We start from the raw sequence: 56,585 nt of genomic DNA on the forward strand, positions 1-56,585 counted from the left end.
GGTTACGCCCCGGCCCGGACATCCCCCGGACGGCTGACGCCCGGCGCGGCCGGGACCGCCCGGCCGCCCCGGCCTGTGCATTACCGCACACCCCGCACCCGCTCGGTTGCCGCCGGTTCCCATCTCGTTAGGCTGCGGCAAATGGCCTGTCTCTTCTGATGACAGGCGTCAAACTGATTTTCCGAAGCTGGTGGCGGCGCGACGGCGCGCCGCGGAGACGGGACGGGACGCGCAATCGTGGACCTGTACGAGTACCAGGGGCGGGACCTGTTCGAGCGGCACGGCTTGCCCGTGCTCGCCGGCGGCGTCGCCACTACCCCGGAGGAGGCCCGCGCGATCGCCGAACGCCTCGGCGGCCGGGTGGTCGTCAAGGCGCAGGTGAAGGTCGGTGGCCGCGGCAAGGCCGGCGGCGTGAAGCTGGCCGAGGGCGCGGAGGAGACGGTGGCCCGGGCCACCGACATCCTCGGCATGGACATCAAGGGTCACACCGTCCACAAGGTCATGATCACCGTGACCGCGGACGTGGCCGAGGAGTACTACTTCTCGTATCTGCTCGACCGGGCGAACCGCACCTTCCTCTGCATCGCCAGCGTGGCCGGCGGCATGGACATCGAGCAGGTCGCGGCCGAGACCCCGGAGCGGGTCGTGAAGGCGCCGATCGACGCCAACACCGGCGTGGACGAGGCCAAGGCGCGCGAGATCGTCACCGCGGCCGGCTTCCCGGCCGAGATCGCCGACCAGGTGGTCGAGGTGGCGGTCAAGCTGTGGCAGACGTTCGTGGCCGAGGACGCCACGCTCGTCGAGGTGAACCCGCTGGCCACCACCAAGGACGGCAAGCTGCTGCTCCTGGACGCCAAGGTGACCCTGGACGAGAACGCCGGGTTCCGGCACCCGGACCACGAGGCCCTGGTCGACCAGGCGTCGGTGGACCCGCTGGAGCAGGCCGCGAAGGCCAAGGACCTCAACTACGTCAAGCTCGACGGCGAGGTCGGCATCATCGGCAACGGCGCGGGCCTGGTCATGTCCACGCTCGACGTGGTCGCGTACGCGGGCGAGCGGCACGGCGGCGTCAAGCCGGCCAACTTCCTCGACATCGGCGGCGGCGCGAGCGCCGAGGTGATGGCGAACGGGCTGGAGATCGTCCTGTCCGACCCGTCGGTCAAGAGCGTCTTCGTCAACGTCTTCGGCGGCATCACCGCCTGCGACGCGGTCGCCAACGGCATCGTGCAGGCGCTGGCGCTGCTGGAGCAGCGCGGCGAGAAGGCCACCAAGCCGCTCGTCGTCCGCCTCGACGGCAACAACGCCGAGGCCGGTCGGGCGATCCTCGACGGCGCGGCCAACCCGCTGATCCAGCGGGTCGACACCATGGACGGCGCGGCCGAGCGGGCCGCCGAGCTGGCAGCTGCGGGGGTCTGACAATGGCTATCTGGCTGACCAAGGACTCCAAGGTCATCGTGCAGGGGATGACCGGTTCCGAGGGTTCGAAGCACACCCGGCGGATGCTCGCCGCCGGCACCAACGTGGTCGGCGGCGTCAACCCGCGCAAGGCCGGCACCACTGTCGACTTCGACGGCACCGAGCTGCCCGTCTTCGCCTCCGTCGCGGACGCGATGAAGGACACCGGCGCGGACGTCACTGTCATCTTCGTACCGCCGCAGTTCACCAAGGCCGCCGTGGTCGAGGCGATCGACGCCGGCATCGACCTGGCCGTGGTGATCACCGAGGGCGTGCCGGTGCACGACACCGCCGCGTTCTGGGCGTACAACCGGGCCCAGGGCGAGCGCACCCGGATCATCGGCCCGAACTGCCCGGGCATCGCCTCGCCGGGCGCGTCGAACGCCGGCATCATCCCGGCCGACATCACCGGCTCCGGCCGCATCGGCCTGGTCAGCAAGAGCGGCACGCTGACCTACCAGATGATGTACGAGCTGCGCGACATCGGCTTCTCCACCTGCGTCGGCATCGGCGGTGACCCGATCATCGGCACCACCCACATCGACGCCCTGGCCGCCTTCGAGGCGGACCCGGAGACCGACGCGATCGTCATGATCGGTGAGATCGGTGGCGACGCCGAGGAGCGGGCGGCCGAGTTCATCAAGGCCAACGTCACCAAGCCGGTGGTCGGCTACATCGCCGGCTTCACCGCCCCGCCCGGCAAGACCATGGGCCACGCCGGCGCGATCATCTCGGGCTCGGCGGGCACCGCCGACGCCAAGAAGGCGGCGCTGGAGGCGGTGGGCGTCAAGGTCGGCAAGACCCCGACCGAGACCGCCAACCTGATGCGGGAGATCATGTCCGGCCGCTGAGCGGCCGTACGACGCGCCGAGAGGGCCGACCGGGGAACCGGCCGGCCCTCTCGCGTTCAGCGATACCAGTACGGGTAGTACGAGTTGCCCCGCGCGCTCACGATGGCGCTGGCGACGATGTTGATCACACCGAACGCGATGCCCAGCCAGCCGAGCAGTTGCGACCTGCCGTTGCGCCGCGCGTCGCGGATCGACAGCGCGCCGAAGACGATGCCCAGGATGCCGCAGCAGAACAGGCCGAAGACGATGCCGAGGACGCCCCAGAGGGTGGTCCGGTCCCGGCCGACGGCCGGTGGCGGCGGGGGCGGCGGAAACGGAGCGTGCACGGCTTCCTCCGAGCGGTCGGCGCCGCGACGGGAACTGTCGCGTCTGAGGCCGAGGCTAGACCGGAACACCACCACGGGACCGGGGATCGGCGAACTCACCACGCTGCCGACGCGGTATCGGACTGCCGTCCTTCTCGCGGCGTGCCAGAGTAGACACGATGTCACGCGTCACCCCTGACCAGCCCCGCCGTCCGGCCACCGGTCCCCCCGCCGGCGCCCGGCCGGCCGGCCGTGCCCGCCCGGCCGCGCGGGTGCCCGCCCCCCGATCGGGTGAGGAGCGCCGCAGCCGGGCCCCGCTGCCGGTCGCGGCGGGGGTGGCTGCACTCTGGGCGGCGCTGACCTCCTGGCTGCCGGTCTCCGCGGTGCTGGGCCTGGCCCAGCTCAGCGAGGACGCCGGATCGTTCGCCGGCGCGTTGCGCGCCGGCCTGGCCGGCTGGCTGCTCGGGCACGGGGTGCCGTTGCAGACCACCGCCGGGCCGCTCGGCCTGGCGCCGCTCGCGCTCAGTGCGCTCGCCGTCTGGCGGCTCACCCGCGCCGGGGTGCACGTCAGCCGGGCCGTCGGCGCGCGCGGGGCCGGCTCACCCCGCCAGGCGCTCACCGTCGCAGTCGCGGTCGGCATCGGGTACGCGCTGCTCGGCGCGCTCGCCGCGTTCGCTGTCGACGCGGGCGGCCTGCGTGTCTCCCCGGTCACCGCCGCGCTCGTGTTCGCCGCGTTCGGCGTACCGGCCGCCCTGGTCGGCGCCCTGCGCACCACAGGCGTGTGGGCGCTGCTGGCCGCACGCTGCCCGCCGCCGGTGCGCGACGGTCTGCGTACCGGACTGGTCGCGGCGCTGCTGCTGTGCGGCGCGGGCGCCGGCGCGGCCGGGCTGGCGGTGGCCACCGGTGGCGGCGACGCGGCCGACATGATCGGGGCCTACCAGACCGGGGTGGCCGGCCAGGCGGGCATCACCCTGGTCAGCCTCGCCTACGCGCCGAATGCGGCCGCCTGGTCGGCGAGTTACCTGCTCGGCCCCGGGTTCGCGGTCGGCACCGACACCGCCGTCCGCACGAGCGAGGTCTCCGTCGGCGCGCTGCCGGCCGTACCGTTGCTGGCCGGTCTGCCGCGTGGCCCGATGGACGGGCTCGGTGGCGCGCTGCTGGCCGTGCCGGTACTGGCCGCGATGGCGGCCGGCTGGCTCCTGGCCCGGCGGCTGCTGCGTGCCGCGGCGGAGGAACGCGCCGAGGTGGGCTGGCCGGCGCTGCTGGTGCCGGCCGTGCTCGCGGGACCGGTCGCCGGCGCGCTGCTGGGGCTGTTCGCGGCGGCCTCCGGCGGGTCGCTCGGCGGTGGCCGGCTGGCCGAGATCGGCCCGTCGCCGTGGGCGGTGGCCGCGGTGGCCACGCTGGTGATCGGCGTGGGGACGGTGCTGGGTGCCGCCGCCACCCGGACGTTGACCCGCCCGGCGCGCCGCACGCCCCCGCCCCGCTGACCGGGACGCGCGAGGGCGCCCGGCGGTCGCCGGACGCCCCTCGTCGTACGACGGTCAGGAACCGAAGTTGTTCATGTTGATCGCGGCGCCGGCGATGGCGCTGATGATGCCGACGACCACACCGACGGCACCGCAGATCAGGGCGGCCCTCGCCTGGCCGGCGTTGCTGGCCTCACCGGACTGGACCTTCTTCTGACCCAGCACGCCGAGGATCACGGCCGCGATACCGGCCGGGACACCCAGCAGCGGGCAGCACAGGCCGAGCACGATCGACGTGATGCCGACGATCATGCCGATCAGGCCCATCGTGTTGTTCTGCCCCTGCCCCGGCCCCGGGCCGCCCGGGTAGCCGGCGGCCGGGTACTGCGGGGCGGCGCCGTACGGCTGCTGCTGCGCGTACGGGTCCTGACCGTAGGCGGGCTGACCCGAGGTGGGCTGGCCGTACGGCTGGCCCGAGGTCGGCTGCTGTCCGTACTGCGGCTGCTGTCCGTACTGCGGCTGCTGTCCGTACTGCGGGGCCTGCGGCGGCTGCGCGTACGGGTCGTTCGGCTGGGCGGTCGGGTCCTGGTTCGGCTGCTGGCCGTACGGGTCCTGTCCGGGGTAACCGGGCTGCATGTCAGGTGCTCCTCAGGTCGGTTCTGTTCGTCAGTCAGTTCGTGCCGCTGTCGCCGGCGAGACCAGCCAGGCCGCCGAGGAGGCAACATCCCACCACGATGACGGCGATCCAGACCAGGCCGACGATGAGGGCCCACTTGGACCACTTCTTCGACTCGGCGGCGGCGGCCTGCGCGCCGGCGTAGTCACCCTGCTGGATCAGCGGGTTGACCTTCGACGCGTTGATGATGGCCGGGATCGCGAGCGGCCAGAACAGGAAGATCGCGACGATGGACATCGTCATGTTGTTGTCGATCTGCGGTGGCTGCTGCGGGGGGTATCCGGGCTGCATGGCGGTACTCCTCGGTCCGACGGCACGCGGCGTGCCGGTTTCATCGTGGGGTGCGGGCCAGGCGCGAGGCCGGACACCGGGCGACCGGCAGCGTACCGCGACCACGCCATCCGAGAGGTCACCTGACGAGCCGCCGCCCCGCGGCCGGACGGCCTGACCTGCCCGATAGGGTTGCCCGGTGACCGAGCCCGCGTCCGTCGCCCGCCTCGTCGTCCTCGTCTCCGGTTCCGGCAGCAACCTCCAGGCGCTGCTGGAGGCCGCCGCCGACCCCGGGTACGGCGCCCGCGTGGTCGCCGTCGGCGCCGACCGGGACGGGATCGCCGGCCTGGACCGGGCCGCCGCCGCGGGTGTGCCGTCCTTCGTCGAGCGCGTCAAGGACCACCCCACTCGCGCCGACTGGGACAAGGCGCTCACCGATCGGGTCGCCGAGCACCGGCCCGACCTGGTCATCAGCGCCGGGTTCCTCAAGCTGGTCGGGCCGGAGTTCCTGGCCGCGTTCGGCGACCGCTACCTCAACACGCACAACACGCTCCTGCCGGCGTTCCCCGGCATCCACGGCCCCCGCGACGCGCTGGCGTACGGCGTCAAGCTCACCGGGGCCACCCTGTTCTTCGTCGACGCCGGCATGGACACCGGCCCGATCGTGGCCCAGGTCGCGGTGCCGGTGCGCGACGACGACGACGAGGACACGCTCACCGAGCGCATCAAGTCCGCCGAGCGGCGCCAGCTCGTCGAGCAGGTCGGCCGCCTGGTCCGTGAAGGTTGGACGATCACCGGCAGAAAGGTCACCATCCCGTGAACGCCACTGAGGACACCGGCCGCCGCCCGATCCGGCGCGCGCTGGTCAGCGTCTACGACAAGGCCGGCCTGGTCGAGCTGGCCCGTGCCCTGCACGAGGCCGGCGTGGAGATCGTGTCGACCGGGAGCACCGCGTCGACGATCTCCGGCGCCGGGGTGCCGGTGACGCCGGTCGAGCAGGTCACCGGCTTCCCGGAGATCCTCGACGGCCGGGTCAAGACGCTGCACCCGAAGATCCACGGCGGCCTCCTCGCCGACCTGCGCAAGGACGAGCACGCCGGGCAGCTCGACGAGCACGGCATCGCCGGCATCGACCTGCTGGTCTCCAACCTCTACCCGTTCCAGGCCACAGTCGCCTCCGGCGCCGGCACCGACGAGTGCGTGGAGCAGATCGACATCGGCGGTCCGGCGATGGTGCGGGCCGCGGCGAAGAACCACGCCTCGGTGGCGGTGGTGACCGACCCGGCCGCGTACCCGGCGGTGGTGGCCGCGCTCGCCGAGGGCGGCTTCACAGCCGCCCGGCGCCGGGCGTTCGCCGCCCGCGCGTTCGCCGACATCGCCGACTACGACGTCGCGGTGGCCGACTGGTTCGCCACCACCGTCTCGCCGGCGCAGGACGGCTGGCCGGAGTTCGCCGGGCTGGCGCTGCGCCGCCAGGCGGTGCTGCGGTACGGCGAGAACCCGCACCAGGCGGCGGCGCTCTACACCGACCCGGGCGCGCCGGCCGGGCTGGCCCAGGCCGAGCAGTTGCACGGCAAGGAGATGTCCTACAACAACTACGTCGACGCGGACGCCGCCTGGCGGGCCGCGAACGACTTCCCGGACCAGCCGGCGGTGGCGATCATCAAGCACGCCAACCCGTGCGGCATCGCGGTGGGCGCGGACGTGGCCGAGGCGCACCGCAAGGCGCACGCCTGCGACCCGGTCTCCGCGTTCGGCGGCGTGATCGCGGTGAACCGTCCGGTCGACGCGGCGATGGCCGGGCAGGTCGCGGAGATCTTCACCGAGGTGCTGGTGGCGCCCGGCTTCGACGAGGACGCGCTGGAACTGCTGCGCGCCAGGAAGAACCTCCGGCTGCTGCGGGCACCCGTGTCCGCCGTCCGTCCGGCCGAGTGGCGGCAGGTCAGCGGCGGCGTGCTGGTGCAGACGCGGGACGCCGTCGACGCGCCCGGCGACGACCCGTCGGGCTGGACGCTCGCCACCGGCGACCCGGCCGACGCAGCGACCCTGCGGGACCTGGCGTTCGCCTGGCGGGCGGTGCGCGCGGTCAAGAGCAACGCGATCCTGCTGGCCCGTGACGGCGCCACCGTCGGCGTCGGCATGGGCCAGGTCAACCGGGTGGACTCGGCGCGGCTGGCGGTCAGCCGGGCCGGTGACGAGCGGGCCCGCGGCTCGGTCTGCGCCTCGGACGCGTTCTTCCCGTTCGCCGACGGTCCGCAGATCCTCATCGACGCCGGGGTGCGGGCGATCGTCCAGCCGGGCGGCTCGATCCGGGACGAGGAGACCATCGCGGCCTGCAAGGCGGCCGGCGTCACCATGTACCTCACCGGCACCCGGCACTTCTTCCACTGACGGGTCCGGCCGGCCGTCCGGGTGTGTCGGCAGTCCCTACGGCGGACGCACCCGGAGGTCGTGCCGCTGCCGCGCGGCCGGCTCGCCGCACGCGCGCCGCACGCCGCCGGGCCCCCGTCCGCGCGTGCCCGTATCGGAGGCCCCGCCCCCTCTTCCTCCGGGGGACGGGGCCTTCGTCGTCACGCCTCGGTGCGCACCTCGGCGAAGTGGCAGGCGCTGGGGTGCGGGTCCGCCGCGCGGGGTACCGCCTGCGGATCCTGCGTCGCACAGACCTCCTCGGCCTTCCAGCAGCGGGTCCGGAAATGGCAGCCGGACGGCGGTTCGGCCGGGCTGGGCACGTCGCCGGTGAGCCGGATGATGGTCCGCCGGTCGCGGGCCTCCGGGTCGGGCACCGGCACCGCCGACAGCAGCGCCTGGGTGTACGGGTGGGTGGCGCGCTGGTAGATCTGCTCCTCGGTGCCGATCTCCACGATCCGGCCCAGGTACATCACCGCCACCCGGTCGGAGATGTGCCGCACCACCGACAGGTCGTGGGCGATGAAGATGTACGACAGCCCCAGCTCGTCCTGAAGCTCCCGGAGCAGGTTGATCACCTGGGCCTGGATCGAGACGTCGAGGGCCGACACCGGCTCGTCGCAGACGATGATCTCCGGCCGTAGCGCGAGCGCCCGGGCGATGCCGATGCGCTGCCGTTGACCGCCGGAGAACTGGTGCGGGTAGCGGTTGACGTGCTCCGGGTTGAGCCCGACCACGTCGAGCAGCTCCTGCACCCGCTGCCGCCGGCTGCGCTTCGGTGCCGCCTCCGGGTGGATCTCGAACGGCTCGCCGATGATGTCGCCGACTGTCATGCGCGGGTTCAGCGAGGTGTAGGGGTCCTGCATCACCATCTGCATGTTCCGGCGCAGCCGGCGCAGGTCCGCCCCGGTCGCCCGGAGCAGGTCGCGCCCCTCCAGCGTGACCCGCCCGGAGGTGGGCGTCTCCAGGCGCATCAGCAGCCGGGCCAGCGTGGACTTGCCGCAGCCGGACTCGCCCACCACGCCGAGCGTCTCGCCGCGCCGCAGCTCGAACGAGACGCCGTCGACCGCCTTGACCTGGCCGATGGTCTTCTTGAACAGCACGCCCTGGCTGATCGGGAAGTGTTTGACCAGCTGGTCGACGGCGAGGATCGTCTCGCCGCGTACCTTGGCGGGTTCAGTCGTCGCGGTCATCGTGCACCTCCTGGGCGAAGTGGCACGCGCTGGTCCGCCCGTCGCCGAGCACCAGGTCGTGCGGCACCTCGTCCACGCAGACCTGCTGGACGTACGGGCACCGGGGGTGGAACGGGCAGCCGGACGGGATCGCCATCAGGTTCGGCGGCAGCCCGCGGATGCTGGACAGCGCCTGGCCGCGCACGTCCAGTCGCGGGATCGACTCCAGCAACCCCTTCGTGTACGGGTGGGCCGGCGCCCGGTACAGCGCGTGCACGTCGGCGTGCTCGACGATGCGGCCCGCGTACATGACCGCGATCCGGTCCGCCACACCGGCTACCACGCCCAGGTCGTGGGTGATCAGGACGAGCGCCATGCCGAGGTCCCGGCGCAGGTCGGCCAGGAGGTCCATGATCTGCGCCTGCACCGTGACGTCCAGCGCGGTGGTGGGCTCGTCGGCGATCAGCACCTTCGGGTCCAGCGCCAGCGCCATCGCGATCATGACGCGTTGCCGCATGCCGCCGGAGAACTGGTGCGGGTAGTCGCCGATCCGCTTCGCCGCGGCCGGGATCCGGACCAGGTCCATCAGCTCGACGGTGCGCCTGCGCGCGTCGGCCCGCGACATCCCGGCCCGCTCGCGCAACGACTCGCCGATCTGCCAGCCGACCGGGAAGACCGGATTCAACGCCGACAGCGCGTCCTGGAAGATCATCGCGATCTCGGCGCCGCGGATCTGCCGGCGTTCCTCCTCCGGCCGGGTGAGCAGGTCCCGCCCCTGGTAGAGGATCTGCCCGGCGCGCACGTACGCGGGCGGGCTGTCCAGGATGCCCATGATCGCCTGGGCGGTGACGGACTTGCCCGAGCCGGACTCGCCCAGCACCGCGAGCGTCTCACCGGCGTCCAGGTGGTACGTCACCCCGTTGATCACCCGGGCCACACCCTCCCGGGTGCGGAACTCGACGTGCAGGTCCCGTACCTCCAGCAGGTGGCCGCCGGGCGGGGTGGGCGAGGCCGGCGTGGGCCGGACCGCGTTCTGCGTCATGAGGAGTCACCGGAGCTTCGGGTCGAAGGCGTCGCGGATCGCGTCGCCGAGCATGATGAAGGCGAGCACGGTCAGGGCGAGGAACGTCGACGGCACGATCAGCGGCGTCGCCGACTCCCGCATGTGCACCCGGCCGGCGTCGATGTCGATGCCCCAGGAGATGGTCGGCGCCTTCAGCCCGATGCCGAGGAAGCTCAGTGTCGCCTCGGCCGCGATGAACGACCCGAGCGCGATGGTGAGCACCACGACGGCCGGGGCGAGCGCGTTCGGCAGGATGTGCCGCCACATGATCCGGCCGTTGCCGGCCCCGAGCATCCGGGCCGCCGCCACGTAGTCCTGCTCCCGGGCGGTGATCACCGAGGAGCGGACCACCCGGGCCGCAGTGGTCCAGCCGAGCAGCGCCAGGACGAGGATCACCGCGAACAGGCGTACCGTGTCGCCGCTCGTGCTCACGCGCTTGAGCAGCACGATCGCGGCCAGCAGCAGCGGGATGCCGAGCACGATGTCGATCACCCGGGACAGCACCGCGTCGACCCATCCGCCGAAGTAGCCGGCGAGCATGCCGACGACGAGGGCGATCACGCCGGTGATCAGCGCGGAGAGCGCGCCGACGAGCAGTGAGGCACGGGCGCCGTAGACCGCGCGGGCGAACGTGTCGCAGCCCTGGAAGTCGTACCCGAAGATGGCCCCGCCGGACGGCCCGGCGTGCTGCCGCGACAGCACGCAGTCGCGCGGGTCGTTGGCGGCGAACAGCCCGGGTGCCACCGCCATCGCGGCGACCAGCACCACCAGGAGCAGGCTCATCCAGAAGACCGGGTTGCGGCGCAGGTCCCGCCAGGCGTCACCGGCCAGGCTGCGGGCACGGTCCGGCCGGCCGGCCCGGCCGGGCGTGCCCGGCTCGCCTGACACGCCGCGCCGCGCGGCCTGGTTCTCGGTCGCCGCCACCGTCTCGAAGTCGCTCACGGCCGCACCTCGCTGCGCTCACTCATAGCGGATCCTCGGGTCGAGCACGGCGTAGAGCACGTCCACCACCAGGTTGGACAGCAGGTAGACCACGACGAGCACGCTGACGATGCCGACCACCAGCGGGCCGTCCTCGGTGCGGATGCCGCGGAACAGGTTGAAGCCGACGCCCGGGACGTTGAACACGCCCTCGGTGATGATCGCGCCGCCCATCAGGTTGCCCAGCTCGACGCCGAGGAAGGTGACCACCGGGATGAGCGAGTTGCGCAGCACGTGCACGCCGACTATCCGGCGTCGCCGCAGGCCCTTGGACCGGGCGGTCCGGACGTAGTCGGCGCGCAGGTTCTCGGTCACCGAGGTACGCGTCAGCCGCAGCGCGGTGGCCAGTGACAGCGAGCCGAGCACGATGCCGGGCAGCAGCAGCGCGTAGAAGGAGGGCTGGGCTCCGGCGGTGGGCGGGAAGACCGGCCATCGGACGCCGAGGAAGTACTGGGCCAGCGGGGCCAGCACGATCGTCGGGATGCCGAGCACCAGCAGCGTGAGCACGAGCGTGGCGTGGTCGAACACGCCGGAGCGGCGGATCGCCGCGATCACGCCCGCGGTGACCCCGAAGATCACCGTCACGGCCATCGCGATCACCGCGAGCTTCACCGTGACCGGCCAGGCGGCGGCGAGGATGTCGCTGATCTGCCGCCCGGTCAGCGACTCCCCGAGGTCGCCCTGGACCAGGCCGCCCAGATAGTCGAGGTAGCGGTAGAAGAAGCCGCCGACGCCCGTCGCGTCCAGGTGGTACTTCTCGGTCAGGTAGGCGCGCTGCGCGGCGGTCACCGGCCGCTCCCCGGCGAGGGCCTGGATCGGGTCGCCCTGCCCGGCGAACATCAGCGCGTAGACGATCAGCGTGGTCCCGAAAAAGGCGAGGACCATCTGGAGCAGTCGCCGCAGGATGAAGCGGAGCATGCTGGCAAGTCTGCCGAAAACGGGTGAAATGCGTGCCAATGCGAGGGCCGGGCCACCCGGTGGGGGTGGCCCGGCCCGTCAGCGGGGTGTCAGGCGCGTTCGATCTTCAGCAGGTCCACCCGGTCGAAGAGGTCCACGTGGACGTTCTTGACCTTGGTCGAGTGGCCGAAGTTGTTCTGCCCGTACCGCAGCGGGATCACCGGCAAGTCCTGCGCGAGCAGGTCCTCCGCCGCCTGGTACTTCTTGATCGCCTCGTCCTCGGTCGTCGCGCGGGCGCCCTCGGCGAGCAGCTTGTCGAACTCCGGGTTGCTGTAGCCGTAGTAGTTCGACGAGCCGGTGGTGCTGTACAGCGGGCCGAGGTAGTTCTCCATGGACGGGTAGTCCATGACCCAGCCCATCCGGAACAGGCCGACCGACTGCTTCTGCTTGAGCTTGGTCAGCAGGTCCGCGAACTTCGGCTCGGCGGTGCCCACGCACTCCACGCCCAGGTTGGCCTTGAGCTGGTTGCAGGTGGCGTCGATCCAGTCCTTGTGGCCGCCGTCGCCGTTGTAGGACAGCTCGATCTTCTTCGGGCCGCCCGCGGCCTCGTACTCGGCCTTGGCCTTGACCGGGTCGAACGCGCCCGCGGTGCCGATGGTGTTCTCCCGGTAACCGGCGACCACCGGCGAGACGAACGAGCGGGCCGGCTGCTGCGAGTCCTTGAAGATCGACTTGGTGATCTCGTCCCGGTCGATCGCCATCGAGATCGCCTTGCGCACCTCGGGCTTGCTGAACTCCTCCTGGAACGTCGGGAAGGCCAGCACCTGCAGCGACGAGGCGGGGCTCTGCTGGAAGCGGTCGCCCAGGTCGGTCACGGCGGTCGACAGGTTCTCGGTCGGGATCGTCTTGATCACGTCGAGGTTGTCCGACAGCACGTCCGCGTACGCGGCGGTCGGCTGCTGGTAGATGCGGAACTCGACGCCGCCGACCTTGGGCTGCTGGCCCGGGAACGCGTCGTAGCGCTCCACCTCGACCTTGGCGTCGTGCTGCCAGCTCCCCTTCATCTTGAACGGGCCCTGACCGATCGGCGCCTGCTCGTAGCTCTCGGCGAGCACGCCCGGCGCGGAGAAGGCCGCCTCGGGCAGCGGGTAGAAGGCGGTGTAGCCGAGCATGGACTTGAAGTCCACGTACGGCTCGCTGAGCGTCACCGTGAAGGTCAGGTCGTCGACCTTCTTCAGGCCGCTGAGCGTCGTCGCCTTCGGGTTCTCGCCCTGGAGGTCGTCGTAGCCGGCCACCTTCTCGAAGAAGTAGCTGGAGTTCTGGCCGTTCGGGGCGTACGCGCCGTAGTTCCAGGCGTCGATGTAGTTGTCGGCGGTGACCTTCTCGCCGTTGTGGAACGTGTAGCCGGGCTTCAGCTTGATCGTCCAGACCTTGTTGTCCGACGTCGTCACCGAGTCCGCCGCCACCTCGTGCGGCTTGTTCGCCTCGTCGTAGTCGACGAGCGGGCTGAACAGGGCCGACAGGACCTGGGAGCCGCTCGTCTCGTTGGTGTTTGTGGGCACCAGGTGCTGCGGCTCGGCGATCTCGATCCGCACGGCCGCGTCGGATTCGTCGGCGCCGCCGCCACCACCGCCCGAGCCGCAGGCCGTCAGGCCCAGCGTCACCGCGAGCGGGAGCGCGGCCCAGGCCGCGAGCCTACGAACACGCATGGAGTCTCCTCATCTCCTCACGCTGCGCGGTCGTCCCGACGCTGGGTGACTCTGCGCAACGAGCGGTAACGGTAGGTCGCGATTCGGGTCGGCGACAACTGGTGCGTGGTCAACTGATGACGGATTGTGTTCGGCGCGTCTTGCCGCTGCCGCTCGCGCGTGCTAGAACCCACCGCTTCCTGCTCTTTTCTTCGCCACCGCTGGTGGGGTCAGGGCGTTGGTGGAGGCGTCCGGGGTGTCTGGCCCGGGTGTCCGGTCCCTACCCGTCCGGGCGTGACCGGCCGGGTGCGTCCCAGTGTTGGTCACTCACCGTGACTTAGGGCACGTTGCGCAGCGTGATCGTCGGCCGTCGTCGTCCGGGCCCGCCCGCGGGCGTGAGACGATCACGACGTGACGGCGACGATCCTGGACGGCAAGGCCACCGCGGCGGAGATCAAGGACGAGCTACGGGCCCGGGTGAAGGCACTCGCGGAACGCGGCATCAACCCCGGCCTCGGCACGGTGCTGGTCGGCGAGGACCCCGGCTCCCAGGCGTACGTCAACGGCAAGCACCGCGACTGCGCCGAGGTCGGCATCGCCTCGCTGCGCGTCACGTTGCCGGCCGACGCCACCCAGGAGCAGCTCGACGCGGCGCTCGCCGAGCTGAACGCCGACCCGGCCTGCCACGGCTACATCGTCCAGCTCCCGCTCCCCGGTCACCTCGACACGCAGCGCGCGCTGGAGTCGATCGACCCGGACAAGGACGCCGACGGGCTGCACCCGGTCAACCTGGGCCGGCTCGTCCTCGGGTACGACGGGCCGCTGCCCTGCACCCCGCGCGGCGTCGTGGAACTGCTGCGCCGGCACGACGTGCCGCTGCGCGGCGCGAACGTGGCTGTGGTCGGCCGGGGCAACACGGTCGGCCGCCCGCTGGGTCTGTTGCTGACCCGGCGCAGCGAGAACGCCACCGTGACGCTCTGCCACACCGGCACGCTCGACCTGGCCGCGCACACCCGCGCCGCGGACGTCGTCATCGTCGCCGCCGGGGTGCCCGGCCTGCTCACCGCCGACATGATCAGCCCCGGTGCGACGGTGGTGGACGTCGGTATCACCCGGGTGATCGGCGAGGACGGCAAGGGCCGCTACACCGGTGACGTGGACCCGGAGGTGGCCGAGGCCGCCGGAAAGCTGGTGCCGATGCCCGGCGGCGTCGGCCCGATGACCCGGGCGATGCTGCTGACGAACGTGGTCGAACGGGCCGAGCGGACCGCCTGACACCCAGGCAGGTCATAACCGTCCGCCCCTGACCCGATCGGTGCCAGGATGGCTGATACGGTCCGGAAAACCGACTGGTATCAGGGAGTTGGACGACCATGGGTAAGAAGGTCACTGTCGTCGGCGCCGGTTTCTACGGCTCCACCACCGCACAGCGCCTGGCCGAGTACGACGTCTTCGACACCGTCGTCATCACCGACATCGTGGAGGGTAAGCCGGCAGGTCTCGCGCTCGACCTCAACCAGTCCCGCGCGGTCGAGGGCTTCGAGACCACTGTCGTCGGCGTCACCACCGGCCCGAACGGCGAGGGCTACGACGCCATCGAGGGCTCGGACGTCGTCGTCATCACCGCCGGTCTGCCGCGCAAGCCGGGCATGAGCCGGATGGACCTGCTGGAGACCAACGCCAAGATCGTCCGGCAGGTCTCCGAGAACGTCGCCAAGTACGCCCCGAACGCCGTCGTCATCGTGGTGTCGAACCCGCTCGACGAGATGACCGCGCTGGCCCAGCTCGCCACCCAGTTCCCGAAGAACCGGGTGCTCGGCCAGGCGGGCATGCTGGACACCGCCCGGTTCACCAACTTCGTCGCCGAGGCGCTGAGCGTGCCGGTGAAGTCGGTACGGACCCTGACGCTCGGCTCGCACGGCGACACCATGGTCCCGGTGCCGTCCAAGAGCACCGTGAACGGCAAGCCGCTGCGTGACGTCATGCCGGCCGAGCAGATCGAGGAGCTGGTCGTCAAGACCCGCAACGGTGGCGCCGAGGTCGTCGCGCTGCTCAAGACCGGTTCCGCGTACTACGCCCCGTCCGCCGCCGCGGCCCGGATGGCGAAGGCCGTGGCCGAGGACTCCGGCGCGGTCATGCCGGTCTGCGCCTGGGTCGACGGCGAGTACGGCATCTCCGGCGTCTACCTGGGCGTCGAGGCCGAGATCGGCGCCGAGGGCGTGAAGCGGGTCGTCGAGACCGACCTGGACGCCGACGAGCTGGCCGCGCTGAAGGGGGCCGCCGAGGCCGTCCGCGCCAAGCAGGGCGACGTCGCCAGCATGTGACACCCGACCGCTGCGTGGCGCAGGCCCGCCGGCGGAGCCGGCGGGCCTGCGCCGTCCGCACCCACCACCCACCCCGTCGATCATGAAGTTGACGGCTGAGTCAATCTCCGTTCCCGCCAACCTCATGATCGACGCGGCGGCCGGTGGAGGGTGGGGGGACGAGCACCGACTGGTGGCCGGGCGTGTGCAGCAGCCGTACCCCCGGGGCAAGGGACGTCTCGCCCTCGACCACCCGCAGCCGGCCGGCGGCGCGCAACGGCGTCAGCAGCCGGGCCGGCAGCGCCGGGTGGAACAGCTCCACGGCCGTCGTCGGTGACGGACCCCGGGTCGAGCCGGTCGGCGGCCTGCCAGTGCGCCTGCGTGGCATCGGGAAACGCCTCGCCGCGAGGCTGGAAGAAGGGCCCCTCGCCGTCGGAGAGTGCAATGACCGTGATAGACCCGATGGTGCGGCTGCGCGGCGTCGGCCGACGATGCCAGCGGGTCGCGGCGCAGCCCGCTTTTCCGTCGGTCCACCCGGGCCGCCTGGGGACTGCCGGCCAGTTTCCAGTACGCTCGTACTGCTTGAGCACGTGTCCCCCGAGAGGAGCGCCGGCCGATGGCGAAGATCAAGGTAAACAACCCGGTCGTGGAGATCGACGGCGACGAGATGACCCGGATCATCTGGAAGCAGATCCGGGAGCAGCTGATCCTGCCCTACCTCGACGTCGACCTGCACTACTACGACCTGTCGATCCAGCACCGTGACGCCACCGACGACCAGGTCACCGTCGACGCCGCCAACGCCATCAAGGAGCACGGCGTCGGCGTCAAGTGCGCCACCATCACCCCGGACGAGGCCCGGGTGGAGGAGTTCGGCCTGAAGAAGATGTGGCGGTCGCCGAACGGCACCATCCGCAACATCCTCGGCGGTGTGGTCTTCCGCGAGCCGATCATCATGTCGAACGTGCCGCGGCTCGTCCCGGGCTGGACCAAGCCGATCATCATCGGCCGGCACGCGCACGGCGACCAGTACAAGGCCACCGACTTCGTCGTCCCCGGCCCGGGCACGGTGACCATCACCTACACCCCGGCCGACGGCGGCACCCCGATGGAGATGGAGGTCGCCAACTTTCCCGGCGGCGGCATCGCCATGGGCATGTACAACTACGACGAGTCGATCCGGGACTTCGCCCGCGCCTCGTTCCGGTACGGCCTGGACCGCGGCTACCCGGTCTACATGTCGACCAAGAACACCATCCTCAAGGCGTACGACGGCCGGTTCAAGGACATCTTCGCCGAGGTGTTCGAGAACGAGTTCAAGGCCGAGTTCGACGCCGCCGGCCTGACCTACGAGCACCGGCTGATCGACGACATGGTCGCCGCCGCGCTCAAGTGGGAGGGCGGGTACGTCTGGGCGTGCAAGAACTACGACGGCGACGTGCAGTCCGACACCGTCGCGCAGGGCTTCGGCTCGCTCGGCCTGATGACCTCGGTGCTGCTCTCCCCGGACGGCCGCACCGTCGAGGCCGAGGCCGCGCACGGCACCGTCACCCGGCACTACCGGCAGTACCAGAAGGGCGAGAAGACCTCGACCAACCCGATCGCCTCGATCTACGCCTGGACCCGGGGCCTGGCCCACCGGGGCAAGCTGGACGGCACCCCGGCGGTCACCGAGTTCGCCGACACGCTGGAGAAGGTCATCGTGGAGACCGTCGAGGGCGGCCAGATGACCAAGGACCTCGCGCTGCTCATCTCGCGGGACGCCCCGTGGCTGACCACCGACGAGTTCATGAACGCGCTCGACGAGAACCTGGCGCGCAAGCTCGCCGCCTGACGCGCAAGGAAGGGCCCCTTGTTAACGCCTCGCGTTGTAGAAGGGGCCCTTCTTAACACTCTCGGGACCGACGGCCCGGCGTGTCGACCGGACGACGCCGGGACGGCGTGACTTCGTCCGGTGCGCCCTCGTTGACAGGGTGGACGAGATGCCAGTCGCGTCCAGGAAGGTGGGCCGTGGCCTTGCGCCGCCCGGCCCGACCTTCGCGGCTGCTGACCGCAGCCAGCCGTCCCTTCCCTGCGGGGGGTCCTGTCCCGGGCCCCCCGCGCCCCCATGCTCGGCCGTGGTGGTTAAGAAGGGGCCCTTCCTCTACCGCAGGCGTTAATAGGGGGCCCGTCCTTTCAAGCGGTGCGGAGCAGGTCGGCGGCTCGTTCCGGGGCGATGTCGTTGATGAACACGCCCATGCCGGACTCCGACCCGGCCAGGTACTTCAGCTTGTCCCTGGCCCGCCGGATGCTGAACAGCTGAAGGTGCAGGTGGCCCAGCTCCCGGTCGCTCCGTACCGGCGCCTGGTGCCAGGCCGCGATGTACGGCATCGGCAGGTCGAACAGCCCGTCGAAGCGGCGCAACAGGTCCAGGTAGAGCGGCCCGAAGGCGTCTCGCTCGGCGTCGTCGAGCGCCGGGATGTCCGGCACCGGCCGGTGCGGCGCCACGTGCACCTCGAACGGCCAGCGGGCCGCCGCCGGGACGTACGCGGTCCAGTGCTCGTTGCTCGTCACCACCCGCTCCCCGGTGGCCCGTTCGGCGGCGAGCACGTCGGCGTAGAGGTTGCCCCCGGTGCGGTCGGCGTACCGCCGGGCGGCGGCCAGCATCGTCCGGGTGCGCGGCGTGACGAACGGGTACGCGTAGATCTGCCCGTGCGGGTGGTGCAGCGTCACCCCGATCTCCACGCCCCGGTTCTCGAACGGGAAGACCTGCTCCACGCCGGGCAGCGCGCTCAACGCGGTGGTGCGGTCGGCGAGCACGTCGAGCACCGTCCGCACCCGCTGCGGGGAGAGCCGGGCGAACGAGGCGGTGTGGTCGTCGGTGAAGCAGACCACCTCGCACCTGCCGCGGCCGGGGCGTACCGGGGTGAACGGCGTGATCTCGGCCGGTTCGTCGGCCACCCGCTGGCTCAGCGAGGGGAACCGGTTCTCGAACACGACCACGTCGTAGCCGGGCGCCGGGATCTCGCTGTGCCGTTCGCCGCGGGACGGGCACAGCGGGCACTGGTCGGCCGGGGGCAGGAAGGTCCGGGTCTGCCGGTGCACCGCCACCGCCACCCACTCGTCGGTCAGCGGGTCGTACCGCAGCTGTGAGGCGGGCGGGGGAGGGGGCAGATCCCGCCGGTCCGGCTGGTCGCGGACCGCGTCGTCCCGCTCGTCGAAGTAGATCAGCTCGCGACCGTCGGCCAGCGCGATCTGCGTACGCTTCACTCCGCTCCCCTCGTCGTGGGCACGGTCACCAGCTCGCCCACCCTGTCCTCGAGTACCCGTCGAGCCTCGGGCGCCAATCGGTCGTCCGTGACCAGCACGTCCGCCGCGTCCAGCGGCACGATCGACGAGATGCCGACAGTGCCCCACTTGGTGTGGTCAGCGAGCACCACCAGCCGGTCCGCCGCCGCCACGAGTGCCCGGTTCGTGTCCGCCTCCATCAGATTGGGCGTGGTGAAGCCGGCCCGTTCGCTGATCCCGTGCACGCCGAGGAAGAGCAGGTCCAGGTGCAGTGCGGCGATCGCGGCCACGGCGAGCGGGCCGACTAGCGCGTCCGACGGCGTGCGGACGCCGCCGGTGAGCACCACCGTCTGGTCCGGCCGGCCACCGACGTGCAGGGCCTCCGCCACCGGCAGCGAGTTGGTGACGACTGTGAGGCCGGGCACGTCCACCAGCCGCCGGGCCAGCTCGGCGGTGGTGGTGCCGGCGGAGAGGGCGATCGCGGCGCCGGGCCGGACCAGCCCTGCGGCGTGCTCGGCGATGGCGGCCTTCTCCGCGGACTGGCGGACGGACTTGGCGTGGAAGCCGGGCTCGTCGGTCGAGCCGGGGCCGGCGGGCGTCGCGCCGCCGTGCACCTTGGCGAGCAGGCCCTGTTCGTGCAGCGTGTCCAGGTCGCGCCGGATGGTCATGTCGGAGACGCCGAACTCGGCCGCCAGCTCGGTGACCCGGACGCCACCGGCGCGGCGCAGTCGTTCCAGGATGGCGGTCTGCCGCTGCCGCGCCAGCATCCCCCGGCTCACCTCCGCGCCTCACCGACCACGCGTACGCTCCACGCGGTCGAACGTGTTCCAACAAAGGCGAACACTACCGCGCAGAGAGGGGTGATGCGAGACCGCCGCCGTCCGGAAGCCGGACGACGGCGGTCGAGATGCGGGATGCCGGAACGCGGCCGGCGGTCAGGCGGGCTGGAGGCGGGGCTCCACCCAGCCGGTCTCGGTCAGGTGCTCCATCACCTTCCCGATGGCCTCCTCGACGCTCAGATCCGAGGTGTCCACCACCAGGTCGGCGTCCGTTGGCTCCTCGTACGGGTCGTCGATCCCGGTCATCCCGGTGATCAGACCGGCCCGGGCGCGGGCGTACAGGCCCTTGCGGTCGCGCTGCTCACACACCCCCAGCGGCGTCGCCACGTGGACCAGCAGGAAGCCCGCCCCGGCCGTCTCCGCCATCTGGCGGGCGGTGGCGCGCGCCGCCGCGTACGGCGCGATCGGGCAGCAGATGCCGACGCCCCGGTGCCGGGCGATCTCGGCGGCAACCCAGCCGATCCGGCGCACGTTGAGATCCCGGTCGGCCTTGCTGAACCCCAGACCGGCGGAGAGTTCCCGCCGCACCACGTCGCCGTCGAGCAGCGTGATCGTGCGGTCGCCCTGCTCGCGGAGCACATCCGCCAGCCCTCGGGCGATCGTCGACTTGCCCGAGCCGGACAGACCGGTCAGGAAGATCACCAGACCGCGGTGCCGGCGCGGCGGGCGGGCCCGGGCCAGTTCCTTCGCCACCGCCGGCGGGGTGTGCCACTCGGGCAGCGGGAACCCCCGGTCCAGCAGGTCGTCGATCTCGCGCGTGCTCAGCGCCAGCCGCCGGTTGCGCGGCGGGATGTCCTCACGCCAGCGCCACTGCCCGTCCCGGTTGTCGTAGGCCAGCTCGCGGGGCACCAGCACGCGCAGACCGGCGCCGGAGAGCATGCCCTCGGTCGAGAGCAGGTGGGTCACCCCGTACGCGGCGGCGACCCGGGCCCGCAGCAGCGCGTCGCTGATCTCGTCGCGCCGCCGGGCCAGCGGCACCGCCACGAGCGTCGCCGGGGGCATCCGGTCGCGGGCGGCGAACACGCCGCGCACCAGCGCCTCGGCCGGCAGGCCGTTGATCGACTCCTCACCCACCGGGATCATCACCAGCAGGTGCGCGCCGAGCGTACGGGCCGCGTGCGCGATCTGCGCCAGCTGCGGCCGGTGCAGCGGGCGGTCGGCGAACACGCCGAGCACCCGGCCCGGCGGCAACAGCCCGCGTACCTCGTCGGGGCCGCGTCGCAGCCGCTGGAACGGGCCGTGGCCGCCGTCGCCCAGGCGGCGCACCGCGCCCCCGACGCCCACCATGCCCTCGCGGCCCGGCCAGACGTCGGTCACGTCCATCGCCGCCACCGGCGCGCCCTCGCCGTCGGTGAGCACCACCGCCCGGCGGGCCGGGTCGGCCGGGTCCAGCCCGTCGGCGAGCGCCGCCGGCACCTGGAGCGTCACCGGCACCGGCCACGGTGTGCCGTCGGCCAGCCGGCCGCGCCGGTTCAGCGAGGCCAGGTCGGCCCGGCTCATGAAACCGGTGAGCGGAGCGTACGCCCCGCTCAGCAACAACTGGAGATCGGCCAGTTCAGCGGGCCTGGGCGCGTACGACGGCGCATCCCGCAGAACGTCCTCGGGCAGCAGCCACCCGTTGCTCATCGAACCCCCAACTCACCGGCCGGCACACAGTTTCGCAGCCCACCGGCGATCGGTCGAGAGCGCCACCCGGCCTCCCGGTGATCGCGTGTCCGGCGACCGCGCCGACGACGACCCGGGGTGACCGAATCCTCACCGGTGGGCGGCGGCCGGTCGATCGTGCGAACGGCTGCCCGCGCGCGCCGACCGGCCGAGAGCACACCACCGGGCTCCCGCCACCTAAGGGCTGCGGTGGCCGAGGATCAGGGGATCGCCGGGGTCGGGAGAGGCTCCGGCGAGGCGCCCGGGTTCTACGCTGAACGGCGTGACACTGCTCGCGACCGAGTCGCTGACCAAGACGTATGGAGGCCGGGTCACCGCGTTGGCCGACCTCACCGTGTCGGTCGAGCCGGGGATCATCGGGCTGGTGGGCGCGAACGGCGCCGGCAAGTCCACTCTGATCAAGATCCTGCTGGGTCTGCTCCCGCCGACCAGCGGCCGGGTGCAGGTGCTCGGCCTCGACCCCACCACCGACCCCGCCGCGGTCCGCGCCCGAGTCGGCTACATGCCCGAGCACGACGCCCTCCCGCCCGACCTGTCCGCCGCCGAGCTGGTCACCCACCTGGGCCGGATCAGCGGGCTGCCGCGCACCGTCGCCCGGGAACGGGCCTCCGAGGCGCTGCGCCACGTCGGTCTGCACGAGGAGCGGCACCGGGCCGTCGGTGGCTACTCCACCGGCATGAAGCAGCGGGTCAAGCTCGCCCAGGCGCTCGTACACGATCCCGACCTGCTGCTGCTCGACGAGCCGACGAACGGCCTCGACCCGGCCGGCCGGGACGCCATGCTCGCCCTGATCCACCGGATCGGCACCGAGTTCGGCATCTCGGTGGTGGTCTGCTCGCACCTGCTCGGCGAGGTGGAGCGGATCTGCGACACGCTCGTCGCCATCGACGGTGGCCGGTTGCTGCGCGCCGACCGGGTGTCCGCCATGACCACGGCCACCGACGTGCTCGCCGTCGAGGTGAGCGAGGGCACCGAGGAACTGGCCGCCCGGCTCACCGCGCTCGACCTGCCGGTGACCCGCGACGGGCGGCTGCTGCTCGTCCCGCTCGCCGACGACGCCACCTACGACCAGATCCTCGGCGCGGTCGCCGAGCTGGACCTGCCGCTGCACCGGCTGGACCAGCGGCGGCACCGGGTGGCCGAACTCTTCGCCGCGAGGGAGCCCAGCCATGTCTGACGCGACCGGGGTCATCCACGACATCGGCTACCAGCGTTACACCGGTCCGCGGCTCGGCCGTCGGCAGGTCTTCGGCGCGCTCTACCTGCACGGCGTGCGTACCGTCTTCGGGCTGGGCCGCAGCGCCAAGGCCAAGATCTTCCCGTGGCTGGTCGTCTCCGTGGTGACTGTGGTGGCCGCCGGGGTGACCGCGGTGCGCAGCCAGATCGGCGAGGTGGTGATGACGTACGCCCAGTTCGCCGACGCGATGAGCTGGCTGGTCATCTTCTTCGCCGCGGTGGCCGCGCCCGAGCTGGTTTCCCGCGACCTGCGCAGCGGCGTGCTGCCGCTGTACTTCTCCCGCCCGCTGCCGCGCGGCGACTACGCGCTGTCCAAGCTGCTGGCGCTCGTCACCGCGCTGTGGCTGCTGCTCGGCGGTCCGCAGCTGGTGATGTTCCTCGGTGCCGCGTTCACCACGAACCGGGGCGTACGCGGGGTGTGGGACGAGCTGCTCGACCTGCTGCCCGGGCTGCTCTACGCCGGGCTCTGGGCGGTGGTGTTCGCCTCGATCGCCCTGCTCGTCGCCTCGCTCACCGGCAAGCGCGCGTTCGCCGCCGGCGGCATCGTGGCCGTCTTCCTGATGACCACCCCGGTGGTCGGCGTGCTGTCCATCCTGCCCTCGCAGACGATCAACCAGCTGGCCTTCGTGGCCTCCCCGCCGACGCTCGTCGGGGGCGTCGGCAACTGGGCGCTCGGCGACCGGCTGACCCAGGGACGGGGCGGCATGCCGATCGGCGACTTCGGGCCGGTCTACGCCGTGGCCGCCGTTCTGCTGGTCGCCGGCTGCGTCGCCCTGCTGCTCCTGCGATACCGGAAGGTGGCCGCCCGATGACGGCGATCAGCACCCAGGCGACGGCCGACGCGCCCGCCGCCGCGACGAGCACGCTCGACCTGGCGGGCGTCTCCCGCTGGTACGGCAACGTGGTGGCGGTCAACGACGTCACCATGCGGCTCGGCCCCGGCGTGACCGGCCTGCTCGGTCCCAACGGCGCCGGGAAGACCACGCTGCTGCACATGATGGCGGGCTTCCTGTCCCCGTCGCGCGGCACAGTGGCGCTGGACGGGGAGCCGACCTGGCGCAACCCCGCCGTCTACCGGCGGCTCGGCCTGGTCAGCGAGCGCGAGGCGGTGCACACGTTCCTCAGCGCGTACGAGTTCGTGCTCGCCAGCGCCAAGCTGCACCGGCTGCCCGACCCGGAGGCCGCCACCCGGCGGGCGATCGAGCTGGTCGAGATGGAGGACGCCCAGACCCGCCGGATCGGCACCTACTCCAAGGGCATGCGGCAGCGCACCCGGGTCGCCGCCGCGCTCGTGCACGACCCGCAGGTGCTGCTGCTCGACGAGCCGTTCAACGGGATGGACCCGCGCCAGCGGCTGCACATGATGGCGCTGCTGCACCGGCTCGGCGACGCGGGGCGGACCATCCTGTTCAGCTCGCACATCCTGGAGGAGGTCGAGCAGGTCTCCGGCACGGTCCAGGTGATGGTGGCCGGCCGGCTCGCCGCGTCCGGCGACTACCGGACCATCCGCCGCCTGATGACCAACCGGCCGCACGTGTTCGGGGTCCGCTCCACCGACGACCGGGCGCTGGCGGTGGCGCTGATGGCCGAGGCGTCGGTCTCCGGCGTCGAGCTGGACCGAACCGGCCTGACGGTCAAGGCCGGCGACTACGGCGCGTTCACCCGGGCGCTGCCCCGGATCGCGCTCCGGCACGGCATCCGGGTCCGGCAGCTCCTGCCGGAGGACGAGTCGCTGGAGAGCGTCTTCTCGTATCTGGTGGAGGCATGATGTCGACAGTCACCTGGATCACCGCGCGCGGCCTGTTCGGCCGGAGCCGGTTCCTCATGCTGCTGCCGTTGCCGTTGGTCTTGATCGGCCTGGCGGTACTCTGCCGGTCGCTCGGCGTCGACCCGGGACAGTGGGGCCCGCCGGTGCTCGTCGGCCTCGGTCTCGCGGTGGTGCTGCCGGTGGTGGCGCTGATCGTGGGCACCGGCGTGCTCGGCGCGGAGATCGACGACGGCACCGTCGTGCACATCCTCACCAAGCCGCTGCCGCGCTGGCAGATCGTGCTGCCGAAGCTGGCGGTCGCGGCCGGCGTCACAGCGGTCACCGTCGGCGTCCCGATCTACGTCGCGGGCGTGCTCGCCGATTCGGTACGTCTCGGACTGGCGCTGGTCGCCGCCTCGGCGGCGGGCGCGCTGGCGTACTCGGCGCTGTTCCTGGCGCTGAGCCTGGTGACCCGGCGGCCGGTGCTGCTCGGCCTGGTCTACGTGCTGATCTGGGAGGGGCTGCTGGGCCGGTTCGTCAGCGGCACCCGGGTGCTGTCGATCCAGCAGTGGGTGATCGCCCTGGCCGACCGGATGGCGCCGACGCCGCTGCTCGGCACCACCGTCTCGGTGCCGGTCGCGGCGGTGCTCACCGCTCTGGTGGCGGTCGGGTTCACGGTGCTGGCGATCGACCGCCTGCGCTCGTTCAGCGTGGCCGGCGAGACGAGCTGAACCCGCCGGCGCGGCGGCGCCCTCCGCCCCCGCCGCCACGTCCGTGCCGCCGGTGACCCCGGCGCCGGCGGGCCTCGACGAGACCACCAGGAAGACCTGCGCGACGGCGGAGACGGACATCTCGGCTGCCCTCAAGGAGGTGGCCGAGGCGGAGAAGATCGGCCCGCCGGCCGGCCACTCGGCGGTCAGCGCCCAGTACTCGGCCGGCGCGGCCACGCTCTACACGCACGCCTTCACCGGCAGCGACGAGGTGAACGGCGCGGTGAAGGGGGTCGCCGCCGCCATGACCGACCTCGCCGACAGTTGGGCCAGGGCGCCGGACAAGGCGGATCTCACCGCCGCCCGGGACAAGCTCAAGGCGGCGTGCGCGGCCGACTGAGGCACGTATCCGAAGGGCCGGCCCGGCCGGCCCTTCGGGGCGTTAACAAGGGCCCCTTCTACAACGCCAGGCGTTAAGAAGGGGCCCTTCCTTACACCGGGGCGGCGGTCAGAACGCGCAGGCTATGACCAGTTCGGTGGTGCGGTCGGGCAGCAGGTCCAGCTTCGCGATCCGGCCCGCCGACCGCAGGTCGTCGGCGACGTCGCCCAGCCGGTCGAGCACCGCCGCCGGTCCGAGCGCCTCGGCCAGCGGCACGTCCGCCTTCATCGAAAGCTTCCGCTCCGATTTTGCGCGGCGCACCTGACCCAGCGCGTCCGTCGCCAGCCGCAGCAGTTCCGGGTCGCCCGGCGCCGCCATCGCGCGGCCCACCTCGTACGTGGTGGGCCAGGGGGAGCGGTGCACCGAGCCGTACCGCCACCACGACCAGACCTCCTCGGTGACGAACGGCAGCACCGGCGCGAACAGGCGCAACTGCACCGACAGCGCGGTCGCCAGCGCCGCCCGGGCCGAGTCGGCCGCCGCCCCGGAGCCGTAGGCGCGCTCCTTCACCAACTCGATGTAGTCGTCGCAGAACCGCCAGAAGAACGCCTCGCTGGCCATCAGTGCGGCCGTGTGGTCGTACGCGTCGAAGGCGGTGGTCGCGGTCGCGACCACGCCGGACAGTTCGGCGAGCATCGCGGTGTCCAGCGGTTGGGTCGCCGCGGCCCGCAGCGCGTCGGCAGCACCCAGCCCGAGCGCGAACCGCGACGCGTTGAGCAGCTTGGTGGCCAGCCGGCGGCCCACCTTGACCTGGGCCGGGTCGAAGGCGAGGTCCATGCCCGGCTTGCCGTTGGCGGCCCAGTAGCGGACCGCGTCGGACCCGTTGCTCTCCAGCAGCGCCATCGGCGTGACCACGTTGCCCTTGGACTTCGACATCTTCTTGCGGTCCGGGTCGAGGATCCAGCCGGACAGCACCGCCGTGTGCCACGGCAGCGCGCCGTGCTCCAGGTGGGACCGGGCCACTGTGGCGAACAGCCAGGTCCGGATGATGTCGTGCCCCTGCGGGCGCAGGTCCATCGGGAAGACCCGGGCGAACAGGTCCGGGTCGGTTTCCCAGCCGCCGACGATCTGCGGCGTCAGCGACGAGGTGGCCCAGGTGTCCAGCACGTCCGGGTCGCCGGTGAAACCACCCGGCTCGCCGCGCTGCGACTCCTCGTATCCGGGCGGCGGCTCGCTCGTCGGATCGATCGGGAGCATCGCCTCGTCCGGTGTGAGAGGGTGGGACCAGTCCGGCTCGCCAGCGTCGTCGAGCCGGTACCACACCGGCACCGGCACGCCGAAGAACCGCTGCCGGCTGACCAGCCAGTCGCCGGTGAGGCCACCCACCCAGTGCTCGTACCGGTGCCGCATGTGCTCCGGCACCCAGCGCAGCTCCCGCCCCCGGGCCAGCAGTTCCTCGCGCAGGCCGGCGTCCCGTCCGCCGTTGCGCAGATACCACTGCCGGGTCGAGACGATCTCCAGCGGCCGGTCGCCGCGCTCGTAGAACTTCACCGGGTGGGTGATCGGCCGCGGCTCGCCGACCAGGTCGCCCGCGTCGGCCAGCAGTTCCACGAGCGTCCGCCGGGCGCCGTTGACGGTCTGCCCGGCCAGCACCGCGTAGGGCTCCGCCGGCACGCCGGCCGGCGATTCCGGCAGCAGGCGGCCGTCCCGGCCGATCACCACGCGGGTGTCCAGCCGCAGCTCACGCCACCAGGTCACGTCGGCCAGGTCACCGAACGTGCAGACCATCGCGATGCCCGTGCCCTTGGCCGGGGCCGCCAGCGGGTGCGCGCGCACCGGCACCTCGACCCCGAACACCGGGGTACGCGCAGCCGCGCCGACCAGGTCCGCGTACCGCTCGTCGTCGGGGTGGCAGACGAGCGCCACGCAGGCCGGCAGCAGTTCCGGGCGGGTGGTGTCGATCAGCACCTCGCGGCCGTCCGGACCGGTGAACCGCAGCCGGTGGTACGCGCCGGGCCGCTCCCGGTCCTCCAGCTCCGCCTGCGCGACGGCGGTCCCGTACCCGACGTCCCACAGCGTCGGCGCCTCGGCCTGGTACGCCTCGCCCCGCGCCAGGTTGCGCAGGAAGGCGCGCTGGCTGGCCGCGCGGGCCGCCGACCCGATCGTGGTGTACGTCAGCGACCAGTCCACCGACAGCCCGAGCCGCCGCCACAGCGCCTCGAACGCCTTCTCGTCCTCGACGGTGAGCAGTTCGCACAGCTCGATGAAGTTGCGCCGGGAGATCGGTGTCGGGTTCTTCCGGGCCGCGTCGTCCACCGGCGCGGCCGGCGGGCGCCAGTCGCTGTCGTACGGCAGCGCCGGGTCGGGACGCACGCCGTACACGTTCTGCACCCGGCGTTCGGTGGGCAGCCCGTTGTCGTCCCAGCCCATCGGGTAGAACACGGTGCGCCCGCGCATCCGCTGGAACCGGGCCACCGTGTCGGTGTGCGTGTACGAGAAGACGTGCCCCATGTGCAGCTCGCCCGACACGGTCGGCGGGGGAGTGTCGATCGCGTACACGTCCGACCGCTCCTTCGTCCGGTCGAACGCGTACGTGCCGTCGGACTGCCAGCGGCGGGCCCAGGTCTCCTCGAGGCCGTCCAGGCTCGGACGCTCGGGGACGCCGCCGCGGACGCTCCTCGTCGTGTCGGTCATCAGCCGATGGTAGGCAGCCCGCCCGCCCCACTCCACGACTTTCCCCACCGCCGCGCAGGGAGGGAGAGTCACAGCAGCGAGTCGCGCCACTGGCGGTGCAGGGCGGCGTAGCGGCCGTCGGCGGCGATCAGTTCGGCCGGTGGGCCGTCCTCCACGATCCGGCCGTCGTCGAGCACCAGCACCCGGTCGGCGATTTCCACTGTGGAGAGCCGGTGGGCGATCACCAACGCGGTACGGTCGCGCAGCACGTTGTGCAGCGCCCGCTGCACCAGCCGTTCGGTGGGCACGTCGAGCGACGAGGTCGCCTCGTCCAGGATCAGCACCCGTGGGTCGGCGAGGAACGCCCGGGCGAACGCGACGAGTTGCCGCTGCCCGGCGGAGAGCCGGCCGCCGCGGCGGTGCACGTCGGTGGCGTACCCGTCGGGCAGCGCGGCGATGAAGTCGTGCGCGCCGATCGCCCGCGCGGCCGCGACCACCGTCTCGTCGTCGGCGTCGGGCCGGCCGAACCTGATGTTTTCGGCCACGGATCCGCTGAACAGGTGGGTCTCCTGGGTCACCAGCACCACCGCCCGGCGCAGCTCGGCGTCGGCGAGATCGCGCAGGTCCACTCCGTCCAGCCGGACCGCGCCCGCGTCCGGGTCGTGGAAGCGGGCCAGCAGCTTCGCGACTGTGGACTTTCCGGCCCCGGTCGGCCCGATCAACGCGACGGTCTGCCCGGGCGGCACGGTCAGGTCCAGGCCGGACAGGATCGGCGTCCCGCGGCGGTAGCCGAAGCCGACAGCGTGGAAGGTGACCGCCCCGCGCGACGGCCCGGCCGGCAGCGGCGCCGGCCGCTCCGGTTCGGCCACCGCGGGCCGCTCGTCCAGCACCCCGGCCAGCTTCTCCAGCGCGGCGGTCGCCGACTGGAGCGAGTTGTAGAACTGGCTCAGCTCCTCCATCGGCTCGAAGAACCGGCGCAGGTAGAGCAGGAACGCGGCGAGCACGCCCACCTCCACGCCGCCGCCCAGCACCCGCCAGCCGCCGTACCCGAGCACCACCGCCGTGGTCAGGTTGCCGATCAGCCGGATGCCCGGTGAGTAGATCGCGATCAGCCGGAACGCGCGCAGGCTGGAGCGCCGGTAGTCGTCGTTGACGGTGGCGAAGATGCGGTCGTTGCGCTCCTCGCGCCGGTACGCCTGCACGGCCCGGATGCCGCGCAGCGACTCGACGAAGTGCACGATGACCAGCGCCACCGCCTCCCGGGTGCGCCGGTACGCCCCGGCCGAGGCGCGGGCGAACCAGCGGGACAGCACGAACAGGAACGGGAACGCGAGCAGCGTCACCGCGGCCAGTGGCAGATCCAGCCAGAGCAGGATGCCCGCCACCGACAGCACTGACAGCCCGGCCATCACCAGTTTGTCGATGCCGCCGTCGACCAGCTCGGCGATCGACTCCAGGTCGCTGGTCAGCCGGGACACCATCCGCCCGGACGTGTAGCGCTCGTGGAACCCGACGTCGAGGCGGAGGAAGTGCCCGTACACCCGGCGGCGCAGGTCCAGCAGGACGGCCTGGCCGATCCGGGCGGCGAGGGTGAGGAACGCGCGCCGGGCCGCGTACTCGACTGCGGTGGCGACCACGAACGCGACGGCGACGGCGATCAGTGGGCCGGGGTCGCCGCCCCGCAGCGGGCCGATGCCCCGGTCGATGCCGAGCATGACCAGGTACGGCCCGGACATGGCGGCGGCGTTCTGGGCCAGCAGCAACGCCACCGCCAGCCCGAGCGCCCGGCGGTGCGGGCGCAGCAGTCGCCGCAGCAGGAGCCGGCTGCGGGTACGCAGCCGGGTCACCGCCGCGGGGGACGAGTCCTCGGCCCGGCTGCGGTCGGCGTCCGGATCGGTGGCCCGTCCCCGCCAGTGGGACAGGTCCGCACCGCCGTCGTCGTGCGCGCCGGTCGTCGCGTGGCCGCCCGGTGGGGCCGGGTCACCGCTGCCGCCGCGCGCGCCGGTCGTGCCGGAGCCGTTCGGCGCGTCGCGGGGCCGGGGTACCCGCGGCGCGCGGCCGGTCACGACCGCACCAGGCCGACGCCGTCGCTTCGTCGCTCCGGCTCGGCGGACAGCACCGCCCGGTAGGCGGGCACCCGCGCCAGCAGCTCCGAGTGGGTGCCGACGGCGACGATCCGGCCGTCGTCCAGCAGCGCCACCCGGTCCGCCAAGGCCACCGTCGAGGGGCGGTGCGCCACCAGCAGGGTCGTGGTGGCGGTGTCCCGCAGCACCCGGCGCAGGGCCGCCTCGACGAGCGCCTCGGTGTGCACGTCGAGCGCGGAGAGCGGGTCGTCGAGCACCAGCACCGCGGGCCGACCGAGCACCGCACGCGCCAGCGCGAGGCGCTGCCGCTGCCCGCCGGACAGCGACAGCCCCTGCTCACCCACCCGGGTGGCCAGCCCCCAGGGCAGCTCGTACGCGAACTCCGCCTGGGCCAGCGCCAGCGCGGCGCGGATCTCGTCCTCGCCCGCGTCCGGCCGCCCCAGGGTGAGGTTCTCCCAGACCGACATGGAGAACAGCGTCGGTTCCTCGAACGCCACGGCGACCAGCCGGCGCAACGACTCCAGCCGCAGGTCACGCACGTCGTGCCCGTCGAGCGTGATCCGGCCGCGCGTCACCTCGTGCAGCCGGGGGACGAGCGACAGCAGCGTGCTCTTGCCGCAGCCGGTGACGCCGACCAGCGCCATCGTCTCGCCCGCCTCGACGGTCAGGTTCAGGTCGCTCAGCACCGGCGCGGACGTGCCGGGGTAGCGGAAGCCGACCCCCTCGAAGCGGAGCCGGCCACGTACCTCGCCCCGGGCGAGCGGCCGGGCGTGCGGAGCGTCCACGATGGTCGGCGGCGTGTCCAGGACCTCCTGGATCCGGTCGGCGGCGGTCGCCGCCTCCTGGCCGTTGGCGATGATCCAGCCCAGCGACTGCACCGGCCAGATCAGCATGAGCTGGAGACTGACGAACGCGACCAGCTCCCCGATGGACAGCACACCCTCGGCGACCGCCGCGGCGCCGGCCACCAGGACCGCGCCGAGTGTCAGGTTCGGCACCAGGTCGAACAGCGCGGAGGTACGCGCCAGCAGCCGGGCCTTGCCGATCCCGGTGTCGTGCAGCCGGCGCGCGCCGACGGTGAACCGGGCCGCCAGTTCCGGCCCCCGCCCGTACGCCCGCATGGTGCGCAACCCCAGCGCGGTCTCCTCGACCAGCGTGGCGACGTCGCCCTGCTGATCCTGCATCCGGCGCGACGCGGCGTGGTAGTGGCGGGCGAAGCGGCGGCTGATCAGGAACAGCGGTACGGCGCTCGCCGCGACCAGCAGCCCCAGCCACTGGTGCAGCCGGATCAGCAGCGCCACCACCGCCGCGTAGGTGACCAGGTTGAGCACCAGGAACAGCAGCCCGAAGGAGAGGAACCGCCGGATCACCGAGAGGTCGCTGGTGATCCGGGACAGCAACTGGCCGGACTGCCAGCGGTCGTGGAAGCCGGCCGGAAGCCGTTGCAGGTGGGCGTAGATGTCGGCGCGGATGGCGGCTTCCATGCCCACCGAGGACGACGACTGCGTCCAGCGGCGGATGAAGATGAGGACCGCCTCGGCCACGCCGAGCAGCAGTGCCAGGGCGCCGAGCCGGACCAGCCCGGCCTCGTCGTGCCGGGCCACCGGCCCGTCGACCACCCGCTGCACCACCAGCGGAACGGCCAGGCTGGCCGCGGTGGCCGCCAGCGCCGCGATCAGCAGCCAGGCGAACTCCATCGCGTACGGGCGCAGGTAGGGCCGCAGCCGCCAGAGGTTGCGCAGCGGCTGGGACCGGGCGTCGATATGCGCCGCGGGGTTGCCGTCGCTGGACGCGGGCACTACCCGACGGTAGCCGCCGGGGGTGACAGTCCGGCTGTCAGCTAGCCGTCACCCGTCCCTCATGCCCGAGAAGCCACTTCTTCACGTCCAGCCCCCAGCGGTATCCGCCGAGCGAGCCGTCGGTGCGCAGCACCCGGTGGCAGGGCACGAACAGCGCGGCGGCGTTGCGCGCACAGGCCGCCGCGGCGGCCCGGATCGCCGCCGGTCGCCCGGCCAGCGCGGCGAACCCGGTGTAGGTGACCGGGCCGCCGGGCTTCACGTCGCGCAGCACCTGCCAGGCGTGCGTCAGAAAGAGGCCGCCGCTGTGCTGCTCGACCGGCACCGCGTCGATCGCGGCCAGGTCGCCGTCCAGGTAGGCCCGCACGGCCGCGGTCACCGGACCGAGGTCGGCCCGTTCCCGCGGTTCGCCGCGCAGGCTCGGGTGGATCAACGGCAGCAGAGCGGCCGGGTCGGCGGTGAAGCCCGCCGCGCGTACCGCCCCGGTCGGGCCGGCGAGCACGCTCAACGGGCCGGCGGGTGTGCCGATGACGGTGCTGTCCACAGTGCTCATGCTGCTCTCCAGAGTCGGATGGTCGCGTACGACCGCCAGGGGCGCCAGCGGCCGGCGTACGCGGACAGGGTCTTCGGGTCGTCGGACAGGCCGAGCGCTGCTGCGCCGCGGCGTACGCCCAGGTCGGTGGTGAGGGCGACATCGGGGTCGCCGAGTGCGCGCATGGCCAGGTAGCCGGTGGTCCAGGGGCCGACGCCGGGCACCGCGGCCAGGAGCCGGACCGCCTCCTCCCGGTCGCCGCCGGGTTCCAGGTCGAGTTCGCCGCCGGCGACCGCGCGGGCGAGCGCCCGGAGTGTCTCGCGGCGTGCCGTCGGCATCCGGAACGCCGTGTCGGGCGCCGCGAGCAGCTCCGCCGGGCCGGGGAAGGCCACCAGGCCGTCCGCCGGGTCGTCGGCACCCGCCCCGCTCGCGGTTCGGGTGGCGGCGAGCAGGCGGGTGAGCGTGGTCCGCGCCGAGGCCAGCGAGACCTGCTGGGTGGTGACGGCGCGGACGGCCAGCTCGAAACCGTCGACCGCGTGCGGCAGCCGGACGCCGGGTTCGGCCGCGACGGCCGGGGCCAGTGCCGGGTCGGCGGCCAGTGTGGCGTCCACCGCGACCGGGTCGGCGTCCAGGTCGAGCAGGCGGCGGCAGCGGGCCACCGCGGGGGCCAGGTCGCGCATGTCGGCCAGCCGCAGCGTGGCGTCGATGTGGCCGTCGGCGGGGGTCAGCGCCACCGTGGCGGGACCGTGCGGCAGGCGCAGCCCACGGTGGTAGGTGCCGTCGCGGACCACCTCGACGCCGGGTAGCGCGCGCAGCGCGAGGAAGTCCAGCAGCGCGCCCGCGTGCAGCGGGGGCCGGTGTGCCAGCCGCAGCGAGAGCGTGCCCGCACCGGTGGTCGCCGCCGGGCCACGCCGGCCGGTCCGCAGCTCGGAGGGTGTGCCGCCGTAGACCTCGCGGACCGTGTCGTTGAACTGCCGGACGCTGCCGAACCCGGCGGCGAAGGCCACGTCGGCCAGGCCGAGGCCGGTGGTCTCGATCAGGAGCCGGGCGGTCTGCGCGCGCTGGGCCCGGGCCAGTGCCAGCGGACCGGCGCCCAGTTCGGCCCGGAGCATCCGGTGCAGGTGCCGTTCGGTGTAGCCCAGCCGGGTGGCCAGCCCGGGCACCCCGTCCCGGTCCACCACGCCGTCGGCGATCAGGCGCATGGCGCGGCCGACCAGGTCGGCCCGGACGTCCCACTGGGGTGAGCCCGGTGCCGCGTCCGGCCGGCACCGGCGGCACGCCCGCAGCCCGGCCCCCTGGGCGGCGGCGGCGGACGGGAAGAACCGGACGTTCCGCCGCTTCGGCGTCATCGCCGGACAGGACGGCCGGCAGTAGATCCCGGTCGACGTCACGCCGGTGTAGAACCAGCCATCGAACCGCGGGTCGCGGCTGTCGACGGCTCGATAGCACCGCTCGAAGTCCAGCTCCATGCCACGATCCTGCCTCGCAGCTCCCGGGCGCGGCTGGCGGGATTCGGACATGACGTGCGGCGGTCGCGCCAGCCCGGGGAAGTGGCGGTGTCCCGGGCCCCGGGACACCGCCACTCCGCCGAGGTGGCGTGGATCATGGCCGACGGACCCGAGAAAGTGTCGTAAGTGGTCGGTAGCGTCCCGCCACCAACTCAAGAAGAGGTGCGGGGCATGGCGAGCGTGGCCGGGCGGGGTGTCCACTGATGCGATCGGGGCGGGCACCGTTGGACGCCGCGGTGGTGGAGGGCTTCTACGAGCGGATGCGGGTGGTGGCGCCGGCCGCGTACGGCGCGATCGAGCGCGACCGGGCAGGTGACCCCGGTCGCCCCTTCGCGGACACCGCCTGCGGGCGGCTGGCCGGTTCGCTCGACCCGGACGGGCTGCGCGCGCTCGGCATGTGGGCGCACCACTGGTGCATGCGCTTCTACGACGACGACACCCGGGTCGGCCTGCGGCTGGTCCGCGAGATCGCCGCCCGCTCGGGCCTGGGCTGGACCGCCGACGAGGTGCGCTGGCTGCTCGACCGGTCGTACGCGGCCGGTCCCGCCGCCGCGCACCGGTTCACGCTGCCGCTCGCGGCTGCGGCGCAGCTACCGGCCGGTGTGCTGCCCGAGGGCATCGCCGCCGACGCGTGGCCGGACGACTGGCGCCGGCTGCGGGCCGGCTGACCGCGCCGCCATCCGACCGACGCGTGGCCGGCCGGTGCCGCCGTCGCGCCGCCCGAACCGGCCCGCGTGCCGGTCGCCGTCGGCGCGTCCGCGTCGCCGCCCGGCTGCGGGCGCGACGATCGGTCCGGCATCTGGGCGAGCACCATGGCCCCCACTGCCACCGCGAACCCGGTGAGCTGGACCGGGTCGAGTGCCTGGCCGAGCACCGCCCAGCCGAGCGCCGCCGCGGTGAGCGGGCTGAGCGCGCCGAGCACCGACACCCGGGACACCGGCAGTCGCGCCGCGCCCCGGAACCACAGCACGTACGCCAGCGCGGTGCCGGCCAGCCCGAGCCACGCGTACCCGAGAAGTGCCGGTCCGTCGGGCACTGGTGGCGCGCCCTCGACGGCGGCGGCGACCGGCGCGATCATCAGGCCACCGGCGACGAGCTGCCAGCTCGTCACGGCGAGGACGCCCACTCCGGGCGGCCGGCCCCAGCGGCGGGTGAGCACCAGCCCGGCGGCCATCGTCACGGCCCCGGCCAGGCCGGCGGCGACGCCGAGCGGGTCGAGGCCGGCGCCCGGACGCAGCACCACGAGGGCCACGCCGAGCGGCGCGGCCACGGCGGCGGCCAGCGCCGGCCGGGTGGGGCGGTCGCGGAGCAGAGCGACGGTCAGGACCGCCACCAGGAGCGGTTGCGCGGCGCCGAGGACGGCGGCGGTGCCGCCGGGGAGCCGGTACGCGGCGAGGAACAGCAGCGGGAAGAACACCCCGATGTTCAGCGCGCCGAGCACTGCGGCTCGACCCCACCAGCGGCCGTGTGGTCGTCGGTGGGTCAGGGCGAGCAGCAGCAGACCGGCCGGCAGGGCGCGGATCGCCCCGGCCCAGAGCGGCCGGTCCGGGGGAAGGAGTTGAGCGGTGACCAGGTAGGTGGTGCCCCAGGTGATCGGTGCGGCGGCGGTGAGCGCGACGTCGGTCCAGCGGGGGTTCACGGCGGCCCCTTTCTCGTTCCTAAGTATCTTAGCGCTAAGCTAATCAGGCCCGAGCGAAAAGGGGAAGTGGGACGTGCGGCACAATCGGCAGCCGTGACAGGCGACGAGGTGGACGCGATCGTCGAGCAGTGGCGGCGGGAACGACCAGGTATGCGGCCCGAGCCGATGGCCGTGTTCGGCCGCATCTACCGGCTGGCCCGGCTGGTCGGCGACGACCAGGAGAAGGCGTACGCGGGCTGGGGCATCGGCCGGGGCGAGTTCGACGTGCTCGCAGCGCTGCGGCGCTCCGGATCGCCGTACACGCTGGCGCCGAAGGCACTCGCCGCCTCGCTGATGCTCACCTCCGGCGGCATGACCGGGCGGCTCGACCGCCTGGAACGAGCGGGCCTGGTACGGCGCTCGCCGGACCTGGCCGACCGGCGGGCGCTGCGGGTCACCCTCACCGACACCGGCCGCCGGGTGGTCGAGGAGTCGGCCGAGGCCGGGCTCGCGGTGCAGCGGCGGATCCTCGACGCGCTGCCGCCCGCCGACCGGGACCGGCTGGCCGATCTGCTACGCGCGTTGCTCGCCGCGGCCGAGGCCGGGCCCGCGGATCCGGCACAATGATCGGCACCGCCACCGCCCGGAAGGACAACCGTGCCCGCCACCGAACCGACGATCGTCGCCACCAGCATGGGATTCGCCAGCCGTCGCCGTGGCCCCTGGGACGCGCGGCCCAGCGCCCTGTTCGACCTGATGGCCGACCTGGCCGGGGCCGGTGACGCGCCCCGCGTCTGCTACCTCGGCCAGGCCACCGGCGACCAGCCGACCGGGTTCACCGTCTTCTACGGCGCCTTCGCCGGCACCCGGTTCCGCGCCTCCCACCTGGCGCTCTACCCGATGCCGAACGTCGAGGACATCCGCGCGCACCTGCTCGCGCAGGACATCGTCTGGGTCGGCGGCGGCAGCGTGGCGAACCTCTGCGCGGTCTGGCGGGTGCACGGCCTGCCGGAGATCCTGCACGAGTGCTGGCAGGCCGGCGTGGTGCTCGGCGGGGTCTCCGCCGGCTCGATCTGCTGGCACACCGGCGGCGCCACCGACAGCTACGGCCCGGCGCTGCGACCCTTCACCGAAGGGCTGGGCTGGCTCCCGTACGGCAACGGCGTGCACTACGACAGCGAGGAGCAGCGCCGTCCGCTGATGCACCGGCTGGTCGCCGACGGCACGCTGCCGGCGAGCCACTGCACCGACGACGGGGTGGGGCTGATCTACCGGGGCACCCGGCTGGCCGAGGCGGTGGCGGACCGTCCCGGCGTGGCCGCGTACGAGCTGGTCCGCGCCGAGGACGACACCGCCCGGGAGACCCGGATCGAGCCGCGCCTGCTGTCCGCCGCGTCGCAGTGACCGGCGTCGCGGACCTGCCTGCCCGGCGTGAGCGGCGAACCGCGTAAGCTGGTTCGTCGTGAGTCTCACCATCGGCATCGTCGGCCTGCCCAACGTGGGCAAGAGCACCCTGTTCAACGCGCTGACCAAGAACGACGTGCTCGCCGCGAACTACCCGTTCGCCACCATCGAGCCGAACGTCGGCGTGGTCGGGCTGCCCGACGAGCGGCTGGCCAAGCTGGCCGAGATCTTCTCCTCGCAGAAGGTGCTGCCGGCGCCGGTCTCGTTCGTCGACATCGCCGGCCTGGTCCGGGGCGCGTCCAAGGGGCAGGGCCGGGGCAACGCGTTCCTCGCCAACATCCGCGACGCCTCGGCGATCTGCCAGGTGGTGCGCGCGTTCTCCGACCCGAACGTGGTGCACGTCGACGGCAAGGTCTCCCCGGCCGACGACATCGAGACGATCAACACCGAGCTGATCCTGGCCGACATCCAGACGCTGGAGAAGGCGCTGCCCCGGCTGGAGAAGGAGGCCAAGCTCCGCAAGGACCGGGCCGCCGCGGTCGAGGCGGCCAAGAAGGCGGTCGAGGTCCTCGACAACGGCGTGACCCTGTACGCGGGCGCCGCCGCCGCGAAGGTCGAGCTGGAGCACCTGCGTGAGCTGCACCTGCTCACCACCAAGCCGTTCCTTTACGTCTTCAACGTGGACGAGGCCGAGCTGGGCAACGAGGAGTTCCTCGACGAGCTGCGCGGCCTGGTCGCGCCCGCCGAGGCGATCTTCATGGACGCCAAGATCGAGTCCGAGCTGGTGGACCTGCCCGAGGACGAGGCCCGCGAGCTGCTGGAGTCGATCGGGCAGTCCGAGCCCGGCCTGAACCAGCTCGTCCGGGTGGGTTTCCGGACGCTCGGGCTCCAGACGTACCTGACGGCCGGCCCCAAGGAGGCGCGGGCCTGGACCGTCCCGGTCGGCGCGACCGCGCCGGAGGCCGCCGGGGTGATCCACAGCGACTTCCAGCGCGGCTTCATCAAGGCCGAGGTGGTCTCCTACGACGACCTGGTCGAGGCCGGATCGATGGCGGCGGCCAAGGCCGCCGGCAAGGTCCGGATCGAGGGCAAGGAGTACGTCATGCAGGACGGCGACGTGGTGGAGTTCCGCTTCAACGTCTGACACCCGAGCTGGGGTGACTATTTGGGGAAGATGAGCACGAGCAACGCCGGACGCCCATGGACTGCGGTGGACCCTACCGCCGCTCACGGCCCCTGAGTCACGAGCGATGAGCCCCTCTGCAAGCGACGCCGCCTTGGTGCGCCGTCACCTGGTCGGCGCCTGATCGACCCAGTGATCAAGGGGTTTACGTCATCCGGACCGCGTCGACCGGACACAAACTCCTTGATCATCGGAACCGGACCCGGGGGTCAGATCCTGGGGCTGCGGCGTTCGATCAAGGTGACGTCCCGCCAGGTGCCGTGGTGGCGGCCCACCCGCTCGCGGGTGCCGACCACCCGGAAGCCGCACGTGGCGTGCAGCGCGAGACTCGCGGTGTTCTCCGGGAACACGCCGGACTGGATGGTCCAGATCCCGGCCGCCTCGGTGGAGGCGATCAGCGCGTCCAGCAGCAACCGGCCGACGCCGCGCCCGCGCGCCTGCGGGTGCACGTAGACGGAGTGCTCCACCACGCCGGCGTAGACGCAGCGGTCCGATACCGCCGAGCAGGCCACCCAGCCGAGCACCGCACCCGTCTCGTCGAGCGCCACCCAACGGTGGCCGGGCAGCCGGGTGGCGGTGAAGCGCGCCCAGACCGGCGGCTCGGTCTCGAACGTGGCGTTCCCCTCCGCGATGCCGAGGCGGTAGATCTCCAGCACGACTTCGGCGTGCGAGTCGTCCATGGCGGCGACGGTGACGGTCATCGGCCCCTCCTGTCCGGACCCGGCGGTCGTCAGCGTAGTCGCGCGACTGCCCGAATCGAGGGCTTGAGGGTGGCCGCCGCCCGCCGGCCGAGGGGCCAGAGCGGTAGCGCCCGGCCCCTCGGCGTGCGGGCGCTACCGCCGGTAGACGGAGATGTGCGAGCGGCTGTCCTCGTCGAACGGCGTCCGGTCCCAGTCGGCGTACCGCTCGGTGAGCCGCAGCCCGGCCCGCTCGGCCAGCTCGTCGATCTGCTCCGGCCAGGCGTACCGCATGGCGAACGGCTTGAGGTGCACGCCGTCGGCGTCGAACGTGACGGTCTGGCGGACGAACGTCTGCGCCGCCCGGTCGTACCGGTGCAGGCGGATGGTGGCCGAGTCCTCGGCGACCTCCCGCACCTGGACCTGCTCGTCCCGGTCGAAGTCCGCCGGGTCGGGCACGAAGGTCTCGGTGACGAACGCCCCGCCCGGCGCGAGCATCCGGGCGACGTTGCGGAAGCACGCCGCCTGGCGCTCCTCCGAGACCAGGTTGAACAGGGTGTTGAACACCAGGAAGACCAGACGGTACGGCCCGGCGACCGGGACGTCCGCCATGTCGCCGACGGTGACGGGAATGTCCGCGCCGCCCGGCTTGGCGCGCAGCTGCGCCACCATCTCCGGGGACGCCTCGACGCCCTCCACGGCGAGGCCGCGGGCGGCCAGCGGCAGGGCCACCCGGCCGGTGCCGACCGCCAGTTCGAGCACCGGGCTGCCCTCGGCCAGCGGCGCGAGGAAGTCGACGGCCGGAGCGGGGTCGGGATTGCCGGGGCCGTCGTAGGTGGCGGCCCAGAGCCGGCCGAACAGGCCGGGATCGTCGAAGACGGACATCACGCGCTCTCCCGCCGGGCGGAAGGAACGCGACGCGGCGAGAGGTCAGTGACCTCCGCCGGAATGGGGTACGACAACACGAAGCCTCGTTTCGGATGGGGTGACGACGGGTCGGCTGGGCTTCGCAGCGTGTGGCATGGCGGTGCTCCCTCCGGTCGGCTTCGAAGGGTTCAGCAGACCAGCAACGGTGCCGGAGGGACAACCGGATTACGCCCGCAGCGCGTCGTCCACTCCGGTCTCCCGGCGGCCGAGGTGCACCGGGTCACGTCCGGTGAGCACGTCCACGGCGGCCTTGACGCACGCCCCGTACTCCCGGGTGGAGCTGATCCGCCACTGGCCGGCGTGCCGGCGGGCGGTGTCGTCGCCGACGCCGACGGCGTCGATGCCGGCGTCGCGGCAGAGCGCCACCGCGCGCGGCAGGTGGAACGACTGGGTGACCACAGTGGCCCGCCGCACCCCGAAGACGCGGTGCGCGCGCACGCACGAGTCGTACGTGTCGAACCCGGCGTGGTCCAGCACCGTCTTCTCCGCCGGGACGCCCCTGTCGACGAGCCAGCGCCGCATCGCGCCCGGTTCGTCGTAGTCCCGGTCCATGTTGTCGCCGGAGAGCAGGAGCACCTGGACCTTGCCGGCGGCGTACAACCGGCGGGCGATCTCCAGCCGGCCGGCCAGGAACGGTGCCGGCGTGCCGTCCGGGGCCACCTTGGTGCCCAGCACCAGGGCGACCGGCGTCTGCGGGACGTCCGCGGCGTCGAACAGGCGACCCTCGGCGGCGCCGCGGACCCAACTCACGCTGGCGACCGTGGCGGTGCCAAGCAGTACCACGGCGGCCATGGCGAGCACCAGGAGGCGGCCGGCCAGCCGTACGGCCCGCCGGCGGTCGCCCCAGGTCCGCCATCGCCCTGCCAGCCCTCGCATGGCGGCGATTGTGCCAGGCGGGGTCAGGAGATGTGGTGCAGGATGACGTTGTGCACGTGGTGGCTCTTCTCCGCGCCCCGGAACTCCACCTCGTAGGTGTGCGTGCCGACGTGCACCGCGATCGACCCGGTGGAGAAGAACGAGCCACCCCAGGACTTGTTGCTCACCACGCTCACGCTGGTGATCTTCGAGTACGGGATGCTGGTGATGGCGTACCGCTTGCCGACGAAGGAGCGGTCCTGGATGATCACCCGCCGGTCGGTCAGGCCGATGAATCCGGTGCCGGTGCCCACCGCGTCGTAGACGGCGATGATCTGCTCACCGGGCAGCAACCCGCTCTGGATCTGCTGGAACTGTTCCTTGCGGTCGTACGTGGGGCCAGACATGCACCCGAGGGTAGGCGGGGCGTGCCAACGGCTCAGGGTTCGGTGACCGCGCGGACCGCATCCTCGATACGTGCCGCGAGCAACACCTCACCCTCGGTGAGTGGCTCACCGTCGCCGTGCCCGAGCCTGATCTGCGTACGGTCGGCCCGGCGGCTGATCTCGGGACGCAGTCGCAGCGCGTCGGCCACCACCGCCACCCGCTCGGTGAGCGCGGCGTGCTGGGTGTCATCGAGGACGATGGTGCGGCGGATCTGTTCGCCCTCGCGCGTCCATCCGGACAGCAGGGCCAGTGCGTCGCTGAGGTAGTCGTGCTTCGCTCGGCCGCTGAACAGCACGCGCATCACCGCACCTCCCAGGCGTCGTTGCCGGCTTGTGGCCAAATCGTCGCCATCCCGTGTCCCAGTCGACGCCCTCTAGTCTCTCGCCGCTCAGATGGTGTGTCCACGCCCACACTTCCGTGTTCTGCTGACCTGACGGCGGACGCAGCTACCCAAACCGCCGATTGATCTGGCACGCTGGTGGCCCGTGCGGACCGAACGGGTTAGCGGAAGCGGGCAGGCCGACCGGCGGGAGCCGAGGGTGGTCGTCGGAGCGGCGATCATCGATGGCGGCCGGGTGCTGGCATGCGAGCGCTCCGCGCCCCCCGAGGTGGCGGGGCGCTGGGAGTTTCCGGGCGGAAAGGTCGAGCCGGGCGAGACCGAGGTCGATGCGCTGGCCCGGGAGTGCGCCGAGGAACTGGGCGTACGGGTGGCGGTCGGCGCGCGCGTCGGCCGGGACGTACGGATGGCGCACGGCCGGTCCGTGCTGCGCGTCTACGCCGCCCGTCTGCTGCACGGCGACGAGCCGAAGGCACTGGAGCACGCCGAACTGCGCTGGCTGTCCGCCGCCGAGCTGGACAGCGTCGCCTGGCTGCCGGCCGACGTGCCGATCGTGGCCGCGCTGCGGCCGCTTCTCGACGCCCCCTGAGCGAACGCGCCGCGGGCCGGTTCGCCCGGCGAACCGGACAGCCGGGCAGGGACGGGACGAGGGCCCGCGGCTCGTGCCGCCGGCCCCCGTCATCGTCGCGCTGCTGTTCAGTGCTTCGGCTCGTCCTGCTGCGGGTGAGCGAAGTTGAGGTGCTCCGGCGGCAGCGGGAACGTCACGTCGTCGCCGAACGGGGACGGCGCGGCGGCCTTGTTGAAGGTCAGCTCGGTCAGCGGCAGCTTGCCGCTGGCGTCCACCGCTGGGGCGGTCGGGTGCGGCACCTCGCGGTGCCAGTTGACGCCCTGCTGGGCCTGACGCTCGGCGGCGCTGTCGTGCGAGCCGCCCGCGTGCGAGTGCACTCCGCCGACGTGCGGACCACCGCCGTGCGCGTGCGCCCCGCCGTGCGTCCCTCCGGACGTGACGGCACCGCTCGAATGCCCGCTGGTCGCGCTGGTCTGAGGCACCTGACCCCTCCGGAAGATCTTGTTACCGAGCCACACAAGGGGATCGTACCTGCGGTCGACGACCCGTTCCTTCATGGGGATGATCCCGTTGTCGGTGATCTTGATGTGCTCGGGGCAGACCTCGGTGCAGCACTTGGTGATGTTGCAGAAGCCGAGCCCCATGTCCGACTGCGCGTACTCCCGGCGGTCGGTGCGCGCATCGAGCGGGTGCATGTCCAGCTCGGCCGCCCGGATGAAGTACCGGGGACCGGAGAACGCCGGCTTGTTCTCGTCGTGATCGCGGATCACGTGGCAGACGTTCTGGCACAGGAAGCACTCGATGCACTTGCGGAACTCCTGCGAGCGCTCGACGTCGACCTGCTCCATCCGGTAGTCGCCGGGCGCCACGTCGGCCGGCGGCGCGAACGCCGGGGTCTCCCGGGCCTTCTCGTAGTTGAACGAGACGTCGGTGACCAGATCCCGGATCACCGGGAAGGTGCGCAGCGGGGTGACCGTGACGGTCTCGGACTCCTCGAACGTCGACATCCGGGTCATGCAGCCCAGCCGCGGCTTGCCGTTGATCTCCATCGAGCAGGAGCCGCACTTGCCGGCCTTGCAGTTCCACCGGCACGCCAGGTCGGGCGCCTCGGTGGCCTGGAGCCGGTGGATCACGTCGAGGACCACCTCGCCCTCGTTGACCTCGACCGTGTAGTCCTTCAGGTCGCCGCCGGTCTCGTCGCCCCGCCAGATGCGGAACTGGCGCTTACTTCCCATCAGTTGTTCGCCTCCTCGGTGAGGGCGTCGAACTCGGCGAGTTCCTCGTCGGTCAGGTACTTGGCCAGCTCGGCCCGGTCGAACAGCCCGATCAGCTCCGGCCGCATCTTCGGCAGCGGCTTGCGGGTCAGCCGGACCGCGTCCCCGTCCAGCGAGCAGACCAGGTTGACGCTCCGCCACTTCGGGTCCATCGCCGGGTAGTCCTCCCGGGTGTGCCCGCCGCGCGACTCCTGCCGCTGAAGCGCCGCCATCGCGGTGCACTCCGAGACCACGAGCATGTTGCGCAGGTCCAGCGCCAGGTGCCAGCCCGGGTTGTAGCGCCGGGTACCGACCGCGCTCACCTTCGCCACCCGCTCCCGCAGCTCGGCCAGCCTGCGCATGGCGTCTTCGAGCTCACCCTCGCGCCGGATGATCCCGACCAGGTCGCCCATCACCGCCTGGAGGTCCTGCTGGAGCTGGTACGGGCTCTCACCGGTGTCCCGCTGAAGCGGCGCCAGCGCCGTCTCCACGGCGGCCTCCACCGCGGCCACCGACACCGCCGGGCGGGTGGTGAGCTGGTCGGCGTACGTGGCGGCGTGCCCGCCCGCGCGCTTGCCGAACACCAGCAGGTCGGACAGGGAGTTGCCGCCGAGCCGGTTGGAGCCGTGCATGCCGCCGGACACCTCACCGGCGGCGTAGAGACCGCGCACCGCGCCGTACGCCGCGCCGGAGTCCGGGTCCACCTCGACGCCGCCCATCACGTAGTGACAGGTCGGGCCGACCTCCATCGGCTCCTTGGTGATGTCGACGTCGGCCAGCTCCTTGAACTGGTGGTACATCGACGGGAGGCGGCGGCGGATCTCCTCGGCCGACTTACGGGAGGCGATGTCCAGGTAGACGCCGCCGGCCGGCGTACCCCGGCCCTCCTTGACCTCGCTGTTGATGGCGCGGGCGACCTCGTCGCGGGGCAGCAGCTCCGGCGGACGCCGGTTGTTGTCCGGGTCGGTGTACCAGCGGTCCGCCTCCTCCTCGGTCTCCGCGTACTGCTTGCGGAACACGTCCGGGACGTAGTCGAACATGAACCGCTTGCCCTCGGAGTTCTTCAGCACCCCGCCGTCGCCGCGTACCGACTCGGTGACCAGGATGCCCTTCACCGAGGGCGGCCAGACCATGCCGGTCGGGTGGAACTGGAGGAACTCCATGTTGATCAGCGTGGCCCCGGCGCGCAGCGCCAGCGCGTGGCCGTCGCCGGTGTACTCCCACGAGTTCGAGGTGACCTTGTAGGAGCGTCCGACGCCGCCGGTGGCCAGCACCACCGCGGGCGCCTCGAACAGGACGAACTCGCCGGACTCGCGGTAGTAGCCGAACGCCCCGGCCACCCGGTCGCCGTCGAGCAGCAGCTCGGTGACAGTGGTCTCGGAGAACACCCGGATCCGCGCATCGTAGCTGCCGAACTCCTGCTTGTCCTCCTGCTGGAGCGAGACGATCTTCTGCTGGAGCGTACGGATCAGCTCCAGGCCGGTGCGGTCGCCGACGTGCGCCAGGCGCGGGTACTCGTGGCCGCCGAAGTTGCGCTGCGAGATCCTTCCGTCGGAGGTGCGGTCGAACAGCGCGCCGTACGTCTCCAGCTCCCAGATCCGCTGCGGCGCCTCCTTGGCGTGCAACTCGGCCATCCGGAAGTTGTTGAGGAACTTGCCGCCGCGCATGGTGTCCCGGAAGTGCACCTGCCAGTTGTCGCGCGAGTTCACGTTGCCCATCGCGGCGGCGGCGCCGCCCTCGGCCATCACCGTGTGCGCCTTACCGAACAGCGACTTCGAGATGATCGCGGTCTTCTTGCCGGCCAGCCGGGCCTCGATCGCCGCGCGCAGGCCGGCGCCACCGGCCCCGATCACGACGACGTCGTAGTGGTGTCGTTCGATTCGCGTCTCAGTCATGTCCAGGCTCTCAGTTGATGAACCGCAGGTCGTTGATCCAGCCGGCGGCGACCGCCATCACGTAGAAGTCGGTGAGCGCCAGGGTGCCCAGGGTGATCCAGGCGAGCTGCATGTGCCGGACGTTCAACCAGGACACCCCGGTCCACGCCTTGTAGCGCATCGGGTGCTTGGAGAAGTGCTTGAGCCGCCCGCCGATGATGTGCCGGCAGGAGTGGCAGGAAATCGTGTACGCCCACAGCATCACCACGTTGACCAGCAGGATGATGTTGCCCAGGCCGAAGCCGAAGCCCTCGGGGGAGTGGAAGGCGAGGATCGCGTCCCAGGTGTTGATCAGCGAGATGATCGCGGCGGCGTAGAAGAAGTAGCGGTGCAGGTTCTGGCCGAGCAGCGGGAACCGGGTCTCGCCGCTGTACGACTGGTGCCCGTCCGGCACCGCGCAGGCCGGCGGCGACAGCCAGAACGACCGGTAGTACGCCTTGCGGTAGTAGTAGCAGGTCAGGCGGAACAGCAGCAGGAACGGCAGGGTGAGCGCCGCGTCCGGGATGATCCACCAGCCGGGCAGGAACTGGCCGAAGTGCGAGGAGCCCTCGACACAGCGGTCGGTGACGCAGGGGGAGTAGAACGGCGTCAGGTAGTGGTACTGCTCCACCCAGTACCACTTGTGCATGAAGACCCGGACCGTCGCGTAGATGACCCACGCGCTGAGCCCCACCACGGTGATCAGCGGGGCGAACCACCATCTGTCGGTCCGCAACGTCTTCGCCGCGATGGCGGCGCGTGCCCGCCCTCCCCGCGGCTGCGGTCTCGGCGTCCTGGCCGACGTAGTTGTCATTCGAGTCATCTCCCTGACGTCACTGTCACGTCCTGCGCACGCGCGAGGCCACACCGGCGAACCGGTGCGGCTAAGTGACACACGTTACGCCGATCTTCACGGCCCGGCCGCGCAACGCAGTGTCCCGTGTGTCCCGCAGCTTGGAAAGAGTCGAATCATGATCAATGTGTTGGGTCGGCCGAACGGCGCGCCGACCGGTGGCCCGGCGCGCCCGGCGGCGCACCGGGTCACCCGGACGCACCGCCGGTGAAGTGCCAGGAGGACAGCCGCAGCGCGGGCGCCTCGTACCAGGAGCCGTCGACGCGGCCCGGCTGGCGCGCAGCCGTCCGGCCCAGGCCGAGCACCAGGCCCGACCCCAGCGCCCGGGGGTACGACTCGGTGAACCGGAAGTCGCGCACCGCCCGGGTCGGCACGCCGTCCTCGACCAGCCACACCCCGTTGCGGGTCAGCCCGGTGACCACCAGTTGCTTCGGGTCCAGCACCCGCGTGTACCAGAAGTCGCTGACCAGCAGCCCGCGCCGCATCCCGGCCACCAGCGCGGCGGTGTCCGGGTCGCCCACCGCCCCGGTCACGCCCGCGCTCACCGGCCCGGCGGCGACGGCCGCGCCGGCCCCGGCCCCGGCCGCCAGCAGGCGGATGTTGTGCGGGATCGGCCCGAACGTCGCGCTGCCCGGCATACCGTGGCCGGTGGACCCGGCGCCCGCCTCGGCGCCGCCGCGCCTGTCGTACGCCACCGCCCCTGTGGTGCCGCCCTCGACCAGTGGCAACGACCGGCGGGGTGTGCCCTCCAGGTCGAACGGCAGCGTGCTGGCGTGCAGCGGGTCGTCCACCAGCGTCACCGAAGGGTCGAACTGTGCGGTGCCCGGCTCGGCAAAGGACTGCCGTTCGGCGTACCGCTTGCCGTTGAAGCCGTACCAGGCCAGGTTCTGCAACAGGTCGGCGACGGCAGCCGGTTCGAGCACCACCTCGTAGTGCCCCGGCGGCAGCTCGACCGGTGCGGCCGCGGCGCGTGCCTTGGCCGCCGCGCGGGCGCCGAGCGCCGCGCCGTCGAGATCGGCCAGCCGGTCCGCACAGAGCCGCGCCACCCCGTCGGCGCCCCCGGCGCGCGCGATGCCGTCCATCGCCGCCTCGGCCGCCCGGCCCACAGCCGTGTGCCCGGCCGAGTTGGCGAACGCCCCCGACCGGTACGCGGTGCGGCAGTAACCGGCCGCCTCCAGGCCCTCGACCGCCTCGACGAACGCGCGTACCCGCTCGGCCCGCTCATCCGGCGAGGCGAACGCGGTCGCCTCGTCGGCGGCCGGGCCCGACGGCACGGGCGTCGGCGCGGTGAGCCCCGGCCAGGCCGGGTCGGGCGGCGCGAGCCGGGCCGCGGCCCGGGTCCGCTCGACGAGCACGGCCAGCCCGTCGGCGTCGACCCGGCTGCCGCTGCCGGTCGCGGTCCGCCCGTCCACGTGCAACCGCAGGTGCACCGAGACGCCGGTCTCGGACACGTTCTGGTGGATGAACGAGTTGGCGAACCGGGTCAGCGCCAGGTCGGAGCGGGTCACCACCACCTCGGCCTCGGCGGCCCGACCGGCCGTCTGCCGGACCAGGTCCACCACCCCGGCGGCGATCTCCAACTCGGCGCTCATGCCGCGCTCGCTCATGCCGGCACTCCGCTTCGCTCCGTGCCGTCATGAGGCACCTTTGCGCTGAGCTGGCTGATTCGCTCGCTCATGCCCGCACCCCCACCCGGACGCCGCGGAACCGGGCCGGCGCGGCCGGGTGGCCGGTGTGCCCGACCTGCCCGGGCTGCCCCTTCCCGCAGTTGGGCGTGCCCCAGGCGACCGTCTCCGAGGAGAGCATGTCCATCGAGCGCCAGAAGACCGGCCCGATGCCGGTGTAGGTCGGGTTGCGCAGCATCCGCCCCCGGCGACCGTTGCGCACCTCCCAGCCGACCTCGCAGCCGAACTGGAAGTTGAGCCGCTTGTCGTCGATCGACCAGGACCGGTTGATGTCCATGAGCACCCCGTCGTCGGTGGCCGCGATGATCTCGTCGAGTGTGTGCGGGCCCGGTTCCAGGCCCACGTTCGTCATCCGCACCATCGGCAGCCGGGCCCAGCCGTCGGCCCGTACGCTGCCGCCGTAGTCCAATCCGGCGACGGCGGCCGAGTCCCGGCCGGCGAGCACCCCGACCCACCGCCCCTCGCGGACCGCGTCCCGGGCGACCGCCGGGGAGCCCTCGTCGTCGAAGCCGAAGCTGCCCAGCGCGCCCGGGATGGTGGGGTCGATCGTCACGTTCATCAGCTCGGACCCGTAGCGCAGCGAACCGAGGCGGGCCAGGTCGAGCCAGGACGTGCCGGCGAACGCCGCCTCCCAGCCGAGGATGCGGTCCAGCTCGATGGCGTGCCCGACCGACTCGTGGATCTGCAACGCGAGCTGCTCGCCGCCGAGGATCAGATCGGTCTCGCCGGCCGGGCAGAGCGGCGCGGTGAGCAGCTCGCGGGACTCCTCAGCGATCCGCGCGGCGTGCGCGCCCAGGTCGAGCGAGGTGACCAGCTCCCAGCCGGTGGTGCCGTACTGCCCGCGATAGCTCGGGTAGGACCGCCGCTGGGTCTCGCCGTCAGCGATCGAGGTGGCCGAGATGCCGCCGCCGCACTCCCGGATGCGCTGGTCGATCCGGTGGCCCTCGCTGGAGACGAACCACTTCGAGGTGTCCCAGATCTGGTAGAGCCCCTCGGCCAGGTCGGCGCCGTGCTCACGCATCGTCGCCGTGGCCCGGACCAGCAGGTCGCCCTTGTCCGACAGCGGCACCCCGAGCGGGTCGACCGCGCAGTCCGAGGCCCAGCTCGCCACAGTCGCCTCGGCCGGCACCAGGTCGATCGGCGGGCCGGGAACGCGCGCACTCGCGGTGGCGATCGCCGCGGCGCGCCGGCCGGCGTCGCGGGCCGCGGCGTCGGACAGATCGGGTACGGCGTGGAAGCCCCACCCCGATCCGACGAGCGCGCGTACGCCCAGCCCGATGCTCTCGTCCTGGCTCAGCTCCTCGATGTCGCCGTTGCGTGCCGACATCGACTCGTAGCGGCGGTGCATGACGCGGGCGTCGGCGTACCGGGCGCCCGCGTCGAGGGCGGCCTGGACGGCGGCGGTCGCCGCGTCGAACTCGCTCATACGCTGTCCTGATGGGTCGCTCGCTGACGCTCGCTCATGCCGGCACTCCGCTGCGCTGCGTGCCGGCATGAGGCACCTTCGTGCTGCCCCGATGATTCGCTCGCTGACGCTCGCTCATGCGCCCGACCCTAGGCGAGCGGGCCGACATCCGTCAGGGGACGAGATCCTCCGGACGGATCGTGGCCCGGACGGGCTCGGTCAGCTCCAGCACGGAGCCGGGTTTGGTCACCGACACCTCCCGGTAGTGCCGGCCTTGTCGCCGGTGGAGGTGCAGTGTGCCGGTCCCCTGCTCCACCAGCAGGTACCACTCGATGCCCGCGGCGGCGTAGTAGTGCATCTTGAGTACCTTGTCGGTTGCCGCATTGCCCGGTGAGATGACCTCACACACGAGCCGCACGTCCCGCGCCTCGATCATCGGCTCGTCGAAGTCGATCGGCTCGGTGACGACCAGGTCGGGAATCGGTATGCGGCCGGGCCGGAGCCGGACGTTCACCGTCTCCAGCAGTTCCAGGCCGGCGGGCCTGGCAGCGGCCTCCAGCAGATTGCCGAGGTTCCGCTGGATTCGCTGGTGCCGCGGAGTCGGTGCCGGTGTCACGTGCAGGCTCCCGTCGAAGAGTTCGACGCGTTGCCGCGTCTCGCCGAGGGCGAGGTACTCCTCTTCGGTCCACGGGCCGTCGTGGCCGAACACCGCCGCGGTCATTGGTCGCCTCCACCTCGTGCCGACAGGAATGGTCCCTTCGTCACCGGGACCATGGTCGCACCCTCGGTGCGACCACGAGGCCGGGATGCCCAATCGCCGCCGTGGATGTCCCAGGTGAGGGGAGTGCGATCGGGAGACCGAGTCGTTACGCTCGGTCCGCTGACAGACCGCTCGATGTAGCTTATTTTCGCCTCTGGGGATTTACTGTAGGTTCTCTTCATTGCCGAGGGGAGGCGGTCAATGGGCAGATCGGAGGCGGTGCCGTCCGGGGAGCCGGACCGCCCGGAGGTGCCGGAGCAGCGCTCCGGCGACGGTCCCTATCTCCAGGTCAGGGATCTGCGGGTGCGGTTCGACACCGAGGACGGTGTGGTCAAGGCCGTCGACGGTGTCTCGTTCGCCGTCGAGCGCGGTCGCACGTTGGGGATCGTGGGGGAGTCCGGTTCCGGCAAGAGCGTGACGTCGCTGGCGATCCTCGGTCTGCACAACGCGAAGCGCACGACCATCTCGGGGGAAATCTCAGTGGGTGGGCGTCAGTTGGTGGGCCGGGGTGAGGAGGAGATTCGTCGGTTGCGGGGCCGGGACATGGCGATGATCTTCCAGGATCCGTTGTCGGCGTTGCATCCGTACTACTCGGTGGGGAAGCAGATCGCCGAGGCGTACCGGGTGCACCACCCGGGGGCCGGGAGGCGAGAGGCCCGGGCGCGGGCGGTGGACATGCTGGACCGGGTGGGGATTCCGCAGCCGGCGAGGCGGTTCGATCAGTATCCGCACGAGTTCTCCGGTGGGATGCGGCAGCGGGCGATGATCGCGATGGCGCTGGTAAACGACCCCGACCTGCTGATCGCCGACGAGCCGACCACGGCCCTGGACGTGACGGTGCAGGCGCAGATCCTGGACCTGCTGGCGGATCTGCAGGAGGAGTTCCGGTCGGCGATCGTGTTGATCACTCACGACCTGGGTGTGGTCAGTCAGGTGGCTGATGACGTGCTGGTGATGTACGCGGGCCGGGCGGTCGAGCACGGCAGTGTGGCGCGGGTGTTGCGGGCGCCGCAGCATCCGTACACGTGGGGGTTGTTGTCGAGCGTGCCGTCGTTGCACGGTGACGCCGACGCGGACCTGCTGCCGATTCCCGGTAACCCGCCCAGTCTGATCAACCTGCCGTCGGGGTGCGCGTTCCATCCGCGCTGCCGGTGGGCCGACGTCAACGGTGACCGCTCCCGCACCGAGGTCCCCGAGCTGCGGGCGGCCGGCGAGGCGGGACACCTGGTGGCCTGCCATCTGTCGGCGGGGGATCGGGAGCGGATCTACCGCGACGAGGTCGCCCGGGTGGGGGTGGCCCGATGAGCGCCGAGGCCGAGCCGCTGCTGTCGGTGCGGGGTCTGACCAGGCACTTCCCGGTGCGTCAGGGCTTCCGTGCCAGGGGTGCCGTCCGGGCGGTGGACGGGCTGGACTTCGATGTGCGGCCGGGTGAGACGCTCGGCCTGGTGGGGGAGTCGGGGTGCGGGAAGACCACGACCGGGCGGATGCTGGTGCGGCTGCTGGAGCCCACCGCCGGCAGCATCTCCTTCGCGGGGCGGGACATCACTCACGCGAAACGGGGTGAGCTGCGCGGGCTGCGGCAGGATCTGCAGATCATCTTCCAGGACCCGTACGCGTCGCTGAACCCCCGCCACACGGTCGGGCGGATCGTGGCGATGCCGTTGCAGGTCAACCGGATCACCCCACCCGGTGGGATGAAACACCGCGTGCAGGAGTTGCTGGAACTGGTCGGGTTGAACCCGGAGCACTACAACAGGTATCCGCACGAGTTCTCCGGCGGGCAACGCCAGCGCATCGGCATCGCCCGCGCCCTGGCGCTGAAACCGAAACTGATCGTGGCCGACGAACCCGTCTCCGCTCTCGACGTGTCGATCCAGGCGCAGGTCATCAACCTGCTGCGCACCCTGCAACGCGACCTCGACCTGGCGTTCGTCTTCATCGCCCACGACCTCGCCGTCGTGCGGCACTTCTGCCACCGCGTCGCGGTCATGTACCTGGGAAAGATCGTCGAGATCGGCGACCGCGACACCATCTACACCCACCCGCAGCACCCGTACACCCGGGCGCTGCTGTCCGCGATCCCCGACGTCACCACCCTCGGCCCCGCCGGGCGTGTCCGCCTCACCGGCGTCGTCCCCACCCCCCTCAACCCACCATCGGGCTGCCGCTTCCGCACCCGCTGCTGGAAAGCCACCGACCGGTGCGCCGCCGAAGAACCCGCCCTGACCGTCCGCGACGGCGGCGGACAACTCACCGCCTGCCACTACCCGGAGAGCGGACCGGTCGGCGTGCCGACCGGCGAAACCGTGGAGGTGTCCCCATGAGCCTGTCGCCGGTCGAGGGCGTCGCGCTCGCCGAGATCGAGTCGCCCGATGAGGGCGACGACAGCGGCAGGAAGGAGTTCGTCGGCCGGTCACCCGGCCAGCTCGCTCTCGCACGGCTCAGGCGGGACCGCACCGCGCTGATCAGCGGCGGCCTGCTGGCGTTCTTCGTGCTGGTCGCGCTCGCCGTCCCGCTCATCGAGGCGCTGTACGGGGTGGGGCCGAAGGAACAGTTCCAGAACCGCCTCGACGGCTACGGCATGCCGTTGGGCTACGCCGGTGGCGTGACCGGGGAGCACTGGTTCGGACTGGAGCCCGGTCTCGGCCGGGACATCTTCATCCGGATGGTGCACGGCCTGCGGACGTCGCTGTTCATCGCGTTCGCCGCAGCCGTGCTGACCGCCGTGATCGGCGTGACGCTCGGAACGCTCGCCGGCTACCTGGGTGGCTGGCTGGACACGGTGATCAACTGGATCACCGACCTGACCCTGGCCATGCCGTTCCTGATCATCGCGCTGGCCCTGATGCCGACCGTCGCGCTGCGCTTCTACGGCCAGCGTGAGGCCGTACCGGCGTACTTCCAGATCGGTGTGCTCATCGCGATCTTCGCCCTGTTCGGCTGGACCGGCACGGCCCGGCTGGTCCGGGGCCAGATCATCGCGCTGCGCGAACGCGAGTTCGTGGAGGCGGCGCGGGCCAGTGGCGCGGGCCTCGGGCACATGTTGTTCCGGCAGTTGCTGCCGAACGCCTGGGCGCCGATCCTGGTCGCCTTCTCGCTGGCGGTGCCGCAGTACATCACCAGCGAGGCCGCGTTGTCGTTCATCGGCGTCGGCCTCACCGACGAGACGCCGAGCTTCGGCCGCATGATCTACCGCAGTCTCGACTACCTGCAGACCGACCCGGCGTACGTCTTCTTCCCGGGCATCACCATCTTCGCGCTCGTGTTCGCCTTCAACCTCTTCGGTGACGCGCTGCGCGACGCGCTCGACCCGAAGTCGTCCCGGTAGGAGGCCGGACCATGACGCGATTCCTCATCCGCCGGCTGCTGTCCGCCGCGCTCACCCTGTTCGCGGTGAGCGTGCTCAGCTTCCTGATGTTCTTCGCGCTTCCCCGCGACCCGGTCACCGGCATGTGCCCGAAGAACTGCAACCCGGAGCGGCTGGAGCGGGTCCGCCAGGAACTGGGCCTGCGTGATCCGCTGATCAGCCAGTACGCCGGCTACATGAAGGGCATCTTCACCGGCCGGGACCTGGGCAGCGCCCAGGGCGGCCGGTGCGACGCCCCCTGCCTCGGCTGGTCGTACGTGTCGAACGAGGCGGTCTCGGACACCATCGCCCGGGTGCTGCCGGTGACGCTGAGCATCGTCATCCCGGCAGCGATCCTGTGGCTGCTGCTCGGCGTCGGCCTGGGCATGCTCTCGGCGCTGCGCCGGGGGAGCTGGCTGGACCGGGCGGCGATCGGCTTCTCGCTCACCGGCGCCTCGTTGCAGCTCTACTTCGTCGGCGCGGTGCTGCTCATCGTCTTCGTCTACAACCTGCGCCTGCTGCCGGTACCGAGCTACACCTCGTTGTTCGACAACCCGCTGAAATGGACGAGCGGGCTGGTGCTGGCCTGGGTGGCGCTGGCATTCCTCTTCTCCGCGATCTACGCGCGACTGTCGCGGGCGCAGATGCTGGAGACACTGTCGGAGGACTTCGTCCGGACCGCGCGGGCGAAGGGCCTGGCCAAACGCAAGGTGTACGGCCGGCACGCGCTGCGCGCCGCGATCACGCCGGTGGTGACGATCGCCGGTCTGGACGTGGGTGGGGCGCTGGGCGGCACGGTGATCACCGAGACGACATTCGGTCTGAACGGGATGGGGCGTACCGCTGTCGACGCGGTCCGTGCGGGCGACCTGCCGACCATCATGGCGACCGTGTTGATCGCGGCGGTCTTCGTGGTGCTGGCGAACGTGGTGGTGGACCTGCTCTACGCGGTGATAGACCCGCGGGTGCGGCTCGGTTGAACCGCGACGAAATTTATCGACAACTGTTACCCAACTCGTAGCTTTTCTTCTTTACGATCCTCGGGACGTCGGCGGGAGCGCTCGGCGAACGGGTGGAGGAGGTAGGACATGCGACCACGCGCAGCGGCCGCCGCTGGCGGCGCCATCGCACTGGTTGTGGCACTCGGTGCCTGCTCGGAGAACACGGGCGAAGGCACCACTGTGGACACCAACCGGCAGCAGACCGGGGTCATCGCGACCGACCCCAAGGACTCGCAGGGGCCGGCCGCCGAGATCGACGGCGCGGCCAAGGGCGGGACGTTCACCATCATCCGGGAGACCCCCATCTCCCACCTGGACCCGCAGCGGACGTACTCGTTCGCCGGCCTGATGGCCAGCCCGCTCTTCGCCCGCTACCTGACCACCTGGAAGGACGACGGCAAGGGTGGCCTGGTCCTGGTGGGTGACCTGGCCGAGAACCCGGGCAAGAACGTCGACAACGACTGCAAGGTCTGGGAATTCACCATCAAGGACGGGGTGAAGTTCGAGGACGGCAGCCCGATCACCTCCAAGGAGATCGCGTACGGCATCGCCCGCTCCTTCGACCCGGACCTCACCGGCGGCCCCACCTACATCCAGGAGTGGCTGGCCGACACCGCGCAGTACGACACCAAGTGGGACTTCAAGCAGAACAAGACGTCGCTGCCGCCGGGCCTGACCACGCCGGACGCCAAGACGCTGCGCTTCGAGTTCGCCAAGCCGCGCTGCGACCTGCCGTTCGCGGTCTCGCTGCCCACCACGGCGCCGCTCAAGCCGGAGAAGGACACCGGGGTCAACCTGGACCAGAAGCCGTTCTCGTCCGGCCCGTACAAGATCGCCAAGAACCAGGTCGGGGTCCAGCTCACGCTGGACCGCAACCCGAACTGGGACGCGAAGACCGACCCGGTGCGGCACCAGTACCCGGACCAGTTCGTCTGGAGCTTCGGCCCGACCGCCGACGCTGCCAACAACCGGGTGATCGCGGACAACGGTGCCGACCAGAGCGCGCTGGCGTTCAACTCGGTGCCGGCCTCGCTCGTGGCCAAGGTCGCCGGTGACCCGGCGCTGAAGCCCCGCACGCTGCTGTCCCCCACCCCGAGCGCCAACCAGCTCGTGATCAACACCCAGCGGGTCAAGGACCTGAAGATCCGTCAGGCGCTCAACTACGCGATCGACCGTGAGGGCCTGGTCAAGGCGCTCGGCGGCCAGACCGTCGCGCAGCCGATCACCACGCTGATGCCGCCGTCGACCATCGGCTACAAGGCGTACGACGCGTACCCGGCGGGCGCCAACGGCAACGTGGAGAAGGCCAAGGAGCTGCTCGGCGGCCAGACCCCCGAGCTGGTCCTCGGCGTCGCCGACAACACGACCGAGCAGGCGGAGGCGGTCCAGCTCAAGGGCAACCTGGAGCGCGCCGGCTTCAAGATCACGGTCCGGAACATCCCGGACGACGCGAAGCTGGACGAGATCAAGAAGAAGGACAACCCCTGGGACCTGTACATCGGCAACTGGGCGGCGGACTGGCCCAGCGGCGCGTCGATCCTGCCGGTGCTCTACGACGGCCGGACCATCAAGGCCGAGGGCAACAGCAACCAGTCGTACTTCAACGACGACGCGATCAACGCCGAGATGGACCGGATCCTGGCGCTGCCGCCGTCCGAGCAGGGCCCGGAGTGGGGCAAGCTCGACGAGCGGATCATGAAGGAGCACGCGCCTGTGGTGCCGCTCTACGTGGACGTGGCGTACAACGTGCACGGGTCCAGAGCGGGCGGAGTGTTCATCTCCTCCGTGTTCGGCTACCCGAACTTCGTCAACGCGTACGTCAAGCAGTAGCCGTCGTGGAAGGAAGGGCCCCTTGTTAACGCCGCGCGTTAACAAGGGGCCCTTCCTCTACCGCAGGCGTTAAAAGGGGGCCCTTCCTTACAAGTAGCGGCGGAGGAAGTCCAGCTCCAGGCGGAGCAGGCGCTCGGACACCCCGCCGGCGGCCAGGTGGCTCGCGCCGGTGAGCGGCAGCACCGCGTGCGGGCGGCCCGTCGCCAGCAGCGCCGCCGACAGCCGCAGCGTGTGCGCGGCGAGCACGTTGTCGTCGGCCAGTCCGTGCACCAGCAGCATCGGCCGGGCCTGCGCCGGGTCGCCCAGCGGCTCGGCGGCCAGCTCGACCAGCGAATGGTGTGCGTACACGTCCATCCCGTCGTCCGGCATGCCCAGGTAACGCTCGCTGTACGCGGTGTCGTACAGCGCCCAGTCGGTGACCGGCGCGCCGACGATCGCGCACGTGAACAACTCCGGGTGGCGCAGCACCGCGAGCCCGGCCAGCCAGCCGCCGAACGACCAGCCGCGCACCGCCACCCGTTCCAGGTCCAGATCCGGGTGCTTGTCGGCGAGTG

General features: G+C 72.1%; 52 protein-coding genes and 1 pseudogene (1 of these 53 running past the window's edge). 23 read left to right on the forward strand and 30 right to left on the reverse strand.

Annotation, left to right across the window (positions count from 1 at the left end; translation table 11 throughout):
• Nucleotides 1–237: 237 nt before the first annotated feature.
• Nucleotides 238–1,416 carry an ADP-forming succinate--CoA ligase subunit beta gene (gene sucC, locus C569_RS0104775; RefSeq protein WP_018784659.1) on the forward strand — a complete coding sequence of 393 codons (1,179 nt, stop codon included), beginning with the start codon at nt 238–240 and terminating at the stop codon, nt 1,414–1,416.
• Nucleotides 1,417–1,418: 2 nt separating this feature from the next.
• Nucleotides 1,419–2,306, forward strand: a complete 888-nt coding sequence (sucD, locus tag C569_RS0104780; protein WP_018784660.1) for a succinate--CoA ligase subunit alpha — start codon at nt 1,419–1,421, stop codon at nt 2,304–2,306.
• A gap of 56 nt (nt 2,307–2,362) precedes the next feature.
• Here sucD and C569_RS0104785 read toward each other — a convergent pair whose 3' ends face one another.
• Nucleotides 2,363–2,632: a hypothetical protein gene (locus C569_RS0104785; protein WP_018784661.1), complete on the reverse strand. Its 270-nt coding sequence runs from the start codon at nt 2,630–2,632 to the stop codon at nt 2,363–2,365.
• A 158-nt stretch (nt 2,633–2,790) separates the two neighbouring features.
• On the opposite strand from C569_RS0104785, the gene C569_RS0104790 reads away from it, so the two are divergent.
• Complete coding sequence (locus C569_RS0104790; protein WP_018784662.1) at nt 2,791–4,098, forward strand: DUF6350 family protein; 1,308 nt, start codon at nt 2,791–2,793, stop codon at nt 4,096–4,098.
• A 54-nt stretch (nt 4,099–4,152) separates the two neighbouring features.
• Here the strand turns inward: C569_RS0104790 and C569_RS0104795 are convergent, their stop codons facing one another.
• Together C569_RS0104795 and C569_RS0104800 are read right to left on the reverse strand one after the other, a co-directional pair.
• Nucleotides 4,153–4,713, reverse strand: a complete 561-nt coding sequence (locus tag C569_RS0104795; RefSeq protein ID WP_018784663.1) for a DUF4190 domain-containing protein — start codon at nt 4,711–4,713, stop codon at nt 4,153–4,155.
• Nucleotides 4,714–4,747: 34 nt separating this feature from the next.
• Nucleotides 4,748–5,044: a CD225/dispanin family protein gene (locus C569_RS0104800; protein ID WP_018784664.1), complete on the reverse strand. Its 297-nt coding sequence runs from the start codon at nt 5,042–5,044 to the stop codon at nt 4,748–4,750.
• Nucleotides 5,045–5,222: 178 nt separating this feature from the next.
• Here C569_RS0104800 and purN point away from each other — a divergent pair, with 178 nt between their 5' ends.
• The gene (gene purN, locus C569_RS0104805) at nt 5,223–5,843 is read left to right on the forward strand and encodes a phosphoribosylglycinamide formyltransferase (RefSeq protein WP_018784665.1); all 621 of its coding nucleotides are present in this window, start codon (nt 5,223–5,225) and stop codon (nt 5,841–5,843) included.
• A complete protein-coding gene (purH, locus tag C569_RS0104810; protein ID WP_018784666.1) occupies nt 5,840–7,414 on the forward strand; it encodes a bifunctional phosphoribosylaminoimidazolecarboxamide formyltransferase/IMP cyclohydrolase in 1,575 nt (524 codons plus the stop codon). Before purN ends, purH begins: the two co-directional genes overlap by 4 nt.
• Before the next feature lie 179 nt (nt 7,415–7,593).
• Here the strand turns inward: purH and C569_RS0104815 are convergent, their stop codons facing one another.
• The 5 genes from C569_RS0104815 to C569_RS0104835 all read right to left on the reverse strand — a co-directional run bounded on the left by C569_RS0104815 (nt 7,594) and on the right by C569_RS0104835 (nt 13,251).
• Nucleotides 7,594–8,622: an ABC transporter ATP-binding protein gene (locus C569_RS0104815; RefSeq protein WP_018784667.1), complete on the reverse strand. Its 1,029-nt coding sequence runs from the start codon at nt 8,620–8,622 to the stop codon at nt 7,594–7,596.
• Complete coding sequence (locus C569_RS0104820; RefSeq protein ID WP_018784668.1) at nt 8,606–9,643, reverse strand: ABC transporter ATP-binding protein; 1,038 nt, start codon at nt 9,641–9,643, stop codon at nt 8,606–8,608. Before C569_RS0104820 ends, C569_RS0104815 begins: the two co-directional genes overlap by 17 nt.
• Nucleotides 9,644–9,649: 6 nt before the next feature.
• The gene (locus C569_RS0104825) at nt 9,650–10,606 is read right to left on the reverse strand and encodes an ABC transporter permease (RefSeq protein WP_018784669.1); all 957 of its coding nucleotides are present in this window, start codon (nt 10,604–10,606) and stop codon (nt 9,650–9,652) included.
• An 18-nt stretch (nt 10,607–10,624) separates the two neighbouring features.
• Nucleotides 10,625–11,563, reverse strand: coding sequence for an ABC transporter permease (locus C569_RS0104830; protein WP_018784670.1), 939 nt, complete (start codon nt 11,561–11,563; stop codon nt 10,625–10,627).
• Nucleotides 11,564–11,652: 89 nt separating this feature from the next.
• Nucleotides 11,653–13,251 carry an ABC transporter substrate-binding protein gene (locus C569_RS0104835; RefSeq protein WP_018784671.1) on the reverse strand — a complete coding sequence of 533 codons (1,599 nt, stop codon included), beginning with the start codon at nt 13,249–13,251 and terminating at the stop codon, nt 11,653–11,655.
• 390 nt (nt 13,252–13,641) lie between these two features.
• On the opposite strand from C569_RS0104835, the gene C569_RS0104840 reads away from it, so the two are divergent.
• Nucleotides 13,642–14,505, forward strand: a complete 864-nt coding sequence (locus C569_RS0104840; protein ID WP_018784672.1) for a bifunctional methylenetetrahydrofolate dehydrogenase/methenyltetrahydrofolate cyclohydrolase — start codon at nt 13,642–13,644, stop codon at nt 14,503–14,505.
• Nucleotides 14,506–14,603: 98 nt separating this feature from the next.
• Entirely contained in the window at nt 14,604–15,554 is a 951-nt protein-coding gene (locus C569_RS0104845; RefSeq protein WP_018784673.1) for a malate dehydrogenase, read from the forward strand.
• A gap of 100 nt (nt 15,555–15,654) precedes the next feature.
• Here C569_RS0104845 and C569_RS34080 read toward each other — a convergent pair whose 3' ends face one another.
• Nucleotides 15,655–15,855, reverse strand: a complete 201-nt coding sequence (locus C569_RS34080; RefSeq protein ID WP_018784674.1) for a hypothetical protein — start codon at nt 15,853–15,855, stop codon at nt 15,655–15,657.
• 294 nt (nt 15,856–16,149) lie between these two features.
• Here C569_RS34080 and C569_RS0104855 point away from each other — a divergent pair, with 294 nt between their 5' ends.
• Nucleotides 16,150–17,367 (forward strand): NADP-dependent isocitrate dehydrogenase, encoded by a 1,218-nt coding sequence (locus tag C569_RS0104855; RefSeq protein ID WP_018784675.1) that lies wholly within the window; start codon nt 16,150–16,152, stop codon nt 17,365–17,367.
• A 341-nt stretch (nt 17,368–17,708) separates the two neighbouring features.
• On the opposite strand, the gene galT is transcribed toward C569_RS0104855, so the two are convergent.
• The 3 genes from galT to cysC all read right to left on the reverse strand — a co-directional run bounded on the left by galT (nt 17,709) and on the right by cysC (nt 21,265).
• Nucleotides 17,709–18,782, reverse strand: coding sequence for a galactose-1-phosphate uridylyltransferase (gene galT, locus C569_RS0104860; protein WP_018784676.1), 1,074 nt, complete (start codon nt 18,780–18,782; stop codon nt 17,709–17,711).
• Nucleotides 18,779–19,567, reverse strand: coding sequence for a DeoR/GlpR family DNA-binding transcription regulator (locus C569_RS0104865; RefSeq protein WP_018784677.1), 789 nt, complete (start codon nt 19,565–19,567; stop codon nt 18,779–18,781). The genes galT and C569_RS0104865 overlap by 4 nt, the downstream gene beginning before the upstream one ends.
• Before the next feature lie 168 nt (nt 19,568–19,735).
• A complete protein-coding gene (gene cysC, locus C569_RS0104870; RefSeq protein WP_018784678.1) occupies nt 19,736–21,265 on the reverse strand; it encodes an adenylyl-sulfate kinase in 1,530 nt (509 codons plus the stop codon).
• 301 nt (nt 21,266–21,566) lie between these two features.
• Here cysC and C569_RS0104875 point away from each other — a divergent pair, with 301 nt between their 5' ends.
• From C569_RS0104875 to C569_RS0104895, 5 genes are read left to right on the forward strand one after another with little or no spacing between them, the layout of a single operon-like run.
• On the forward strand, nt 21,567–22,481 hold the full coding sequence (locus C569_RS0104875) for an ABC transporter ATP-binding protein (RefSeq protein WP_013288493.1): 915 nt from the start codon (nt 21,567–21,569) through the stop codon (nt 22,479–22,481).
• Entirely contained in the window at nt 22,474–23,352 is an 879-nt protein-coding gene (locus C569_RS0104880; RefSeq protein WP_018784679.1) for an ABC transporter permease, read from the forward strand. The genes C569_RS0104875 and C569_RS0104880 overlap by 8 nt, the downstream gene beginning before the upstream one ends.
• Nucleotides 23,349–24,308, forward strand: a complete 960-nt coding sequence (locus C569_RS0104885; RefSeq protein WP_018784680.1) for an ABC transporter ATP-binding protein — start codon at nt 23,349–23,351, stop codon at nt 24,306–24,308. The genes C569_RS0104880 and C569_RS0104885 overlap by 4 nt, the downstream gene beginning before the upstream one ends.
• Nucleotides 24,308–25,018, forward strand: coding sequence for an ABC transporter permease subunit (locus C569_RS0104890; protein ID WP_018784681.1), 711 nt, complete (start codon nt 24,308–24,310; stop codon nt 25,016–25,018). The genes C569_RS0104885 and C569_RS0104890 overlap by 1 nt, the downstream gene beginning before the upstream one ends.
• 52 nt (nt 25,019–25,070) lie before the next feature.
• Nucleotides 25,071–25,397, forward strand: coding sequence for a hypothetical protein (locus C569_RS0104895; RefSeq protein ID WP_018784682.1), 327 nt, complete (start codon nt 25,071–25,073; stop codon nt 25,395–25,397).
• 108 nt (nt 25,398–25,505) lie between these two features.
• Here the strand turns inward: C569_RS0104895 and valS are convergent, their stop codons facing one another.
• The 5 genes from valS to C569_RS0104920 form a co-directional block, all read right to left on the reverse strand.
• Nucleotides 25,506–28,070 carry a valine--tRNA ligase gene (gene valS, locus C569_RS0104900; RefSeq protein WP_018784683.1) on the reverse strand — a complete coding sequence of 855 codons (2,565 nt, stop codon included), beginning with the start codon at nt 28,068–28,070 and terminating at the stop codon, nt 25,506–25,508.
• 68 nt (nt 28,071–28,138) lie between these two features.
• Nucleotides 28,139–29,971 (reverse strand): ABC transporter ATP-binding protein, encoded by a 1,833-nt coding sequence (locus tag C569_RS0104905; protein WP_231394724.1) that lies wholly within the window; start codon nt 29,969–29,971, stop codon nt 28,139–28,141.
• Between the two features lie 140 nt (nt 29,972–30,111).
• The gene (locus C569_RS0104910; protein WP_018784685.1) at nt 30,112–31,932 is read right to left on the reverse strand and encodes an ABC transporter transmembrane domain-containing protein; all 1,821 of its coding nucleotides are present in this window, start codon (nt 31,930–31,932) and stop codon (nt 30,112–30,114) included.
• A 37-nt stretch (nt 31,933–31,969) separates the two neighbouring features.
• Complete coding sequence (locus C569_RS0104915; protein ID WP_018784686.1) at nt 31,970–32,482, reverse strand: methylated-DNA--[protein]-cysteine S-methyltransferase; 513 nt, start codon at nt 32,480–32,482, stop codon at nt 31,970–31,972.
• Nucleotides 32,479–33,930 (reverse strand): AlkA N-terminal domain-containing protein, encoded by a 1,452-nt coding sequence (locus tag C569_RS0104920; RefSeq protein WP_018784687.1) that lies wholly within the window; start codon nt 33,928–33,930, stop codon nt 32,479–32,481. Before C569_RS0104920 ends, C569_RS0104915 begins: the two co-directional genes overlap by 4 nt.
• Before the next feature lie 242 nt (nt 33,931–34,172).
• Here C569_RS0104920 and C569_RS34085 point away from each other — a divergent pair, with 242 nt between their 5' ends.
• Complete coding sequence (locus C569_RS34085; RefSeq protein WP_231394717.1) at nt 34,173–34,637, forward strand: hypothetical protein; 465 nt, start codon at nt 34,173–34,175, stop codon at nt 34,635–34,637.
• Nucleotides 34,638–34,786: 149 nt separating this feature from the next.
• On the opposite strand, the pseudogene C569_RS34090 reads toward C569_RS34085, so the two are convergent.
• Nucleotides 34,787–35,608 (reverse strand): annotated as a pseudogene (locus tag C569_RS34090) (EamA family transporter); the annotation flags it as partial.
• A 93-nt stretch (nt 35,609–35,701) separates the two neighbouring features.
• Here C569_RS34090 and C569_RS0104935 point away from each other — a divergent pair.
• The 3 genes from C569_RS0104935 to ychF are packed head-to-tail and all read left to right on the forward strand — an operon-like array spanning nt 35,702 to nt 38,135.
• Complete coding sequence (locus tag C569_RS0104935; protein WP_018784689.1) at nt 35,702–36,214, forward strand: MarR family winged helix-turn-helix transcriptional regulator; 513 nt, start codon at nt 35,702–35,704, stop codon at nt 36,212–36,214.
• A gap of 30 nt (nt 36,215–36,244) precedes the next feature.
• Complete coding sequence (locus C569_RS0104940) at nt 36,245–36,991, forward strand: peptidase E (protein WP_018784690.1); 747 nt, start codon at nt 36,245–36,247, stop codon at nt 36,989–36,991.
• A gap of 58 nt (nt 36,992–37,049) precedes the next feature.
• The gene (gene ychF, locus C569_RS0104945; protein ID WP_018784691.1) at nt 37,050–38,135 is read left to right on the forward strand and encodes a redox-regulated ATPase YchF; all 1,086 of its coding nucleotides are present in this window, start codon (nt 37,050–37,052) and stop codon (nt 38,133–38,135) included.
• A 248-nt stretch (nt 38,136–38,383) separates the two neighbouring features.
• Here the strand turns inward: ychF and C569_RS0104950 are convergent, their stop codons facing one another.
• The 5 genes from C569_RS0104950 to C569_RS0104970 form a co-directional block, all read right to left on the reverse strand.
• On the reverse strand, nt 38,384–38,875 hold the full coding sequence (locus tag C569_RS0104950) for a GNAT family N-acetyltransferase (RefSeq protein WP_018784692.1): 492 nt from the start codon (nt 38,873–38,875) through the stop codon (nt 38,384–38,386).
• 132 nt (nt 38,876–39,007) lie between these two features.
• Nucleotides 39,008–39,736, reverse strand: a complete 729-nt coding sequence (locus C569_RS0104955; RefSeq protein ID WP_018784693.1) for a class I SAM-dependent methyltransferase — start codon at nt 39,734–39,736, stop codon at nt 39,008–39,010.
• A gap of 207 nt (nt 39,737–39,943) precedes the next feature.
• Nucleotides 39,944–40,654, reverse strand: coding sequence for a vancomycin high temperature exclusion protein (locus C569_RS0104960; protein WP_018784694.1), 711 nt, complete (start codon nt 40,652–40,654; stop codon nt 39,944–39,946).
• 23 nt (nt 40,655–40,677) lie between these two features.
• Nucleotides 40,678–41,040, reverse strand: a complete 363-nt coding sequence (locus tag C569_RS0104965; RefSeq protein WP_018784695.1) for a PH domain-containing protein — start codon at nt 41,038–41,040, stop codon at nt 40,678–40,680.
• 32 nt (nt 41,041–41,072) lie between these two features.
• A complete protein-coding gene (locus C569_RS0104970; RefSeq protein ID WP_018784696.1) occupies nt 41,073–41,381 on the reverse strand; it encodes a 4a-hydroxytetrahydrobiopterin dehydratase in 309 nt (102 codons plus the stop codon).
• 238 nt (nt 41,382–41,619) lie between these two features.
• Between C569_RS0104970 and C569_RS0104975 the strand changes: the two genes are divergently transcribed.
• Nucleotides 41,620–42,006 carry a (deoxy)nucleoside triphosphate pyrophosphohydrolase gene (locus tag C569_RS0104975; protein WP_018784697.1) on the forward strand — a complete coding sequence of 129 codons (387 nt, stop codon included), beginning with the start codon at nt 41,620–41,622 and terminating at the stop codon, nt 42,004–42,006.
• A 107-nt stretch (nt 42,007–42,113) separates the two neighbouring features.
• On the opposite strand, the gene C569_RS0104980 is transcribed toward C569_RS0104975, so the two are convergent.
• The 6 genes from C569_RS0104980 to C569_RS0105005 form a co-directional block, all read right to left on the reverse strand.
• Nucleotides 42,114–43,220: a succinate dehydrogenase/fumarate reductase iron-sulfur subunit gene (locus C569_RS0104980; protein ID WP_018784698.1), complete on the reverse strand. Its 1,107-nt coding sequence runs from the start codon at nt 43,218–43,220 to the stop codon at nt 42,114–42,116.
• Nucleotides 43,220–45,133 (reverse strand): fumarate reductase/succinate dehydrogenase flavoprotein subunit, encoded by a 1,914-nt coding sequence (locus tag C569_RS0104985; protein WP_018784699.1) that lies wholly within the window; start codon nt 45,131–45,133, stop codon nt 43,220–43,222. The genes C569_RS0104980 and C569_RS0104985 overlap by 1 nt, the downstream gene beginning before the upstream one ends.
• A 10-nt stretch (nt 45,134–45,143) precedes the next feature.
• Nucleotides 45,144–45,965, reverse strand: a complete 822-nt coding sequence (locus tag C569_RS0104990; RefSeq protein WP_026267706.1) for a hypothetical protein — start codon at nt 45,963–45,965, stop codon at nt 45,144–45,146.
• 227 nt (nt 45,966–46,192) lie between these two features.
• Nucleotides 46,193–47,611 carry a TldD/PmbA family protein gene (locus tag C569_RS0104995; protein ID WP_018784701.1) on the reverse strand — a complete coding sequence of 473 codons (1,419 nt, stop codon included), beginning with the start codon at nt 47,609–47,611 and terminating at the stop codon, nt 46,193–46,195.
• Nucleotides 47,612–47,678: 67 nt separating this feature from the next.
• Entirely contained in the window at nt 47,679–49,115 is a 1,437-nt protein-coding gene (locus tag C569_RS0105000) for a TldD/PmbA family protein (protein ID WP_018784702.1), read from the reverse strand.
• Nucleotides 49,116–49,266: 151 nt separating this feature from the next.
• A complete protein-coding gene (locus tag C569_RS0105005; RefSeq protein ID WP_018784703.1) occupies nt 49,267–49,815 on the reverse strand; it encodes a Uma2 family endonuclease in 549 nt (182 codons plus the stop codon).
• A 240-nt stretch (nt 49,816–50,055) separates the two neighbouring features.
• Here C569_RS0105005 and C569_RS0105010 point away from each other — a divergent pair, with 240 nt between their 5' ends.
• The 5 genes from C569_RS0105010 (at nt 50,056) to C569_RS0105030 (ending at nt 56,031) form a co-directional block, all read left to right on the forward strand.
• Nucleotides 50,056–51,159, forward strand: coding sequence for an ABC transporter ATP-binding protein (locus C569_RS0105010; protein WP_018784704.1), 1,104 nt, complete (start codon nt 50,056–50,058; stop codon nt 51,157–51,159).
• Nucleotides 51,156–52,178 (forward strand): ABC transporter ATP-binding protein, encoded by a 1,023-nt coding sequence (locus tag C569_RS0105015; protein ID WP_018784705.1) that lies wholly within the window; start codon nt 51,156–51,158, stop codon nt 52,176–52,178. Before C569_RS0105010 ends, C569_RS0105015 begins: the two co-directional genes overlap by 4 nt.
• Nucleotides 52,175–53,182, forward strand: a complete 1,008-nt coding sequence (locus tag C569_RS0105020) for an ABC transporter permease (RefSeq protein ID WP_018784706.1) — start codon at nt 52,175–52,177, stop codon at nt 53,180–53,182. The genes C569_RS0105015 and C569_RS0105020 overlap by 4 nt, the downstream gene beginning before the upstream one ends.
• Nucleotides 53,183–53,193: 11 nt before the next feature.
• The gene (locus tag C569_RS0105025) at nt 53,194–54,180 is read left to right on the forward strand and encodes an ABC transporter permease (protein WP_018784707.1); all 987 of its coding nucleotides are present in this window, start codon (nt 53,194–53,196) and stop codon (nt 54,178–54,180) included.
• A gap of 108 nt (nt 54,181–54,288) precedes the next feature.
• Nucleotides 54,289–56,031: an ABC transporter substrate-binding protein gene (locus C569_RS0105030; protein WP_026267708.1), complete on the forward strand. Its 1,743-nt coding sequence runs from the start codon at nt 54,289–54,291 to the stop codon at nt 56,029–56,031.
• 87 nt (nt 56,032–56,118) lie between these two features.
• Here C569_RS0105030 and C569_RS0105035 read toward each other — a convergent pair whose 3' ends face one another.
• Nucleotides 56,119–56,585, reverse strand: partial view of a prolyl oligopeptidase family serine peptidase gene (locus C569_RS0105035; RefSeq protein ID WP_018784709.1) — the 3' portion only. 1,678 nt of this gene lie beyond the right edge of the window; the window shows 467 of its 2,145 coding nt (coding positions 1,679–2,145); the start codon falls outside the window, past its right edge; its stop codon occupies nt 56,119–56,121.

This window comes from Micromonospora sp. CNB394, from assembly GCF_000374985.1.
In the GTDB taxonomy this organism is placed as follows: domain Bacteria; phylum Actinomycetota; class Actinomycetes; order Mycobacteriales; family Micromonosporaceae; genus Micromonospora; species Micromonospora marina.

Coding starts and splice junctions, on each gene's coding strand:
- sucD (WP_018784660.1), top strand. CDS start 1,419: ATGGCTATCTGGCTGACCAAGGACTCCAAGGTCATCGTGCAGGGGATG.
- C569_RS0104790 (WP_018784662.1), top strand. CDS start 2,791: ATGTCACGCGTCACCCCTGACCAGCCCCGCCGTCCGGCCACCGGTCCC.
- C569_RS0104795 (WP_018784663.1), bottom strand. CDS start 4,713: ATGCAGCCCGGTTACCCCGGACAGGACCCGTACGGCCAGCAGCCGAAC.
- C569_RS0104800 (WP_018784664.1), bottom strand. CDS start 5,044: ATGCAGCCCGGATACCCCCCGCAGCAGCCACCGCAGATCGACAACAAC.
- C569_RS0104815 (WP_018784667.1), bottom strand. CDS start 8,622: ATGACCGCGACGACTGAACCCGCCAAGGTACGCGGCGAGACGATCCTC.
- C569_RS0104820 (WP_018784668.1), bottom strand. CDS start 9,643: ATGACGCAGAACGCGGTCCGGCCCACGCCGGCCTCGCCCACCCCGCCC.
- C569_RS0104830 (WP_018784670.1), bottom strand. CDS start 11,563: ATGCTCCGCTTCATCCTGCGGCGACTGCTCCAGATGGTCCTCGCCTTT.
- C569_RS0104835 (WP_018784671.1), bottom strand. CDS start 13,251: ATGCGTGTTCGTAGGCTCGCGGCCTGGGCCGCGCTCCCGCTCGCGGTG.
- C569_RS0104845 (WP_018784673.1), top strand. CDS start 14,604: ATGGGTAAGAAGGTCACTGTCGTCGGCGCCGGTTTCTACGGCTCCACC.
- C569_RS0104855 (WP_018784675.1), top strand. CDS start 16,150: ATGGCGAAGATCAAGGTAAACAACCCGGTCGTGGAGATCGACGGCGAC.
- C569_RS0104865 (WP_018784677.1), bottom strand. CDS start 19,567: ATGCTGGCGCGGCAGCGGCAGACCGCCATCCTGGAACGACTGCGCCGC.
- cysC (WP_018784678.1), bottom strand. CDS start 21,265: ATGAGCAACGGGTGGCTGCTGCCCGAGGACGTTCTGCGGGATGCGCCG.
- C569_RS0104880 (WP_018784679.1), top strand. CDS start 22,474: ATGTCTGACGCGACCGGGGTCATCCACGACATCGGCTACCAGCGTTAC.
- C569_RS0104885 (WP_018784680.1), top strand. CDS start 23,349: ATGACGGCGATCAGCACCCAGGCGACGGCCGACGCGCCCGCCGCCGCG.
- C569_RS0104890 (WP_018784681.1), top strand. CDS start 24,308: ATGTCGACAGTCACCTGGATCACCGCGCGCGGCCTGTTCGGCCGGAGC.
- valS (WP_018784683.1), bottom strand. CDS start 28,070: ATGACCGACACGACGAGGAGCGTCCGCGGCGGCGTCCCCGAGCGTCCG.
- C569_RS0104915 (WP_018784686.1), bottom strand. CDS start 32,482: ATGAGCACTGTGGACAGCACCGTCATCGGCACACCCGCCGGCCCGTTG.
- C569_RS0104920 (WP_018784687.1), bottom strand. CDS start 33,930: ATGGAGCTGGACTTCGAGCGGTGCTATCGAGCCGTCGACAGCCGCGAC.
- C569_RS34085 (WP_231394717.1), top strand. CDS start 34,173: ATGCGATCGGGGCGGGCACCGTTGGACGCCGCGGTGGTGGAGGGCTTC.
- C569_RS0104950 (WP_018784692.1), bottom strand. CDS start 38,875: ATGACCGTCACCGTCGCCGCCATGGACGACTCGCACGCCGAAGTCGTG.
- C569_RS0104955 (WP_018784693.1), bottom strand. CDS start 39,736: ATGTCCGTCTTCGACGATCCCGGCCTGTTCGGCCGGCTCTGGGCCGCC.
- C569_RS0104960 (WP_018784694.1), bottom strand. CDS start 40,654: ATGCGAGGGCTGGCAGGGCGATGGCGGACCTGGGGCGACCGCCGGCGG.
- C569_RS0104965 (WP_018784695.1), bottom strand. CDS start 41,040: ATGTCTGGCCCCACGTACGACCGCAAGGAACAGTTCCAGCAGATCCAG.
- C569_RS0104970 (WP_018784696.1), bottom strand. CDS start 41,381: ATGCGCGTGCTGTTCAGCGGCCGAGCGAAGCACGACTACCTCAGCGAC.
- C569_RS0104980 (WP_018784698.1), bottom strand. CDS start 43,220: ATGGGAAGTAAGCGCCAGTTCCGCATCTGGCGGGGCGACGAGACCGGC.
- C569_RS0104985 (WP_018784699.1), bottom strand. CDS start 45,133: ATGACTGAGACGCGAATCGAACGACACCACTACGACGTCGTCGTGATC.
- C569_RS0104990 (WP_026267706.1), bottom strand. CDS start 45,965: ATGACAACTACGTCGGCCAGGACGCCGAGACCGCAGCCGCGGGGAGGG.
- C569_RS0104995 (WP_018784701.1), bottom strand. CDS start 47,611: ATGAGCGAGCGCGGCATGAGCGCCGAGTTGGAGATCGCCGCCGGGGTG.
- C569_RS0105000 (WP_018784702.1), bottom strand. CDS start 49,115: ATGAGCGAGTTCGACGCGGCGACCGCCGCCGTCCAGGCCGCCCTCGAC.
- C569_RS0105005 (WP_018784703.1), bottom strand. CDS start 49,815: ATGACCGCGGCGGTGTTCGGCCACGACGGCCCGTGGACCGAAGAGGAG.
- C569_RS0105010 (WP_018784704.1), top strand. CDS start 50,056: ATGGGCAGATCGGAGGCGGTGCCGTCCGGGGAGCCGGACCGCCCGGAG.
- C569_RS0105015 (WP_018784705.1), top strand. CDS start 51,156: ATGAGCGCCGAGGCCGAGCCGCTGCTGTCGGTGCGGGGTCTGACCAGG.
- C569_RS0105020 (WP_018784706.1), top strand. CDS start 52,175: ATGAGCCTGTCGCCGGTCGAGGGCGTCGCGCTCGCCGAGATCGAGTCG.
- C569_RS0105025 (WP_018784707.1), top strand. CDS start 53,194: ATGACGCGATTCCTCATCCGCCGGCTGCTGTCCGCCGCGCTCACCCTG.
- C569_RS0105030 (WP_026267708.1), top strand. CDS start 54,289: ATGCGACCACGCGCAGCGGCCGCCGCTGGCGGCGCCATCGCACTGGTT.